Below are 57,671 nucleotides of genomic sequence, written 5' to 3'. Positions count from 1 at the left end.
TTCGCTTAGTGGCGCCGCCACTTAGAAAGGTCGACGTGTTCGGACTAGCTGATCTCTTCACCGGTTTCATTAATCTGCTTGCGGAAAATCCGCTGCTCTTGCTTTTCACGATCATCGGCCTTGGCTATCTCATTGGGAATATCAAGATCTTCGGGTTCAACCTTGGCATTGCCGCGGTCCTCCTTATTGGCATGGGGGCGGGCGCGATTGACAACAGACTCAACCTTCCCGAATACATCTACATCCTCGGACTGGTGATTTTTGTGTACGCGCTGGGGCTCCAGGCAGGGCCGGGGTTCTTCTCTTCATTCCAGAAACGCGGCGTTCGCTTTAGTCTGATTGCCGTAGCAGTCCTAACTGGTGCGGCACTGTTGGCAGCACTACTCGGAAACATTCTCGGCATGTCCGCACCAAGCATCGCCGGCCTATTCTGCGGCTCGCTCACTAACACACCGGCGCTTGCCGCCGCTGTCGAAGCCGTCAAAGGATTATCCGGTTCTATTCCGCCAGAGCTTCGGGAAACCTATATCAACAGCCCAGTTGTGACGTATGGAGTCTCTTATCTTTTTGGCGTCTTTGGCGTAATCCTTTGGTTCTTCATATTCTCCAAGATCTTCAAGGTCGACTATGCAAAAGAAGCGGCTGACCGCAGTTCATCAGAAGCGCCTGAAGAGATTATCAGTCAGACGTATAAGATCACCAATCCGGCAGTGAATGGTAAGACTATCGACGAGGCATTTCAACTCCTTGGTTCTCCAGGTTTCGTACTAAGCAGAATCAAGCATGGGGAAGAGGTCTTCATTGCAGCTCCTGACAAGACCTTGTTGATGGGAGATCTCGTGGTTGCCGTTGGCACGCAGACTTCGCTGGTTCGTGCCCATGTCCTATTTGGCGAAGTCTCTTCTGAGCAGGTGGCCCAACGCCGTGACGATACCGCCTACACTCAGTTGTTCGTTTCGAACAAAGCGGTAGTAGGGAAGTCTATTCGCGAACTCCGCGCTGAGCACCATTTCGAAGGCGCGATAACTCGATTGAATCGTTCGGGCGTTGAGTTCGTTACGACTCCCGACACAATCCTCGAAATGGGAGATAGGATTCTTGTCGTTGTCGCTCGCCAGCAAAAAGAGCAGATAACCAAACTGTTCGGCGATTCCGTCCAATCGCTCTCTGAAACGGATTTTCTCTCTCTTTCACTTGGTATCGTGCTCGGCGTATTTGTCGGTATGATTCCTTTTCCCCTGCCGGGAGGTGGAATCTTCCGACTTGGCTTTGCCGGCGGTCCTTTGGTCGTGGGCTTGATTTTAGGTCGATTGGAGCGCACCGGGCCTATTCAATGGGGACTTCCACACGCGGCCAATCTCGTTCTAAGGCAAATCGGACTTGTGCTATTTCTCGCGGCTATCGGAACGAAAGCAGGATATGGCTTTGGTGCAACATTCCAAGCTGGCTCGTGGGGGTTGTTCCTCGCCGGCGGGTTGATCACATCGTTCACCACAATCGCCACGATTCTCATCGGCTACAAATACTTGAAACTGCCGATGCTCGGTGTCATGGGAATGATGTCCGGAATCCAAACTCAGCCGGCATGCCTCGCTTACGCGAATCAGCAGGCGAAGAGCGACCTGCCTAATGTCTGGTATGCAACCGTCCAGCCGGCATCTATGATCGCCAAAATCATGCTGGCGCAGATCATTGTCACTACTCTCATTCTCTAAATTCCGGCATTCCGAATTGACAATCAACTGATGGAATCACCACTCATCCTCGGAGCACTCTTTCTTGCGGCAGTTGTTGCCGGATGGATCGACTCTATCGCAGGTGGCGGTGGCCTCATTACACTTCCGGCATTGCTTGCCGTGGGCTTGCCTCCGCATCTTGCACTTGGCACGAATAAGTTCCAGTCCTCATTCGGCAGCTTTACTGCAACAATGAACCACTACCGCAAAGGCATCATCAACATCAAAGAAGCTTTCTGGGGAATCGTCTGTACCGCCGTTGGAGCGGCATCAGGTGCGTATGTCGTACAAGTCCTCGATTCAAATCTGCTTGAAAAGATCATTCCTTTTCTCCTCCTCGCGATTCTCGTGTACTTCCTCTTCTCGCCGCGTCTGGGTGACCTCGATACGAAACAACGTATCCACAAGAATGTGTTTTACATCGTCATCGGTCTCGGTTTGGGATTCTATGACGGCTTTTTCGGTCCAGGCACGGGCTCATTCTGGACCTTCTTGTTCGTTTCACTAATGGGTCTGAATCTCCTCAAAGCGACCGGCTATACAAAGCTGATGAACTTCACCAGCAACATCGTTTCCTTGATTGCGTTTGCAATTGGTGGCAACATCATGTTTTCAGTTGGGCTCATAATGGCTGTCGGCCAGACCATCGGAGCCTATTTTGGTTCACATATGGCCATCCAGCGTGGCGCGAAATTCATCCGCCCGGTATTTGTAATTGTCGTCTTGGCTACGACCATCAAACTATTCGCTGACTACTTCAAATAATCGCTATTACAAATTGACGGACAACGCGTTGCGGGTGCAGCGATGCGGCATCAATATTCAATAAACTGATCAAATCAGTCGAACTATAAAAAGATGAACTTTATAGAGCCATATAATGTACACCTTTACAGTATGAAAAAGCGCATGTGGTATAGTTGCATTGCTTTTGCGATGGTCTTGGTTTCTGCAGCACTATTGCGGGCCGAACCTGTCCATCGTGACCATGTTTCCATCGAACTGGTCTCGGATCAATCCGCTGCTCGCCCCGGTGACACTGTCACGGTCGGACTGAAAATTCAACTCGAAGATGAGTGGCACGTCTATTGGACAAACCCAGGCGATGCCGGCCTTGCTCCGCGTGTTAAGTGGAATTTGCCACCCGGCTTTGTCGCATCACCGCTACAGTTTCCGGTTCCCAAGCGAATACCGGCAGGTCCATTGGTGAGTTTTGGCTATGATAAAGAGCTTCTCTTGCTTTCCGACATCGTAATCCCAAGCGATTTCATACCTGACAGCCTGTTCTCTTTCAATGCTGAAGTCGACTGGCTGGTCTGCAAAGTCGAATGTATCCCCGGTGATGCTGTGCTGTCGCTCATGGTGCCAATTGTCGAGAACGGATTGGCGGAGGCTACTGCCTGGGATGAACAATTCCGTTTAGTCCGAACAAAGCAAGCAGTTGAAGATACGAACTGGAGCGTCACTGCTTCGGCTTCGAAGACCAATCTGCAGTTGATTTTCACTTCTAAATCCGAGCGGTCCAGTACGATTCCCAGTGATTTATTCTTCTTCCCGACGAAAAAGGGAATCATCGACAATTCTGCTGCTCAGGTACTCGCAAAGAAAGAACGAGGCTTTGAATTGACGATTCCGCTCAATTCAATGAATACTGACACCCTCACAGAGATCTCCGGATTGCTGGTTGCCGAAAATCAGTGGGCGAACGAAGGTACACGCACCGGACTCAAGTTCTCCGCACCAGCCACAATGCTTTCTTCTCCTACACCGATTGCCTTTGCGGCAGTCGAGATCACTTGGTGGCAAGCGATTCTCTTTGCCTTTGTCGGCGGTTTAATTCTCAACCTGATGCCTTGCGTACTTCCGGTGCTTTCCATCAAAGTGCTCAGTTTCGTCCAGCAAGCAGGGGAAGGGCGCAAACAAATTCTCCAGCACAATGCAGTCTTTACTCTTGGCGTATTGGTTTCCTTCTGGATTCTCGCTGCTGGACTCTTGCTGCTCCGTGCCGGAGGGGAACAACTTGGCTGGGGATTTCAGTTACAATCGCCAGCCTTCATCATCATCCTGTCATCGTTCATGTTCTTGATGGCGTTAAATCTATTGGGCGTTTTTGAAGTCGGCACTTCACTTACCGGTATTGGTGGAAATTCAAGACGTTCAGGTTTGCTCGGTTCATTTATTGCCGGTGTAACTGCCACAGTCGTTGCAACGCCATGCACGGCGCCGTTTATGGGCAGCGCTCTCGGATATTCGCTGACCCAACCGGCATTGATTTCATTGGCTATTTTCACCGCGCTTGGTCTCGGAATGTCGGCTCCATATGTCATTCTAACCAGTACACCATGGTTGCTCAGATTTGTCCCGAAACCGGGTCGTTGGATGGAAACCCTCAAGCACGTCATGGGATTTTTGCTGATGGCGACAGTTGTGTGGTTAGTTTGGGTGCTATCAATACAGGCAGGTTCCGATTCAATCCTTCTTTTGCTCGCGACATTACTTGTCCTCGGACTCTGCGCTTGGATATTAGGACGATGGGGAGGATATGCTGTCGAACAAGGCAAACGCGTGACGGCCATCACGGCCGCGGTGGCGCTGGCGCTTGCTTCGGTATCGCTTGCATCATTTAACGTCACTCCGGCAGACAGTGTTGCCTCAGGTATGACGCAAGCCGACGGACTCACGTGGGAGCCGTTTTCGCCTGAGCGTGTAACGGAACTAAACGGCCAGGGACGTCCGCTCCTAATTGACTTCACAGCCGCTTGGTGCCTCAGCTGCAAAGTAAACGAACGGGTCGCGTTTGGTTCACTCGATGTTCAGGGCAAACTTAGTTCACTCTCTGTAGTGACTATGAAGGCTGACTGGACATCCCGCGATGAGAGAATTACCAAAGCGTTGGCGGAGTTTGGTCGGAACAGCGTTCCGCTTTATGTGTTGTATACTGGCAAAACTGGTCAATCGCCAATAGTATTGCCGGAGCTGTTGACTCCCGGCATTGTTATAGAAGCTTTGAACAAACTCGAAGGATAACTCAAGAGCCCACACATCGAGTGTCATCGACAATTGTGGGAAAGGAAAGGGACGACAACATGAACAAGATGACGAAAACATTCATCATTAGTGCCATGCTGCTCATTGGCATCGGAGCATTGGCTTTTTCGCAGGAAGCTGCCAAGGAAACCGCAATTGCATCAGTAGCAATCGATCAACCTGCTCCAGATTTTGCTCTCAAGGACGTGAACGGCAAAGAGCATAAACTTTCCGACTATAAGGGCAAGTATGTTGTGCTTGAGTGGGTCAACTATGATTGCCCCTTCGTAAAGAAGCACTACTCATCTGGAAACATGCAGGGCTTACAGAGCGGTTTCACCAAGAAAGACGCCGTATGGCTTTCTATCTGCTCATCCGCTCCGGGTAAGCAAGGACACTTTCCGACTGCCGACTTGAAGAAACGCATGGAGACTGAGAAGTCGACTCCAAGTGCCTATTTGATTGATGAATCAGGTTCAGTTGGAAAGCTGTATGGTGCGAAAACGACGCCGCACATGTTCGTAATTGACCAGAAGGGTGTACTTCGCTACGCCGGTGCAATCGATGATACGCCGTCAACCAAAGCCTCTGATATCGCATCCTCGACCAACTACGTATCGTCCGCACTTGACGCACTCATTGCTGGAAAGCCTGTTGGAACCAAGTCCTCGACCCCATATGGTTGTTCTGTAAAGTACTAGTTTCACCGGCTGACATTACTCGACGATTATCCGGCAAGTCTGTCCGACCAAAAGTCTGACGACTTGCCGGACCTTTAGCTAACAGTTTCTAGACATTGAAACATTTTTCAAGGAGAGAGAGATGAAAAAGTACATAATCCTGCTTTTGGTTTCACTCCTCATTGGAGTGAGCTCACTGTCTGCTGCAGCTCGTACATTTGGGTTGCACGGTGCAGGACCGCGCGTCGGCGTCTCTATTGATCCCGACCAGATTCACTTCGGCGGCCATTTGGATCTTGGCGATCTCGCAACGCGCCTAATGATCTTTCCGTCGATCGAAGTTGGCGTCGGAGATGACCTCACAATTGTCGCACCAATGTTCGCTATTGGCTATCGCTTTCGCGAGGACTGGGGTTCTTGGAATCCATACATCGGCGGCGGCGTCGGCCCGGTCTTCGTTTCATCCGACCATGGCGGCAGCAACAGCGAACTCGGCCTGACTGTCCAGGGTGGAATCCAGAAGCGTCTTTCGTCCCAGTCGGGATTTATGTTTCTGGAATTCAAGATTGGCTTGGCAGACTATAACGACTTCAAGTTTACCTTGGGCTGGTGCTTCGGAAGTAAGTAGCATTTCGGCTGGAGAGTCGAGGCGATACGATATTAGCAGTTAACTGCTTTGATTCTGCCGATACGCAAGGACTCGTACTTTTTCAAGAGTAATGAGTCCTTCGGAGATGATCGCGTCGAGCAGCTTGACGAACGGCGCAATCTTTTCGGCCGAGTCGACGATCTCGACTACCATCGGTAGGTCTTCGGACAGACGCAGCACCTTTGCAGTGTGAATTCTGCTGTTGGCGCCAAAGCCCAGCGTCCCGCGCAATACAGTTGCGCCCGCAAGACCTTCAGCGCGCGCCATCTCGACGATCACCTCATAGACCGGTCGCCCATTGTGTCGATCGCTTTCGCCGACAAACACGCGCAGTAATTCGGCCTCTCCCGAGAGTTTCATTCTGTCCTCCTAAAGCGATCGGCCAACTGCCATGCCGGCAATCAGTCCTATCATGCCCAGCAATATCTGTCCGCCGATATTGACTATTGCCAGAGTCCATTCCGAATCTCGCATTAGCTCTCCGGACTCGAAGATCAGCGTCGAGAATGTTGTGAACGAACCCATGAATCCAACCAGTATTATCGTGCGCAATTCACTGCTGATAAGAAGTCGCTCCTCAGCAAGTGGCCAAACGAAGCCGAACAAGAAGCAACCAATGAAATTGACTGCAAACGTCCCGGCGGGGAAGCTGCCGCCGTACAGCCGCGACACCAAGCCACCCAGCCCGAATCTCGCTAGGGCACCGGCGGCGCCGAATACAGCGATCAGAACGAGCTTCGTCACCATTACGATCTCTTGCCGATGAATTCTCTTTTGTTGAATAAAACGATTGAAAGGCAAACCAAGAATAGTGTCCACGCAAAGTAGTAGCCAATTCCTGAGAATATCGGAGTGACATCTGACAAATCAGACTTGAGTATCGCGTCCATTGAATATGTCCGGTAGTTATCGATCGACATGAATCTGAGGACATCCCCAATAATCTGCACCGTACGGAAAGGCAACTGCTGAAAAATAAAACCCATCATACTGAAGAACCAATACAGCGCTGCCAAGAATGTCGCCAACAATGGATTTCCGAAGTTCGAAAACAGTAACCCAAGTCCAAAGGTCGAAGTCCACGACATCAACATCTGTAACAAGTACAATGGCGCGACCCCCGGAATGCTAAATCGGAAAAAAATCAAATGCAAAACGGCATAAAGTGCAATTGCGATGAACAAGTAAATCAGTAGCCCATACAGCGATCCCAGAATTTTTCCTACCAACAACTCGATACGCGCAATCGGCCGCGCTGCAAACGGCAACAGAGTCCCGTCGCGATAGTCAATTCTCCATGTCGTGATACCAAGAATAAGCGCTGCAATATGCCCCATAAAACTTACCAATTTGAAGAACGGTGCCGCCGCACTTTCAATTCCGACACTGCCCGGCGCCATGTCGTTCACGAAAATTACCGGCAAAATCGTCGGCGCTGCCAGGAATATACAAGCTCCGACAAACACCCAGATGATCTTTGAAGAACGCAGCTTGCTCAGTCTGTGCATCGCAAGGTCATTTATCATCGCTCAACTCCTCGTGCTTCACAAGCTTCAAGAAGCGATTTAACAAGCTTGCTCCGACTTGCTTTACACTGATAATGTCTCCGCCATTTTGAAGTATGGTTTCCAGTGCGAAATTCTTATCTTCACGATTCTGACACAACACCGAAGCTGTCTCATTTTCGACAGTGACTTCCACTCGCGCTTGCAGGGAAGCGATCAACTCAGTGTTTGGGGACAAGAAGACAATCCGGAATGCCGCCTGCTCTGAGTTCAGCAGCACGCCAAGCTTCTCAACAGCGATAAGTTCGCCTTCGTTGATAATCGCCACTCGGTCTGCAATGTCTTCGATGTCTGATAGAATGTGGGTCGAAAGAAATACGGTCTTGCCCTGCGACCGAAGCTTTTGCAACAGCTGCTTAACTCGCGCTTTGGCAATTGGATCCATACCTGATGTCGGCTCATCCAAAATGAGAAGCTGTGGATCGGCTATTAGGGCCTGGGCAAGTCCAATCTTCTGCGTCATGCCTTTTGAGTAATTGCGAATCTTGACTGTGCCGGCAGTCGGCATTTCCAAGAACTCCAACAATTCAGAAATCCGCGCCGGGACCTTGGCTTGATCAGCACCACCCAACCGCGAAAACAACCGCAAGAACTCCTCGCCTTTCAAGAAACCATCGAAATTGAAAATCTCGGGCAGGAATCCAATCTTCTCACGTGACCGAGGATCCCTCGAATCGACTCCGAATATCTCTGCGCGACCGCTGTTTGACTGAATGAAATCAAGCAGGATGTGCATTGCCGTTGTCTTGCCGGCGCCGTTAGGTCCCAGGAATCCGAATATCTCGCCTTCCGGCACCTCGAAAGAAATCCCCTTCAGCGCATCCTTGCGATTACCTCGCTCGCGGTAGGTCTTGCTCGTATTATCGAATCGAATAGCTGCAGTCATGTTTGCTCTTACTCTATTCTGAATTTAAATTCGCCAGATGAACCGACATACTTCATCGCGGCGGCCGTACTGTACAACTTCTCTTGCAAAGCGCCGGGTGAGTATCCCTCCAGCCCGGCGAACACTGCGCCAGCAGGGGAGAAGATGATTGTCACTGGCAAAGTCTGAATCGGCGAGTCATCAAAATAGTCGCCGGTCGGATTGTATCCGAAAGGCAATTCTGAATTGTCGAACGCAACCGACTGTCGAATCTCATCTGGCGAGTTTTCTATGTTGACTATGTAGAAATCAAAAAGTGAATCCAGTTCTGTGTTCTGACTTGCTTCAACAACCTCGCTGATCATCGCCATACTGCGCTCAGACGACGCGCCCCAGAACATGACGACACTATATTGACTCGTATCTTCGGGCACCACCACCGTGCGGCCATCGTTCATTCGAAATTGCAAATCAACCGCCGAACGCGTTTTGGAAGTCGGCTTGCTCCGATTTATTACAAGATCATACTGCCAGATTGCTAATCCGATTCCGAGAACAAGCGATACGACCGCGAAGAAGGGAATCGGAATCTTTCTAAGAACACTCATCGAATGCCCATCTTCTTCAACCGCGACAACACAATTCCAATATCGAAGGATAGAATTCCAAAACAAAATCCAAGTGCTGAAATTGCCGTTCCGAGAACGATCTTCCCCTTTTCGGAAATTTGATAGACTGACTCCGAATGGAGCATGGCTGTAATGAAGTCATTTTCGGTTGTAACGCTTCGAAGATCGAAATTCGCAACTATCATATATGCTATGCCAATCGCGACTATCGGTATAACGAATCCCATGATCTTGTAAAACTTGTCCATATCAACTGCCTTCTTCCACCAGATCAAAAATTAGACATGCTTGACTTGTAAAAAGATTCAAAAATTCAATGTGATCGGCAATTGAATTCAGGCGGGGCATCGCTTCGGGAGATTGCTGCGAGTACGTTAAAAGAATTGAGAGGTTGACAAATATAACGAGAACGAGCCATCCCGTGGATTCAAGGCAACATCTAATCGACCGACCCTGCCCAAGAATTGCTTTATTGATCCGCGAATTCCAACACCGACACTATAGTAGGGATCCGCAATCGCGTCACTGAATTCACGACCTCGCCCCCAGATGCTACCGTAGTCTACAAAAGCTGCGAGCTGGCCGTAGAATACGCGCGTATCCAGAGTCCGCCACCGTGTCTCAAAATTCCCGAGAAGCACTTGATCACCACGTTCTACCTTTTCTGGTGTTCCGCGTACATTGCTTTCTCCAGAGATCGCATAAGGCTGAACCCGCTCATCAGCCGATGACGTCTGAAGCCTCACCCGCATGGCGAAGTTCACTGGTCCGCTGATTATATACTTTCTGCCGGTTAGCGATATTCGCCACTTGTTGAAACTTCCTTCATTGAGCTCGTTGATCCCGGTAACATCGAAAGACGCATCATTTCCGTCATAAAAATATCGATCAAAATAGACCCGACCCAACGTTACTCCCGTCCCGATTGAATAGCGAGGATAGTCAATGGCCTTCGTCGCTAGCCCAAGTGTGTCTGGCGCAGCCAACTGCCAGTTCTCGCGATCGTACCCGCCATAACCTTGCACATATACGTTCTCACTCAGTCTATGACCCAGAGAACCGGAAATTGCTTTGCGAAGGTAATCGTAGTCATAACGCACGCCGTGAAATTGCAGTGGATCGATCTCTCGTTGTTCGGCTACCGCAAATCCTACTGCTATATCTTTTCCAAGGAAGCGCGGAAATGTTGCCGCAATGTGTCCTGAATTCTTTCCCTCGAATCTTCGGTACAGCACTACCGTTTGAAGATAGAATCCGAGAAGATTCTTCTCATGAACACCTACCGACCAATCAAGCTTGCCATCGGTTCTCCCAAGTGACAGAAGCGGCAGCAAGGTCCAAACTTCGCGCAAATCGAATTCTATGTCAATTGAGTCGCCATCAGGCAGTAAATAGGTGTCGACTTTCGAAAAGATACCAAATCCATCCACCTTGCGACGATCTCGTTCCAGCAATTCAAGGTCGAACAATTGTCCATGCTTGGAGTCGATTTCTCGATAGAGTATGTAGCGCCGCAATTTGAATTTACCTGTGAATGCGACATTGCGTATCGTTAGCGAACTGAGCCCTGTCGTGTCCAGAAATTCTGATTCGCTTGATTGTGCAGCGCACTCTCCAATGGCGAAAAGAGCGATTACCATTGATAAGATTAGAAATTCGAGCAAGCGGGCTTTTGTAGTAACATTCTGAAACATCAATAGAATCTATCCATTTTTATGAGATCGCAACATCCAGTTCGAGAGTCGATTATAAAGCAATTTTGTGTTGAGACGAGAGTAATTTTCGCGACTTTCGTTTAATGTCAGGTAATGCCATGACCGATAAGTATAAGTAGGGAGGACAAAAATAAGTTATGGCTAAACAGGATTCCAAAGTACTCATCGTCGATGACTTCGGCGATACTGGCAAAATTCTGGTGCAGATGTTTGACCACTTGAACGTGGCAACCGAGAGCACCAACAACCCGGAACAGGCCTTCTCCAAAATCGGCGAGAAGAACTATAAACTCGTAATTGCTGATTCGAGAATGCCCAAGGTTGACGGCGTCAGCCTTCTCAAGCGCATTCGCCAATGTAGCCCGGACACCAAAGTCGTGATCATGTCAACTTTTGATTCGCGTCATACTCAAAAGATGGTCGTTGCCGATGGCATCGACTACTACCTGCCTAAACCTGTCAAGCTCCAGCATCTCGAGCAGATGCTTACTGAGCTGTCTCTGAAGCTCTAATCCATGGCGCTTGGCCCATCTAATGCGCCCCTACTCAAATCGGCTCAAGAATGTATTTGCCTTTTTGCCGAAATCGCGTATACTCTTACGGACTAAATAACCACGCGAAAGAGGTCCTGCTAAACGCAAATCTGCTAACGACCAAACTAGAAAATCCGGATCGATTGTTCTCGACCGGCTGAATGACCTCATGACGAAAGGTCTTAGCATGAAGCGCCGAATCCTCCAGATCATCTTTGTTTTTTCAGTTGCCGCACTTGCATTTCCGGCAATATCTGCTTCCCAGCCAATCTCTGCCAAGCTCCGCGCACCTCGTGGCGTGTTAGCAGGCTCTATCATTGATGTCTCGATTTTCGTCCAGTCAGCGCGGCAATTAGGAGGCATTGACTTCACGATTCGTTACAACGATAGTCTCTTCTCATATTTGGGCGTTGTCCAGGACACCGGATTGAACAATTGGGAGTATTTCACATCATCGCACAACAGCGCTTCCAATTCCGTAAACATATTCACGATAGCCGACATCAACAACGGACCTGTCCATCCCGACTCCGCCGATCTTTTTCCCAAGGGTTCGATCGCTAAATACTCGTTTTTTGTTGCACCGAATTGGATATCTGAATCCGCTCAGGAGGAATTTTCATTCTTTTGGCTAACTTGCGGCGATAATGCTGTTTCAAATACGCGCGGCGATACCCTCATTGTGCTGAATCGCGTCTTCAATCCAAATGGTTCTGTCCTTTGGAATGAACCTGACTCACTGAATTATCCCGAAAGCAGCCGTATTCCAAATGTTGGAGCCCCCGACAGCTGTCTCGCAGCGGCCGACAGGGTGCTTTTCAGCATCGATTTCCACAATGATATCGCGACGAATTACTACATTTGTGGCGATGCCGATGGCAGCAGCACAATCAGTATCTCCGACGCCGTCCTGATTATCGCGTACATCTTTTCAAGCGGCATTCCGCCTAACCCGATCAATGCTGCTGACGTCGATTGCAGTGGGATGGTTACGATATCGGATGCCGTCTACCTGATCAATTTCATCTTTGCCGGTGGAACAGCTCCCTGCGCCGCGTGTCCGTAATCGGGCACTATTTCTTGTAGCTGTATTTTGGTCCCCAACCATTGACACCCCTTGGCAGTAACTCGAAGAAGTGCCACGGCGGGCAGAAATCGTCGCCTGGCCCAAAGAATGCCTTGGCCACACGATAGATCTTGCCATTGGGATTGCGAAATAGGGTAGATACCCCCGGCCATGCGCCGCCGTCGGGTGACTCAAACCCCAACGCCTTCCCAAAAGTCGTTGCGTGATGTGAATAGATTGGAAACCTCCAGCCGCGTCCCTTGGCAAACTCTGCCATAACCTTCGGTTCATCCGGTGATACAACGACAAAGCCGGCCCTGTCAGACAGATGCTCACGCATCCCGTTGAATCCGTCCGCCCACATCGTGCAGTACGCACATCTCACGCCCATATTATGTACCAGTACGAGTTCATCCCGCTTGCCAAACATCTGAGACAACTTCACTTTCTTACCACCGCCGGTTTGGAACGTGAAGTCTTCAACCTCAAGCGGCTCCATTATCCTGCGCATTTTCGCGAGCTTTTGTTTGTCCTTTAGAATCTGCTTTTCCAGCTGCTCGATCTCGCGCTCTTGTTGCTTGACTGTCTTCTTTGCCATAGCGACTTGTCCTTTGTTCTTATCGTAAATTCAAATTCTGTTCGTATGAAAAGATTGGTCCGGATTGGCACAAAATAGCACTGCGCCTCTGAAGGGGCAACCGATATTCATATGGTACTCAACGCTTAAATCGATTGTTTCTGCAGTTTAGAACGCGCATATTCGTTCCCCATGATTTGCTCACACTGTCAACAGGTTTGGTAAAGTGCTGAAGTCGCGCGAAGATCATAGCTCGCTTGAATTGCTTTCCGGAGTGGTCCTTATCAGCTTCTCAGCTGTGTTTGTCAAACTCGCCGATGTCGGTCCCTCGGCAGCAGCATTTTACCGAATGTTTTTTGGTGGTGTGCTGCTCCTGTTGATCACGCTCATCACTCGCACCAAACTCTGGTACGGCTGGAAGCCATTTTCTCTTGCCGTCTTGTGCGGCGTCTTGTTTGCAGGTGATTTGGCGTTTTGGCACCGCAGCATCAATGCCGTTGGACCAGGGCTTGCCACCATACTAGCGAGTTTTCAGGTCTTTTTCGTGACCGCATTCGCAATCGGGTTCCTCAGAGAGCGTCCCGGTATCCGAGTTTTCATTGCAATTCCATTGGCTCTTCTTGGGCTCTTCCTGCTTGTCGGCACGCAGTGGAACAAGATGAGTATTGACTATCAAGCTGGTGTGATGTATGGGCTCATAACGGCAATTTTCTATGCATCGTTCGTATTGACTCTCCGAAGATTACAATCATTGTCCAACGCTCCCGCACCATTTGCCAACATAACTGTCTCTACCTTGAGCACGGCATTCTGCTCTGCCATTGTGGCCATTATTGCACAAGAGAGTTTTGTCATTCCTGACACTCCGAGTATCTTGTGGCTGATCTTGTATGGAATTTGTGGCCAGGTTTTAGGCTGGGTTTTGATAACTCGAAGCATCAAACACATTTCTGCCGCTCGAGTAAGTCTGATGCTCTTGCTTCAGCCGACATTGTCGTTTATTTGGGACATTGTCTTCTTTCAGCGACCGACACTGGCAATCGAATTTGCTGGTGCAATCATCGCAATCTTTGCCATATACCTTGGCACTTGGACCGGTGAAGCGAAGATTGAACCGAGACAGGCTTAAACATCAATGAGAAGTTTTCGTCACATGTACATGACCCGCAACCGCATTCTTGCATTTCTGTCATTTGGGTCGTTGGCACTCTTTGTAAGCCAGCTCGCCTGTTCAGACAAGTCAAACGACACATCCGACAATCGAGCTCCTTCGACACCATTACTCACCCAGCCTCTTGATGGAACTGCTGCCGCTCCGACGAGTGTGCAGCTTGACTGGGAAGCAAGCGATCCGGATGGTGATTCACTGACCTTCGATCTCTTCGTTGATACTTCAAATCCTCCGACAAAACTAGCGGCTTCCGAATTGCCCGGCAAGAGCCACACAATCTCGTCGTTGAGCCAAGGAGTGACATACTTCTGGAAGGTGACGGCCACAGACCCAGATGGTCTGAGCAGCGCGTCAAGCAACATCAGCAGCTTTGCGGTGGGTTCATTTGAACTTGGTTGGCGCGACCTTCAACCTATGCCTACCTCACGACTGGGACCCGCTTCCGCAGTGACGGGGAATCGGCTCTATGTGATGGGCGGACTATCGTACCACGGCGTATTGGATCTGTGTCAGGCCTATGATCAATCTACCGACACTTGGCATCAAATAGACTTCATGCCGGTTCGCCGAGCATACGCCAGCGCCGTTGACTATCAAGGCAGAATCTACGTCCTCGGTGGCGAAGCTCTTGGTCAGAAGATATCCATCGTGAATTCCTACGACCCGCTTTCAGATCAATGGGATCAGTTGGAACCAATGCCAACAGGTAGATCTCGTTTCGGTGCTGGCGTGCATGGCGACAATATCTTCACATTCGGAGGCTACCAATCCGATGGCGCGATCTATAGTTACGAAATCACTGCGAACGAGTGGCAGCAAATCGGCACGCTTCCAAAACCACGCGACGGCATGTCTGTGACAGTTCACAACGGACTTTTCTATCTGATCGGCGGGTCCCATCCGGATAATTTTTGGCTGACAGACGTTACGGTCTACGACCCGTCCCTGGGAACATTCTCAACTCGCGCTCCAATGCCAACCGCACGTCGCGACCACCGTGCTTCGTTGATCGGAGACAAGATTTATATCACCGGCGGAATGAACGCAATCGGCCCTCACATCTTTTTCTCTAGCGTCGAAGTGTACGACATCAACAGCGACACCTGGCTGACCCGTAGCCGCATGAAGTATCCTCGTCACGACCACGCAGCCGGAGTAATCAACGGTAAGCTCTACACAGCCGGTGGCTTGACTGACGGCATTCCGGATATTCTCAATAGTCTCGAAGAATATGACCCGCTCCTTGATCCCTAACAGGTGAAACGAATTGACAACTACTTCAAATCATACAGTCTGGACGCCAGCAGTTAAGCACCTAAAGCGCGTTGACCCGATCCTTGCTCGTGCGATAAAACTCATCGGTCCCTGCAAGCTCGAGAAGGGAGAAGGCGGGTTCAATACTCTGGCGCGAACAATCATCTATCAACAACTGTCGCTCAAAGCCGCCGGCACAATCTTTGGTCGAATCAAAAGCCTCGCTGGCATTAACAAGTTGACTCCACCGTCGGTAGCCAAGTTGACCGACGCTCAACTTCGATCGGCAGGAGTTTCACGACCAAAGATCGCTTACTTGCGTGATCTTTGCGATAAAGTCACTGGCGGCGCGATTTCATTTCGCAATTTCCCGCGAATGACCGATGACCAGGTTCGCGACGCTCTCACGTCCGTAAAGGGTCTCGGCGTCTGGAGTGCAGACATGTATTTGATCTTCGTTATGAACCGAACCAATGTGCTTCCAACAAAAGACCAGGGACTCCTGAACGGAATTTGCCTATTGTATGGTCACTCAGCGGAAGAACTCGACTGGGAAGTGCTCCAATCCCGATGGTCACCTTACTGCTCAATCGCATCGTGGTACCTTTGGGCATACAAAAACCGGATGATGGAATCTCGACCCAAACAATGAAGAAAGCAATTGTCACCGGAGCAACGTCCGGTATCGGTCGGGCGCTGGCGCTGAAACTGGCAAGAGAGGACTACGTCGTCGGCATCATCGGACGTCGCACGGAACGGCTCGAAGAACTCTGTCGGCAGGCGCCGGGGCATTTCATAATCCGACCATTCGACTTGCGCGACTATGATCGTGTTGAAGAGCTCTTAAACGGCCTCGTTATCGAACTCGGTGGGCTCGACTTGATAATTGCAAACGCTGGCGTCGATCGACGAAATCCTGCCTTGCACCTCGAGCCTGAATTGGAAACCATCGAAGTCAACGTCGCAGCCTTCGTAGCCACCGTCGATTGGGCGGCAGCATACTTCAAGAAGCAGGGAAGAGGCCACATTGTCGGCGTATCGTCCGTCGCCGCTTTCTGGGCAAATGCTCGCACCTTAGCATACAACTCCTCAAAAGCATTCGAGGTGAAGTACCTTGCCGGGCTTTACGCTAACCTGAAGCCGAAAGGCATCCACGTTACCGATATCTGCCCCGGGTTCGTGGCGACTGAGATGACACAAGGTCGAACCGATATGTTCTGGGTCGCTTCACCGGAAAAAGTTGCCGACCAGATATATCGCTCCATCCTCAAAAAGAAACGCATTGCTTATGTTTCTCGTCGTTGGCGCTATCTTGGCTGGATAATGCGCATCCTGCCATTCCGCCTATATTCGCGATTGACGATGCAGAGCTGATTCCCGAATTCGCTATCCTGCTTGCGATGAATACTCGTAGCTTATATAATTCTCCAAAATTGACTGTTCTTAACCACGATGGGAGAATCCAAAATGGCAACTTACATTATCCTGAGTAAACTCGGTCCGCACGCCTTTGAAACGCCGGATGGACTGAAAGGTATCGCGACGTTGGTGAGGGAGAAGCTCCGCAAGGAATGCCCCAAAGCTACCTGGGTGCAAAGCTACGGCTGCATGGGAAGCTATGATGTCGTTGATATCGTCGAATCAGACGATCCGCAGCAAATCGAAAAGGCTGTCATGATTATTCGCGCTCTTGGCCGTTCGACAACAGAAACCCTTCTGGCGACTCCTTGGGACGAATTCCTCAAAGCACTCTAAATAACTAGGCCCCGGCTTGAGGCCGAGGCCTGTTGGGTGAGTGGAGGGATTATGACCAAACCCGCATAGGGGGTAATCAGGGTAGAAAAAGTCTCGCAGCTGCATAGACTCAAGGAGCAGAACGGAAATGATCTGCAAGATTTCCTCTACGATATCTCAGACGTTATTCGTGGCTGTTTGTTTAACCGCTTACGCAAAAATTCCAGTTTTCGCAGGGATTTCTTGCGCATATGCTGACAACCAAAAAACAATTGACTTTACCCGCACAATTTATACTTTGCCCTTCTCATCTGAGGGCTCGTAGCTCAGATGGTTAGAGCGCGCGCCTGATAAGCGCGAGGTCGGCAGTTCGATTCTGCCCGAGCCCATTTATTGTTCCCACCGATTTTGAGGTCGGCAAGTTCGACCGTAGGTGCCCGAGCCCATTTATTCTTCCCACCGATTCTGAGGTCGCCAAGTTCGACCGTAGGTGCCCGAGCCCATTTATTGTTCCCATTCATCTTTGAGGTCGGCTAGTCGACCGAAGGGCCCCAGCCTGTCTTTCCCACACTCGGGCTGCGCCACACCCCGCGGTCGACGGAACGTGCGATCCCATCTTGCTTTCACTTTCATCTCAACTAAGGCCAGATGATCGCGGCCGAACGCGCATCTGATAGGCGCCTCAGCTTCCAACGCTTCAGGATTCTCGCACACAAAAAGAAACCCGAGACGTTTTGCACTGTCTCGGGCTTAGTTTCGTGCGCCGTCCCGACTTGCGGGACGGCGTCTTAGCGAGGCGCGCCAGATGGATTGATCTGGAGTATTCCAGGTTTTCGAATCAAATCGTCGCGAGTCGGCTTTACTTCGATGGAGTCTCACCGGGAACAACGCTGGATCTGACCGGCGTCTTCTCAAGTGTAGCCTTTGCCCACATCGTTGTGGTTGGCTGCTTCTCCGAAGTCATCTTGACTGTAGCGTCAAGAACGTCGCCTCGAATTGTTCCTTCCCATTCGTGTAGATTCTTGGCCTCGTCTTCCAACGTGGCTTTGAATCGGGTCAAATCGCCTTCCGAAGTGGTCGTATATGCCGCCATTCGAAAACCCATCTTCTCACAGTGGGAGGAATAAAACATGCCGGCAATAAACTTGATTGTCTCTTCAGTGCCCGTGGCCACGCCTTGTGCGCCAATTTCACCGACATAGACTTTGCCGTCGAGGATGCCTTTCTTGGCCGCAATTTTAGCAGAGTCTGCTGGAAGTTTCTCGCTTGCCCCCATCGTTGGCGTATCTCCACCCGCCATCACGCTACCCCAGACTACCAACGTCATCGCTAATGCAAGCACCCATACTGGTGCCGAGATTGTGAAGATCTTCTTCATCGGATCTCTCCTTGCTGATGTTGTTGTTCTGGTCATCCAGTTATTTAGTGGATGATCGTTCGATAAGGTTCTTGGTGAGCATTCTGATGCGCATCTGGTCAGCTCAATTTCTTACTGGTATTTACCGCCAAGTTGGGAGCGTGGTTCCATAAAGTAGATGTTTGTTCTCGTTTTTTTTGTTCGTGGCAAAGCTGCAATTTCGGAGACTTCGACTTGTCTGAGCAAGGAGACAGGGACCTGCCTGCTTCGCGCCGATTCGCGAATTAACTTGACGACCACTCCGTCATCGACATACTTATCCATCAATACAGCAATATTTGAATGGAGGCATTTATGCGAAAAACACCTTTCGCTGCTTTGCTGCTTGCAGTTTTGATTCCCCTTGGCTGCTTCGCTTCAGAAACGATTACAACCCTTACGGTGGGCACCCATAACTCGCGTGACTCCTTAACCGTATTCGGCACCATTGTATTTATGGAACCCGATTCAAGCGGGCAGTTTACATTGCTCTTGAATCCGAACGCCGAAATCCAAGCAATGTTCTTTCGTACGGAAGACGACTCCATCACAGCTCACTTTGAACGAACTTCGGGTGATACTATCGTCGTCGCGCAGCCGACGACGCCGGCATTTGCACGCCCCAGGGTGTTGTCGTTCGAATTGGCAATTCCACAACGGGTTGATGATTCCCTCATTATGTTGGATCGAGGCAACCGTTGGTATCCAGTCTTACCTCAGGGCCTAACGACGGCAATTGTAAACGTAGTCTGTAATCCCGATCTCGAAGTCTTCTCTATCGGAGACAAGTCCACGCATGGCGTGTCGCCACTTGTGATGCACGAGTTCATGTCGAAAATCCCCGTCTACAAAATCCCGCTTATAGTTGCCAAGAAACATTATTATCGCAGTTGCAGCAGGGCAGTGGCAAAGCACGAAATTACCCTGAACTATTTCAGCATAACTGACTCGGCAGCGCAGGCAATACTCGACGAGGCCACCACCGCATTCGAGTTCTATCAAGACTTGCTCGGAGAATACCACCACAAAAAGCTGACAATTCTTGAGGTCCCAAGTTTCGAAGGCACCAACATCGGTACGGGAATCCTCATGATCGGCTCTCCCACAATGAATGCGATTGCAGCAGGTCAACGAGAATCACTTACTTTAACTATTGCCTCGCAGTGGTTTGGCGCGGGTGTTTTCTGCGACTTTTCCGGCCGGGGTTTCTGGTTCATGTCGCTGTCATTCTCCCACTACTTGCGCTTGCTCTATGAGGGTCGCTTTCTGGATTCGGCAGCATTTTCGGCCAAAATCAACGATAATCTCGCGGCTTACCGCAAAATCGCCGGCAATGAGTTAGATACTCCAATCATCGATATTGTGCGTCCAGATAGTCGCGAAAAGGGAATCATCATCTATTCCAAAGGGCCTTGGCTCTTTCATCAGTTCGCTGATTGTATTGGAGCAGTGGGCATGACCGCATTTGCCAGGAAACTTTACTCCGAGTTTTCAGGCAAAGTCGTTTCCATTGAACAACTTATCGAGATGATGTCAGTTGTCGACAGAAACTGCGCTGAACGGCTAAGAACAGATTTGGGGGGCGTGGGATTGTGATCGACAAACGACTGGAATAATATTCCCAGTCAAATGTGATTGCCTGATAACGAGTTAGCAATATTCTAACTCTTATCTCAAAAAATCTTCACAAATTTCCGAAATTGCTATTGACATCGGTAAGCTCATGCATATATTGGGCGTCGCTGTTTGAAGGCGCTCGATTAACATCGACTCCGGGAAGCTCGGAGCGATTTTTTTTCGGAGGTCGCCGACAAAATGAAGCCTGAAAGCTTCAGCAGCTAACTTGAATCTGTCCAACGTTAAAAGCGTTGACACTGTATAAATTCAGAAGGCGCGAACTTGCGGGGGCGCGGCAGAATCAAGACACGATCTTTGATTACGAGGGGATGTAGCTCAGTTGGGAGAGCGGCGGCTTTGCAAGCCGTAGGTCGTCGGTTCGATCCCGATCATCTCCAAGACGATAAAGGCTACATTAGCCTGTAGATAAATTATCCCCGCAGCGCGGGGAAGTGACAAGCCAAGTCTCTTGCTTCGGCGGGAGAGTCACGATCTTTGACAACCAAATATCAGAGCCAATGCGGAATCTAAAACGCATGGCTACAGAAATCGAGCTTTTAGGATTTCGATCAAGTTACTAAGAGCATACGGTGGATGCCTTGGCACGGAGAGGCGATGAAGGACGTGGTAAGCTGCGATAAGCCTCGATTAGGAGCAAACATCCTTTGAGTCGGGGATTTCCGAATGGGGCAACCCAGCAGGGTAATACCTGTCTATTGCATAGTAAATTCATAGCTATGCAAGGCGAACGGGGGGAACTGAAACATCTAAGTACCCCCAGGAAGAGAAAACAACCGTGATTTCCCAAGTAGCGGCGAGCGAAAGGGAAAGAGTCTAAACCGATTGACATGTTAAAGCGGGTGCGCGTTGTGTCGTCGGTGTTGCGGGTTCAGTTCTGACCGAAGTACCCATAGGTCGAAGAGTCAAAAACCGTTTGGTTAACCGAATAATTCTGGAACGTCAAACCATAGAGGGTGATAGTCCCGTAGGTGAAAATCAAGCGGCTCTTTCGAATTGATACCCAAGTAACCCGGAACACGAGAAATTCTGGGTGAATCTGCCAAGACCACTTGGTAAGACTAAACACTACTTCGTGACCGATAGTGAACCAGTACCGTGAGGGAAAGGTGAAAAGAACCGCTGACGCGGAGTGAAATAGTACCTGAAACCGTATGCTTACAAGCTGTGGGAGGAAAGTGTGCTCTTCGGAGTACATAGACTGACCGCGTGCCTATTGAATAATGATCTAGCGAGTTACTCCTCGGTTGCAAGGTTAAGGCAAACACTGCCGGAGCCGTAGCGAAAGCGAGTTTTAAACGAGCGTTAAGTAGCCGGGGGTAGACCCGAAGCCAGTTGATCTATGTATGGCCAGGATGAAAGACCGGTAACACGGTCTGGAGGTCCGAACCCACCGCTGTTGAAAAGGCGGGGGATGAGCTGTACATAGGGGTGAAAGGCCAATCAAAACTGGAGATAGCTGGTTCTCCCCGAAATAGCTTTAGGGCTAGCCTTGTGTAATAGTGTGACGGAGGTAGAGCACTGAATTGGTTAGGGGGCCTACAAGCCTACCGACCCGAATCAAACTCCGAATGCCGTCTACATGTTTCACAGGAGATAGTCTGCGAGGGATAAGCTTCGTAGGCGAAAGGGAAACACCCCAGACCGCCGGCTAAGGTCCCTAAACAATGCTAAGTGATAAAGGATGTGGAATTACTGAAACAGCTAGGATGTTGGCTTAGAAGCAGCCATTCATTTAAAGAGTGCGTAATAGCTCACTAGTCTAGTGATTCTGCGCCGATAATAAACGGGACTAAGCATTGTACCGAAGCCGCGGACTTCACGCGCAAGCGTGATTTGGTAGGGGAGCATTCTGTTGTAGGTCGAAGGTATCTCGGTAAGAGGTGCTGGACGAAGCAGAAGAGATTATGCTAGAACGAGTAGCGATAATACAGGCGAGAAACCTGTACACCGTAAACCTAAGGTTTCCTGAGGAAGGTTAATCCGCTCAGGGTTAGTCGGAACCTAAGCCCAGGCCGAGAGGCGTAAGCGATGGAAAACAGGTCAATATTCCTGTACCAGGTGCAACGTGTTTGAGCTATGGGGTGACGCAGTCGTGAAAGGGCAGCCACCTGATGGATGGTGGTCCAAGCCTGTAGGTGGATCGCGCAGGTAAATCCGTGCGGTCAACACCGAGAGGTGATGGGGGAATGAGTCTTCGGACAAACCAACTGCCCCTAATCATACTGCCGAGAAAAACCTCTATGTTAATGTTGTATCTGTCCGTACCGTAATCCGACACAGGTAGGTGAGGAGAATATCCTAAGGTGCTCGAGCTAACCCACGTTAAGGAACTAGGCAAAATGGCCCCGTAACTTCGGAAGAAGGGGTGCTCCTAAGTAGGTGAGAGAGTTCGCCTCTCAAGCTGAATGGAGTCACAGTAAAGTGGCCTGGGTGACTGTTTACTAAAAACACATGTCTCTGCTAAGCCCTAAGGCGACGTATAGGGACTGACACCTGCCCGGTGCTGGAAGGTTAAGAGGAGGGGTCAGCTGTATTTATATAGCGAAGCTCTCAATCGAAGCCCCAGTAAACGGCGGCCGTAACTATAACGGTCCTAAGGTAGCGAAATTCCTTGTCGGGTAAATTCCGACCTGCACGAATGGTGTAACTATTTGGGCGCTGTCTCAACGTGGGACTCGGTGAAACTGTAGCAGCGGTGAAGATGCCGCTTTCCCGCATCGGGACGAAAAGACCCCGTGCACCTTTACTATAACCTGGCATTGTCATTTGGACGGGCATGTAGAGCATAGGTGGGAGGCTGTGAAACTGGAGCGCTAGCTTCGGCGGAGCCATCACTGGAATACCACCCTTGTTTTTTCGGATGTCTAACCTCGGTCCTTGAAACAGGATGAGGAACACTGCCAGGCGGGTAGTTTGACTGGGGCGGTCGCCTCCCAAAGAGTAACGGAGGCGTACAAAGGTCTGCTCAGGCTGTTTGGTAATCAGCTGTAGAGCGCAAGGGTATAAGCAGGCTTAACTGCGAGACGTACATGTCGAGCAGGAACGAAAGTTGGTCCTAGTGATCCGGCGGTTGCGCGTGGAAGTGCCGTCGCTTAACGGATAAAAGGTACGCCGGGGATAACAGGCTTATCTCCTCCGAGAGTTCACATCGACGAGGGGGTTTGGCACCTCGATGTCGGCTCATCACATCCTGGGGCTGGAGAAGGTCCCAAGGGTTCGGCTGTTCGCCGATTAAAGTGGTACGTGAGCTGGGTTTAGAACGTCGTGAGACAGTTCGGTCTCTATCTGATGCGGGCGAAGGAAATTTGAGGGGCTCTGACCCTAGTACGAGAGGACCAGGTCGGACCGACCGCCGGTGCACCTGTTGTTACGCCAGTAGCATAGCAGGGTAGCTGCGTCGGGAAGGGATAAGCGCTGAATGCATCTAAGTGCCAAGCCCACCCCAAGATAAGATTTCCCTATCGAAAGATCTAAAGGCACCTGGAAGATGACCAGGTTGATAGGTCACAGATGTAAGCCCTGTGAGGGGTTCAGTCGAGTGATACTAATTTGCCGTGAGACTTGATCTTAAAATTTGTCATCGCCGGGGGCGTGCATCAAACGCCCCCACCTTGACTCGATCAATGTATTCGTCCTGATTGTCATTCTCGCGAAAGCGGGAATCCAAGATTAACGAAAAACTACAGTGATCAATTTTTTATCGAATCTTAAAAGCTTTTCTGTAACCTGCCTTTAGATTCCGCATAGCTCTGATATTGGTTAATAAATTGCACGCTTGTGCGCGTCAGTCGTCTTCGCCTGACGCGATTACAAGACACCAGATTTTCCGGTGGCAATGGCGTGAGGGAAACACCTGTTCCCATTCCGAACACAGAAGTTAAGCCTCACAGCGTCGATGGTACTGCTTGCGAGAGTGAGTGGGAGAGTAGATCGCTGCCGGGTTAAATGCAAAACCCCGATTCGAAAGAGTCGGGGTTTTTTGTTTTCGCTCGTCCATCGCCGAGTATAACTTAAGAAGTTAGTTTGATCTTGACTCATATTCTGATGGGAGGAATAAGTGACTTGGGCTTTTAAAGTGGGGATTGTGCTGATTGTATGCGGACTAGTTTTGCTTGCTGTCTCGCTGACAATGACGGCATACACCGGATGATGAATTGTACGAGAGAAGCCCTACGGTTGTGAGAGTCGGGACATGTAGAGTGAGTTCTCATGCATTACGTCATGAGAGCTGACGCTTGAAATATCGGTCCGAGGACTACGCCGTAACTGGCTATTGTCCCGGTACTACAGCGATTGGGTCGATTTTAGCGGTGGGCTTCTGTAGTACGACTCCCAAATCAAGACTCAGAGTCGTATTCTTGGGAGTTGTCGCTACTGCGGTGACTTTCATTTTACCTATGGTAGTTAAGACTTATTCCGCGAATACTCGTTGCCCGGAGTATCCCCACTGGGCTGACTCTTGTTAGAATACCGCTGTCTGGCGTTGTCTTCCTGATAATATCCTCTCAGTATTCGGATGGTTGGCCATTTGACGTTCTTGCTGGGACCTTTTTCACGGGGGGTCCCCGGTTCGTACGTTCCGCGGCGTAAATATAAATTCTTGGGGCTTGAGTGTACTGACCTGTTTGACTTTAGTCGTTGGACTAGTTTGCGCTTTCAGCGGTTTGTTTTGGTTTCTGACACCTGCAGATATTGTACAGCTACTTTACTATTCGTGTCTTTGCTTATCGGGAGGGCTTGTGCAAGTTAAGCTTAGTAGGTCAGGAGCCCGTTGCTCCCGGATATCCTGCTTGAGCGGTCCTGATCCCCTGTTCGCCCCGGCTCCCCGTGGGATCCTTCCAGAACGCAAGGAGCTGGTCGAGGTGTTCGGTTTCTCCAGTGATCTGTCCTGCGCCTTCAGCGAGAAGCGGAGTCCTATAACTCCCATTGACAATCGTCATCCAACAGAACCTAACACATCCTTCGCTCTTGACATTCTTTTTCAATTACTGTTGTATCTACAAAGAGAACTTCCGGGACGAACCGAAATGCCGATAATCGAATACAAGCCAAAGCTATTTGATCTAGTCCACGCTAAAAGAACCTGCGGAAAGGGAGCCGCCGGAGAAGTCCGGGTATATATCATCGGAATCTTAATTTTGCTCTTTGCCCCTAACCTGATCTATACGGGCTATTTACTTCTGGGTGTTCTTATGGTTCTGATCGGTATGGCAGATGTGTTTAACGTCTTACCGGAACATCTTCTTGCTCCAGTACTGGAGTGGAATAGGAATCCCAAGTTCAAAGAGCAACATCGCCTGACACTGACCACAGAAGAGCCCACTTCACCATACAGACGCTATCGACTCGACTCTTAAATGGGATTTCTACAGCAAATGTGTTGGAAACTCCAAAGGCATTCATTCGGTAAGAGAATGTATAGCGTAATCCCCAAGCGTGCCTTCACCGATTCAAACCAAATCCAGGAATTCAGAGACCTCATCACAACTGTTTTCGAAAGCGCTGAATAGACACGATCCCCGGTCAGGGGTTTCGAGCTCGATCAATCTGAAGTAGTTACTGCGTCGTTTCTAACTATACTGCCGCATCACACACAAGCGTATCGAAGAAAAAAATGTCGTAATCACCCTTAATCATCGAGTAGAACTGTGCCACTATTAGTCGGAGCGTTACTTGCACTCGCCGTAGGAGCATTGGGGACTATCGCCGGCATGGATCGCGACAGAGCCTTTTATCCGGTCGTTACTTTTGCTGTCGCCTCGTACTACGTGCTCTTTGCAGTCATGGGGGCTTCCTCGGGCATCGTGATGATAGAATCGTCGGTTTGCCTGGTTTTCATTGCTGCAGCTGTAGCGGGCTTCAAATCGTCACTTTGGATCGTTATGGCCGCACTGGCGGGGCACGGTATTTTTGACCTCTTCCATGGAAGTCTAATCTCAAATCCCGGTGTGCCGGAATATTGGCCCAACTTCTGTATGGCCTTTGATGTTCTGTTTGCCGGGGTACTTGGCATGGCAACTCCAAAGCGGAAAGATTCGTAGATGGCGCGACTAACAGTTGCTTGAACAGCAAATGTTCCGCAGCGATGTTCAGCTACTAGCTCCACGGCCCCCAAAAGTGATAGCGCGTTCCCAACGCTTCCCGTATTATCATTGTCATGATCTCAGAAAAAGTCTTCCGCACCCTCGCCCTCGCGTTTCCCGATGCGACCGAACAGTCCAGCGGGTTAGAAAAATGACCATGAGGATCTTTTAAGAAAATCGAACCTCCTTGTAGGACTTGTTCACGACATTAGAAAGCTCCGAGTACTCATCCAACGACAATCAACAAGAAGAGCTTTCACTCGTTACTGCCGTCAACATCCGGTTCGAATGTTGCATTTAGGCGCAGGCGCGTACACCCACACCGGATGGATTGGCAGCGATATACTCCCCGGTTCAAAGCAAATAGTATGGCTCGACGCAACCAAAGCTTTCCCAATTGACTCTCAATCATTCGACTACATTCTTTGCGAGCACATGATCGAGCATATCCCATGGGAATCCGCGCTCAACATGCTGACGGAGTGTCATCGAGTACTGCGGCCTGGAGGAGTTGTGCGTATTGCGACCCAGACCTTTCAGTATTGTTCGATTTGTACCATAAACCACCAACTCCCGCCGGCCAAAACTATCTGAAGTGGATTGTCGATCATTACATTGCCCGAGAGGACTCTTACAAGCCGATTTTTGTTGTTAATAATGCGTTTCGAAACTGGGGGCATCAGTTTCTTTTTGACGAAGACGCTTTGAGAGCGATTCTTACTTCGGCGGGATTCACGGACATCGTTCGTTGTCGTATGCACGAGTCGCAACATACTACGTTGCAAGGCGTCGAATGCCATGGTCGTAATATTGGCAATGAGGAAATTAGTCGCTTTGAGACTATGATTTTCGAGGCAAGACGTGATTGATACCATAGATCAAATTGACGGCGGTCTAACATCCTATGATTTCCGAAAAAGTCTTCCGCACCTCGCCCTTTCGTTTCCCGATGCGACCGAACAGCCGCACTTTGAGATCACATCATTTCGCGTCGGCAAGAAGATCTTCGCCACGCTCAATGCCGATCATAATCGCGCAACGCTTCTGTTGCCGCTACTTCAGCAGGACGCTATTGTCAGTTTGAACCCCGAAGCCTTTTCCCCCGTCCCGAACAAATGGGGCACGCACGGCTGGACTCATGTCGACCTCAAGCAGGTCAAGAAGGGTCTGCTGACCGACGCTCTCGAGGTCGCATACACCGCCGTCGCTCCGAAAAAACCGACTTCAGCCACAAAGAGCTCGAAGCCAACCAAGTCAAAAGCTGGCCGAAAATCATAATTTAGCAATTTCTAGTGATTTCAATTGATGCGTTGGTGAAGCGCTACTGAGATCGAACCAGTTCGCCCGCATACGAAAACAGCGCTGGCGTCCCGCCGGTATGCCAGAATAACACGCGATCATCTTTCGAAAATTCGCCCTTTTTGATCAAATCAACCATCGCTCCAAACGCTCGTCCCGTATAGACCGGATCAAGCAGAATCCCTTCGGTGCGAGCCAGCAATCTTATCGCGTTGCGCTCAAGATCACCAACCACGCCGTACCCTCCGCCGAGATAGCCGTCCCTGATATCAAAGTCGCTCTTCACAAACGACATGTCAGCACCGATATGCTTCGCTGTATCATTCGCCAACGCAACCATCTGCTCTTCAAATAGCAATTCCGTCTCGTCCTTGTCAATGCGGATTCCGACGACCTTGACATCCGGCAAAAACAGCCGCGCCCCGACCGCCATCCCGGATTGTGTACCACACGAACTCGAAGCAAAAACTATGTGCGTTAGGCTCTGTTTCGCCGACTCAAGCTGTGTCGCCAGCTCGCTCATCGCCTCAACAAAACCGGTCGCCCCGATAGCATTCGATCCGCCATAGGGAATGACGTAGGGTTTCTTGCCTTGGGATCTCAATTCCTCAGCAATCTGCGGAATTTGTTCGCCCTTTCGATACTGCCCGCTCCAATGAACAACCGCACCAAGCAGCCGGTCGAGCAGAAGATTCCCCGTAATCGCATCCGGCTCTTCGCCGCCTAAAACGAGATGACATTCGAGTCCGGCCGCCGTTGCCGCAGCAGCAGTCTGGCGGCAATGATTCGATTGGGCGGCGCCTCCGGTGATAACGCAATCACAGCCCTGCGCCAAAGCCTCGCCGACAAGGAATTCGAGTTTCCGCGTTTTGTTGCCTCCGAACGCCAGCCCGTTCAGGTCGTCGCGCTTGATCAGCAATGTCGGACCGCCCAGCTGTTCGGAGAGTCTTCGCAGATTTGTGACGGCTGTTGGCAAGATTGCAATAGGGAATCGTGGCAGCTGATTAAGTCTCATATCAAAATGAACAACTCTCATCAAGTTGTGTCAAGTCATTCTCTTTCTCTCAGCTTGCGTCACAAACACAATCGACCATCTTTGTCGTAGTATAGACTGCAAGATTGAGTTATGACCATACATATTCAATTGGAGAACACATGGCAACGGCGAAAAAGAAACGCGATATCGAAAAGAACTACCCACCTAAGAGATTCGTCGAGAAACTCCGCCGTCTTGCCGACTGCATTGAAAAAGGCGAGTCATTCAGAATTCAGGTAGCAGGCGAGCGCGTAACAATCCCCGCTGGCGCCGTCATCGGCATTGAACACGAGAGAAGTCGCGATTCCGAAGAAATCGAATTTCAGTTAGTTTGGAAACCGTAGTTCAAGAGATGATCATACGCAAGCTGACGGCTGAAGATTTACCTGCATTCCGTGACCTGCGCATCGAGATGTGTGCCGCCCATCCTGAAGCATTCGAACAGACTTCAGATGAGGCGGCCGCAACCTCGGACCAACAACTTCTCCAGTGGATGCTGCCACAAGACGTATTTCCGGAGAAATTCATTCTTGCTGGCCTTCAGGACAATGAGATTCTCGGTGTAGTCGGATTTCAGCGCGACGAACATTTCAAACTGCGCCACCGTGCGCTGATCTGGTCGGTCTATGTTCGTCCTCAAGAGCGGGGAAGAGGCATCTGCAGGAACCTGATGCTCCAGACAATCGAAGCTGCCAGAACGATGGAGGGACTCGAGTTTCTTACCCTTGAAGTCTCGTCCACTCAAACCAGCGCCAAGGCTCTTTACGTTTCACTTGGCTTCAAGACAATCGGCAACGTCTGGCGATGCTACAAGCTCTCCGACGGCTCCTACGTCGATAGCGAAGACATGGTATTGAAGCTGTAGTAGCGGCATGAACCGCTCATTCCGGCAGAATCCAACACCGTACTCATTCCTTGACCGCGACACTCGCTATTCGTATCATTCCATTATGGAAATTCGAAAACTCACTAAAGAAGATGCCCCTGCGTTCCGCGAACTGCGCGTGGAAATGTGCGCCGCACATCCCGAAGCATTCGGGCAGACCCCTGAAGAAGTCTCAGCCACCACCGAAGAGAAATATCTCGAATGGATTTCACCCAGTGACGTTTATCCCGAGAAATTCGTTCTTGCGGCTTTCGAAAACGATCGGCTCATCGGCACCGTTGGATTTCGGCGCGAAGACTCTACAAAAGAGCGACATCGCGGTTGGATTTGGTCGGTCTATGTCAGGCCTGAGGGAAGAGGCAAGAGCATCAGCAAGAAGTTGATGAATATGACCATCGACGAGTCTCGCAAGATGCCCGGCCTCGAGATGTTGACCCTGACTGTTGCAGTTACTCAGACTGCAGCGCGAACGCTCTACACGTCACTCGGATTCTTCACCAATGGACTCAACCTGCACGGATATAAACTCCCTGACGGCAGATATGTCGACCACGAAGAAATGACGCTTTGGCTGTAACAGGATTACTCAGCGTTAAAACTGAACTTTCCGGCAATTTTCGTGTATACAAATTGCCGTATGAAATACATCTTTTGCTTAGTTTTGACTTTGTTGGCAGTCGCCTCCACGGCCTGCGCTCAAAGGTATCGTCCGCAGACGGGAGACATCTTGTTCCAATCCCTCAAATCTGACCAGAGCGAGGCAATTCAGATCGCAACAAAATCGCCCTATAGCCACGTCGGGGTTGTATTCATCAAAGATGACAAGCCCTTTGTGCTCGAAGCGATCGAACCCGTCCAATTCACTCCAATGAACATCTGGATAAAGCGCGGTGCCAATCGCAAGTATGTAGCAAAGCGCCTGGTCAAGGCCGACTCAATCCTTACTAAGGAAAATCTTGCAGACTTGCTCGAAGTTGGAAAACTGTACTTGGGTAAGCATTACGACATCTACTTCAATTGGTCCGATAGCTCGATGTATTGCTCGGAACTGGTCTGGAAACTGTATCACGAAGCGCTGGATCTCGACCTTACAATGCCTGCGAAACTGAGTTCTTTCGACCTCGAACATCCAATCGTAAGTGCAAAGCTGCGAGAACGTTATGGGACGAACGTCCCATTGGAAGAACCAGTTGTGGCTCCATCTGCACTTTTTGATTCAAAATATCTGACTACTGTCTACCAGAGGAAATAAATAGCGGCAACTATTCGGGTCGCATGACGTACTATTAGATATTATAGATCCATATATGAACTCTATTGTTTCGACAGCCACAATCGTCTGCTACAGCTTGTTTTCGTTTTTGTTTGCCGTACTGTGTCCTGCGGTCTGCTTTGGCTTCGGTGCTGAAGACATCTGCACTTCGATTTGTGGCCATGAAATCGCCGAGGAATCATCCTGTTGTTCGGTTCCTTGTGAGGCCAAATGCGAGGTAGTCTGCGAAAGCACTGAACCGCTGGCAGTCTGTTCCGGAGCGTATGGAACACAGAACAGCATTCGTTGTGCTGTTGATTGTCCGGCACCGGTCAAAACGCCCGCCACTATAGAGAACTTTCGACACCTTAAGGATGTCCCGCTGACAACTCCAACGTTGTTGGTCGGCAATCGGATTATACCACAGAGCTTCTGTTTCTATCGTGCCGATGCTCCTGTATCGACACTGCATGCAAGCATTATCTCTACCACAGTGCTCAGAATTTAGAATTCCATCAATCCCAGTTACATACTTGAATTTGTCCACTGCGGAAGTGCCGCAGATGGCAATGCGTATAACTTTGTTTGATGGAGAATATTCAATGAAGAAATTCACCTTCACAGTGAGCCGTACGTGGCTGCCGATCCTCGCAGCGCTCGCGCTGGCTTTCGTCTTCTCGCAGTTCAGCATTGAAGCCAACGCTATCACGGTCGCAGACAACTCGGCTGTCGATTGCTGCGAACCTTGCGACCCGGCAGATTGTCCAATGCCATGCGATCCTTCTGATTGCCCTCCGGGTCGTTGCGCTGTTGGCGGTTCTGCTGATGTTGTTCAGGCATCCGTTGTCTCAAATTCCGGATGCGAATCAGCATGTGTCAAGGTTGCGTCAAGGGAATGCGCGCCACGCCCGAGCTCGTGTACGCGAGTAGCGGACGCGGTCGAGACTTCTGAAGTCGCCCAGCTTAACTAACCGTTCACTCATGCCAACGCCGTCAAGAGTCGTACTCCTGACGGCGTTTTTGTTTTGTTGAGATCAATCTGAGGTTTATCGAAGTTGCGCTACGGCTTTCCCTTTGCGTGACCCTGTTGAATCACGTGAGTCAGTTCGTGCGCAAGTAGATCCGCATGTGGAGTTGAACCAAATGCTACTTGAGTGCCCGTTGCGAACGCGTGTGCCGAGATTGCTTTGTTCAGTCCGTCAGAATTCGAATCGGTGTGTACCTTAACATTTGAAAAGCTGACTCCAAAAGCTTCAGCTTGTGTCTTTGCCGAAAGGCGCGCTTCGCGCAGCAAAGCCTGTCCGTCCGGTGTCCCACTCAACTCCCGAATATAGCGAGCAGCAATTTCGGCGCCAACTGGTCCGCTGGTCGTCAGCCAGGCAATCTCCTGAGAGAATTGCCTAATATCCGCAGGCACTAAAGGATCGTATTTTCGCAACATAGACTCTTCTCCGATCTGATGTGTATCTGCACTACGACTTGGCTGTCTCAAGATTGCGAAGATGCCCAAAACCAACCAATTGACGGTTTTCTTCATCCCACAATCTGTACCGCATCGCCTTCAAGCTCTTGAAGAACGTAATTGTCGGAATCGGCTTAAGCTCTTCGATTGCCGCATGACACCGCGGCAGGTTGTAATTCGGAATTCTCTCATTGAGATGATGAATGTGATGAAATCCAATATTGCCGGTGAACCACTGGAACACTCTTGGCAGCTTGTAATACGAACTGCCTTCCAGTGACGCCGTTACATAATCCCAGTTTTCCGAGCGCTCCCAGTAAACACCTTCGAATTGATGCTGAACGTAAAAGAGCCAGATTCCAAGTGAGAGCCCAATCAAGATAATCGGAACTTGAATCAAAAGATATGCCTTGATACCGATGGTCAAAGCCGCGACGGCCACAATAACCGCAAGAGCCGCATTCGTCCACAAAATACTGCTGCGCTCCTGAGGGGTCGCATCCTTGGGAACACGACGATTCTTGATGAGCAGCACCTGAAGTGGTCCTAAGATGAACATACCCAACGGATGACGGTAAAATCTATACTTGAATCGATCCATTGGTGCCGCCTCGAGATATTCTTTTACCGTCATCGTCCAAACATCGCCGACACCGCGCTGGTCAAGGTCGCCGGACGTTGCATGATGAATGGCGTGACGCATATTCCATGAATAGTAGGGAGTGAAAGTAATAACGCCCGTGATTGCGCCCCAGAAATTCATTGCCTTCTTCGACTTGAAAAACGAACCGTGCCCGCAGTCGTGGAATATAATGAAAGTGCGAATCAGAAATCCTGCCGCAAGTACGGCAAGTCCGAGCGTAACCCAATAGCTCATTTCCAATGAATAGTACATCAGTACCACCAATCCCAAATAGGGACCTATGGAATTGATCAATTGCCAACTGCTGCGCAGGCGACTCGGTTTTTGATGTCGGGATACTATCTTCTGAAGGCGAAAATCTTGTTGAGGCGTTTTGTCAGCAGGCACATTTAGTTCCATTAATATCTCCAAAGCGAAGAGTGGTCGATTCCATTCGCAGCGCAACAAGTTCCGCTAAATCACTCGATCCGCCTAATCTAGGTGCCTGCAAACAATAGTCCGTTGGAACACAACCGTGTTCCCATTAAAACATACACCTAATGAACCTAACTTGTTGACATTTGACAATACAATTATCACATTTCTTCGCGTTCCAGTAATCCTGGAGCGATCTTCTGAACTCAGGGTTGATTTAGAAAATTGACAATTTTGGGCGACTTTTGGTGGATGGCAATGACTTATCTAGGCAAAACAGCTCTCATTCTCGGTTCAACCGGCCTTGTCGGTTCTCTTTGCTTGGATCTTCTCCTCGCGGGGGAACAATACGATCGTGTCATTGCTGTGTCACGGCGACCACTCGATCGGTCGCACCCAAAGTTGATCAACATCATTACAGACTTCGAAAACCTCTCTCCAATTGAGAGTCAACTTAAAGCCGACGATGTCTACTGCGCAATCGGCACCACCATTCGACACGCCGGATCGAAGGAGAAGTTTCGAACTGTTGACTTCAACTACCCACTGTCTGTCGCCGAGATTGCCGTCAAAAATGGCGCGCGCCAAATGGTGCTCATTTCATCCGTCGGCGCCAACAAAGAATCCTCCGCTTTCTACCTTCGCGTCAAAGGCGAACTCGAGCAGGCGCTGGCTCAATTGCCGTTCGCGTCACTGCATATTCTCCGGCCGGCAATGCTCGACGGCAAGCGCTCGAATGAACGGTTACGCGAGCGAGTCGGAGTTGTATTTTCGCGAGCAATAGCCTTTCTATTGGTTGGCCCATTGAAAAAGTATCGAGCAATACTGGCCGCCGACGTAGCAAGAGTCATGTTGCAAGTTGCCCAGCTTGCCACTCCCGGTGTTCACATCTACGAGTCCGATCAAATCCAATCAATTGCCGACAAATCAAGTCGGGCTTGATTGGAAATTCTTCACTACTCCACACAAATCGATTTAGTTGAATTTCGTATTAAGGGATGATATTTTCGCGTATAAGTGTTCTAAGAATTTCTATACACTGAAGGAGTCACAAAATGAAGTTTTTCTCTCTGCTTGCCGTCGTCGCTGCATTAACCGTCATCGGATGCAGCTCCGGTAAGGAAGTCGCCCGTCTCGATCCATCCAGCACTACCGATCTCAGCGGCCGCTGGAACGACACCGATGCCCGTCTTGTCGCCGAAGAGATGATCAAGGACTGCCTTGAAAAGCCGTGGTCAAGCGATTTTGTTGCTGCAGTATCCAAAAAGCCAGTTGTCACCGTCGGTCGCATTCGCAACAATAGCTCCGAACATATCGACACGGAAACGTTCACGAAGGACTTCGAGCGCGAGCTCATTAACTCGGGCAAAGTTCAATTCGTTGCTAGTCCCGATCAGCGCGGCGACGTCCGCTCTGAACGCCAGGACCAAATTGATTGGGCGTCCGAGGAGACGCGCAAACGCCTTCGCGAAGAGATCGGCGCTGATTTTATTCTCCTTGGTTCCGTCAAATCAATCACGGATCAAGAAGGCGGCAAGTCAGTCGTCTTCTATCAAACCGATCTGGAATTGATTAATGTTGAATCCAACCTCAAAGTTTGGATTGGCACCAAGAAGATCAAGAAGGGCATTTCCCAGGGCAAGACTAAGTGGTAGAAAGCCGATCAAATCGGGGCAAGATGATTCTTGCCCCGATTGTATTCGTCATAGTTTCACTCCTCGTAAGTTGTGCGTCGCTCTCGACTCAAACCAAATTCTATGAGCCTATTCAGCGCGATTTGAACGAGGGCGAATACGCGCTCGCGGCTAACGCGATCGAGCAGGCATATACAGCGGGGAAGTATCCCGACAAAGATCGGTTCCTGTATTTTCTTGATGCCGGCTTGGCACACCACTATGCCGACAGTTTTCAGGTGAGTATAGATCGACTTGCTCAAGCTGAACTTGCAGCCGAAGAGCTATTCACCCGAAGCATTAGCCGTGCAGAAGCTTCTTTGTTGCTGAATGACAATGTTCTGGAGTATTCCGGCGAAGACCACGAGATCATATACACCAATTTGATCAATGCCTTGAACTACACGGAACTTGACCGAATCGAGGACGCATTCGTTGAAGTCCGCCGCGCAAATCAAAAACTGCAATCCCTTGAGCAGAAGTACTTCAAAGCGGCAGAAGTCTATCGCGCCGGCGCCCAATCCGACAGCAGTCAAGTTGACCTTCCTTACGACTTCAAACCGCTGCGATTCAGCAACAGTGCCTTCGCTCGATACCTCAGCCTGCACATGTATGCCGCTGAAGGCAAACTTGACGATGCACGCATCGACCATGACCTCCTAAAGGAAGCATTCACCACTCAGCCGCAGATTTATGACTTTTCAGCGCCTGAGGTCAAGTATACCTCCGAAGGCAAGACAATTCTCAGCGTCATCGCATTGACGGGCACCTCTCCGGTCAAAAATGATCTTAAGCTGCGCATCCGCACTGACAAGCAGTTGAACTTGGTCCAAATCATGTATGACGGCGCCGGCCCTAACAGCACCGAATACGGCCACTTCATGTTGCCCATCTCAGAGGACTACTACTTCAAATTCGCGATTCCTGTCATCTCAGCTGGTTCCAGCAGGATCGAGCGAATCCGCGTCTCTGCCGACGGTAAACTTCTTGGTCACTTGCAGATGATCGAAGATGTCAATCGCGTTGCAGCCGAAGTCTTTGAGCCCAAGAAGACGCTCATCTATGTCCGCACCGTCGCCCGCGCACTAATCAAAGGGCTATCCGCGCACAAGCTCAAAGAAGATATCGACAAGAAAAACGACAGCAACTTCGGCGCGTGGCTGCTAAAGGCAGCTGTCGATGTCGGTACCGATGTAATTGAAAATGCCGACCTGCGCTGTTCTCGACTACTGCCGAGCTATATCTATGTCGGTGACTTCGAAGTCGAACCGGGAAGCTATGATCTACTAATTGAGTTCCTTGACACCAACGGAAACGTACTCGACTCATCCTATCAGAGCGGATACACTGTTGGTGAGTCGGGACTCAATATGCTCCGGGCAGTTTCCTTGAAGTAAACGGCTGTACCTCGAGTGTGCAGGCACTTGACCCGCAACATTGAATTGATTATGGTAGCCCGCATGAAAACCATCAAACTCGTTTCCTGGAACGTCAACGGCATCCGCGCGGCCGCAAAGAAGGGCTTTCTCGATTGGATGACAGCTATCAATGCCGACATCGTCTGTTTGCAGGAGACAAAAGCCTCTCCCGAACAATTGGATGAATCACTCACGAACATCAATGGTTATCATTCACACTTTTCGTCTTCAATCGTCAAGAAGGGCTACAGTGGCGTAGTCACTTACTCTCGCTACGCACCAGTCGCAACAGCGCATGGAATGGGACAATCTCTCTTTGATAACGAGGGTCGCATCGTCGCGACTGAATTCGCAGACTTTACTCTATTCAACGTCTATTTCCCAAACGGCAAAGCCTCCAAAGAACGCCTGCAATACAAGATGAATTTTTATGAGGCCTTTCAGTCGCACGTTTCAGAACTCGTTGGAAAGGGGAGGGGAGTAATCGTCTGCGGCGACGTCAATACCGCACATTCAGAGATCGACCTCGCTCGTCCAAGAGAGAACATCAAAGTCTCCGGCTTTCTCCCGGAAGAGCGGGCTTGGATGGACCGATTCTTCGCCGCTGGTTTCGTCGACACCTTCCGAATTTTCAATCAAGAACCCGGCCAGTACACCTGGTGGGACATGCTGACCCGAGCTCGTGACCGAAACGTCGGCTGGCGGATTGACTACTTCTTCGTCAGCAGGAATATTGCCGACCGGGTGAAGAATGCCGCAATTCATCCCGACGTCATGGGCTCCGATCATTGCCCGGTCTCCCTTGAATTGGACACAACCGTCGCCTAATCGCACGATTTAAGTTTCCTGCAACATTTCTCCGAAATCTCCGTAATTGAAATCACATCGACTTCAATTTGGGAGAGTATCGCATGACTTGTTTAAGACTACTATGTGCAGCAGTACTGTTGGTAGCGTCCATTGTTGCTTCAGATAGCGTTTTCGCATCTGGAAAGAGATACAATCAGAGAATTAATAACCATCACGACATGATCGAAGGCTCCGATGTTCTCACAACGCAGACACGGACAGTCGATCCGTTCGTTAGAATTGAAAGCAATCTCGGCGTCGACCTAAAGGTCGAAGTCGGCAAGACGCAAAGCGTTACAATCACCTTTGATGATAATCTCATAGACTTCATCCGGACCGACTCAGACGGAAAGACACTGATCATCGAAACCGAGGAATCGTTTTCCACCCGACACAATGTTCAAGTAGTCATTTCAGTACCTCAACTTGAATTGATCAACTCGGAAGGCTCCGGCACAATCGATATCACCAACCTCGACTCAAAAAAGTTCCGCGCCATCATCTCCGGCTCTGGTGAATTGGTCGCGACCGGCAAAGTCGACTTGCTCGAAATTGAAATCAACGGTTCCGGAGATGTCCACACTGATGATGTCGTCGCTCGCGAAGTCACGGTTTCGATCAACGGTAGCGGTACTGCTGAGGTCAGCGCCGTCGAAGTTCTAGATGCCGAAATCAACGGCAGTGGCGATGTCCTATATGTTGGCAAACCTGACAACGTATACAGCAGCGTCAACGGCAGCGGAAAAATTCGTAAAAGAAAATAGCAGCCAAACGGGATCCCTGTCAGCCCGCGCGACTGCTTACGCCGTCCCTGTAGGCGAAACTTGTGCGCCAGAGCACAAGAAGAAAGACCGCAGTAGACACTCACTGCGGTCTTTTCATTGGCCCTGAATTTTCTGGATTTCTTCGAAAACTTGCAGTTCCCGTGTCCAATTTGGCATCGACTAACCGTCTATATTCCAAACAGCCGAAGCTGTTAGTCATGAGTATCATTTAAGAACAGTCATGCGAGTCTGCTCTATTGACTTCATTAACGGTAGGTGCCCCACCGCTTGCGGTGGGATTCAAACACGCATAAGTTTATTCAATTGTCGAGCTCAACCCCGAATCTTTCAGGCAGGACAGCGTCACCAAAACCAATCAACCTTCTCACCGAAAGGAATCCAATGCCCGACTTCATGTTACTATTCCGCGGCGGCGAGGCCGAAAGCAAGTCACCCGAAGAGATGCAGAAAATCGTCGAAAAATACATCGCCTGGGTTAGGGAACTGCGCACTCAGGGAAAATACAAAGCTGGCGACGAACTGCAGCCCAATGGCCGTATTGTCTCTTCCGTTCGCGGCACAATTGTCGACGGACCATTTGTTGAGACCAAGGAAGCTGTTGGCGGTTATTTCTTGATTGAGGCAGCAGACTACAACGAAGCTGTCGTCATTGCGAGGGCCAGCCCAAATATCGCAAACGGAGGCTCTGTCGAGATTCGTCAAATAAGCGACTATTCCTAAGGAAGTTTATTCGTGAATGCGAACGCTAATCCAACTCCCGAGTACCTCGTCGAGCATCTTTTCCGAAACTACTGGGGATCCGCTGTTGCAAGTCTTGTGAGGCAGTTCGGTATTCAGGAACTCGACAATATTGAAGACGCCGTACAAGAGAGTCTCCTGACTGCCCTCAAGAACTGGCCTCTGCGAGAGATACCGCAGAACCCGGGCGGCTGGCTCTTCACTGTCGCTCGCAACCGATTGTTTGACAATCTACGTTCCCAAAAGCAGTTCACAGAGGAATCAGAATCCGTCGGCCTTGACAGTGATTTCGCTCCGTATGCCGATACCGATACTTCTCGCTTTCGAACCGAGATTCCCGATGACATGTTGCGAATGATGGTTACCTTGTGCGATCCTTGCCTCTCAAGGGAATCACAGTGCGCCTTGACACTCCAAGTTGCTTGCGGGTTCAGCGCCAAGGAGATTGCGGCAGCTTACTTCAGTAGGGAAGAGACCATCTCCAAGAGAATTACTAGAGCTAAGCAAAAGCTACTTGAAAACGTGGATACCAGTACCGAAGCCGACATTGGGCAGCTCGAATCTCGAATCGATTCAGTTCTCGAAGTCATATATCTGCTTTTCAATGAGGGCTACTCATCCCATCAAGATGACAGGCTGATACGATACGAACTCTGCGCCGAGGCCCTCAGACTTGCGCGTTTGCTGCTGACATCGTCAGCGCAAAATCGGCCGGAGTTGCATGCACTGACCGCCTTGCTCTGCTTTCAGTCGGCTCGTTTGCCGTCGCGATTGGGTGCTTTTGGCGAATTGTTACTCCTGGAACACCAAGACAGAACGCTTTGGGATAGACAACTCATCAGCGAGGGCTTGGAACACCTCCAGGATGCAGCTACGGGTCAGACCTTGAGTCGCTTTCACCTTGAGGCCGGAATTGCCGCCACTCATGCCACAGCATCTACCTATGAAGCCACCGACTGGCCGCGAATCCTGTTCTACTATGACCGCTTGCTCGAACTCCAGCCTGAGCCGATGATCCTTCTCAACCGTTTGGTAGCCTTGGCAATGGTCAACGGACCTGAAGTTGCTCTTGAAGAGCTCCGTTCAAGTCAGCGTCTTGAACAGGTCGAGAATCACTATCTCTATCACTCCGTTATTGCGGACCTGTATCGACGACAGGGTGATTATGACGCTGCGATGACACACTACCGCAGGGCATTGACTACCGCGGCTAATCCGAAAGAACGTGAATTCCTTCATAACCGGATTGAAGAGTGCAGCCCGCTGGCTGAAGTCAAAGATCAAAATCGCACCCGATCGTGACAACTCCCGATGTTTCTTGTCGATTCTTCTCGTTTCCCGCCATTTTGTTGAACAACAAAATCATAACCTGCGTATAAGAAATAGAAGCAGACCGGCTGCGCTTGTGGCCTTACCCTAGTTTCCTGTTTCTCTCTCCATAGAGTTCACTGGCCGAACTATCTGTACATTTGTTTTCTCGATTTAGCGTTTGCACTTTTGTGCGTTGAATCTCAACTAACCTTGTTACACAAGGAGTGTGTAGTATGCTGAACATCCTTATCTGCAGTCACGACGACGCATTTCGTACTGAATGCGCTGGCGCTTTGATGCTCGAAGGAATGACTGCTCACGAAGTATCGGGCGAAGAAAGTATCGCGAAGTTTCTCGAGCGCAACGGCAGCATAGACTTGGTGATCATGAACGCCGAAAAGCCCAATGAAGAAGTTCACCGCATCCTCGATTATCTGGTGCAAATCAAACCCCACGTGCGCGTGCTGCTCTCTTGCGATTCTTTCAACTACTGGAATGACTTCTTCACGTGGATGGCTGATCATTGCGTCGTTACACCGAGCGAGGTAGGCAATCTCAAGGATGCCGTGCTCGAAATGTTGGCAGGAAGTAACTCCGACCGCCTTCCTACTGAGAACGGCAAGTACGCTGTCGACTGGTCTTAAGTTTGAATAGAGTCTTCCTTCAGATTCTAGCTTCGGATTATTGTAGGTGCCACGCTCAGTTCTCCAAACGCCTCAAAAGAAAAACGAGCCGCTTTCACGACTCGTTCCTCTAAATCAGCCCAGTAATCGAATGCTACGGACAATTCGGCTGCGGTCCGCCGGCAAAGATGTAGTTGATCAACATTACCACGTCTGAAATCGTGACATTGCCGCTGCAATCCACATCGCCTGCTGACATTGGGTCAGGTGCCGGACCACCGGAGAAAATGTAGCCAATCAGATACACCACATCGGATATGGTGATCGATCCGTTGCCGTCGACATCACCGTCCACACCAATCGGCGCCTCCTCGACAGTGATCGAGAAGCTCCGTTGCGAAATCGCAGGTGGGATGTTTGAATCCTCACATCGAATAGTAAAAAAGTAATCCGCAGGGAAAGTCGGCGTTCCGGAAATCACTCCAACCGTATCTCCCTGAAATGTCATACCAAACGGCAAGTCGCCGCCAAGGAATGTCCAGTGATAGGGCGGCACTCCGGCAATTGCGTCCAGCTTCTCCGAATAAGGCACGGTGTTGTATGCACTCGGCAACGACCCGGTGACAATTGTCAACCCAAGCGGTTTCGTCGTCACAGTGCGAAGTATCCATTCGTCTGCATCGAAAATGACATTGGTTACTGAATCCGCAAAGTGCATCACATAAACCTGCGCGGCTCCTTCATTCCAAATCACCGTATCAACCGGCCCGGCCGTGGTTACAAAACGAGTCCGAATCGGCATCTTGAAGTAGGTACCTGTCGATTGCGTCTGTTGAATGAGATATACCAATCGATAGTCGCCAGTGTCGGTCGGTTCGCAATCGTAGGCAATTTCGTAATTAGGTGATCCGTTGCCGTAGATCCATTGATTGAAGAACCACGACATGTTAGTTCCCGCCGCATTCGAGACGATAGACGATAAATTCTCCGTTGTCGCAGAACCGTATTTGTGCTCTGAATCGTAGTAATCCTTGATCGCGTGATTGAAGAAGACGCTGTCGCCGAGCACACCGCGCAGCATATGCACAACCCACGATCCTTTGTCGTAAACTAAATTCCCGTCGAAAATGTCGTCGGTTGCGGTGTTCTCGACATAAACGGTGCCGGCGCCGGTAAATTTCTGCGTCTGAAGCCAATTCTTGTACGCATTGAATCCATCGCGCTCCTCAAAGAACAACGCTTCGCTATAAGATGCAAAACCTTCGTTCAGCCAAATGTGATTGAAGGTGTTGCAGGTGATCATGTCACCCCACCATTGGTGTCCGGTCTCGTGGGCAATAACCCAATCGGTATAGAATGTCGGGTTATAGAAAGATGTAGTCTGGTGTTCCATAGCGCCGCCCCAACCATAATGAGCGTTTCCGGCTTTCTCAGTTATAAAAGGATAGGTTCCCCAACGATCCGAAAGCGCATTTAGTACTGGTATCATCCAAGCTTCAAATGAGAATCTCGCGTTGTTGTTAACTGTGTACGAGTATACCGGCATCGATTGGCTGTCATAGTTCCAAGTCTGAATCGATGAAGTAAAATTCGCACACGTTATAGCCACGAGATAGGTTGCAATCGGATAGTTGTGCTTGAAATGAATCAACCTGCGATTTGCACCGTTCGCAACATCAGAAACGATGACTCCGTTCGACATTGTCTTATAAATGCTCGGATAGTCAATGTAGAGATCAATCGAGTCCGGCTTGTCTGCCGGGTTATCCTTGGACGGCCACCAATAGCGCGCACCGAAAGGCTCGCAGTTCGTCCAGCACATTGTGAATCCATTAACGCTGGCGAATTCCATACCTTGTTGTCCCGGTGTATAGACAGGAGCACCGTGATAGTAAACTGACATGTTGAATTCCACATTGAGCCCGTATGCCGTCGGTGTAGTGATACTCAGCAGGTCAGCCGTATGGCTGAATGCAGCAGGTGTTCCTCCAAAGCGAACTGAGTCAACAATGAGGTCGGTAGTCAAGTTGAGATCTACCGCATTCAATCCGGCAATTGTAGACTTGATCTTGTAATCGACCCGGCTGACAATAGTGCCGTTCGAAAAGTTCAGATAGATATTGATACCGTAATACTTGACGTCAAAGTTGGCTTGGTTGCCATCCATGAACATCTTTTCCCGCAGGGCAGACTTGCGAATTTCAGCCGTCTTACCGGCAGATTTTGCATCATAAAACTCGTGCCGCAGAACCTTAAGTTCTTGAATCTCTTCAGCCGTCAAGTTCTTGTAATCGTACGTCCGCGTCTGGGCAAAAAGGCAACCCGATGTCAAGACAATCGAGAGCAACACCATTAGGATGCGTGGCATTATTCCTCCAAGAATATATGTGAGGCCCAAGTCATGCTCGGCCGGGCACTCTTGTGTGGATTATTTACAATTGGAATCGTCAAAGTCAGACTTCGCCGCAATTTCTCCGCCGAAAATCGCCACTGGTGAGGGTAAGACAATTAGCGATGAACTCAGCTCTTAAGAAATGAAGAACTTCGTGAGAAACGAACAACTTCTTTGTCGCTCATTAGTTTACGTATAAGAATACGACCGAAGGTCGATTCTGTCAAGTTAAAAACCCCTCTCGCGATTTCAACGGCGCAAAGCAACAAATTGCAACTGTTTCACTCCTAAATCATGGTCCAAATCCCGTCAAAGTTTATATCGACAACAAAATCAAGTTTTACCTAGCCTCGCCGATAGAGCTACTAAGCGCAGCGCCGTAACATCGCTCAAGAGCGACACTTACACCGACAGGATTCGCTGAGATAGGAAATCATGCTTTCTCGTATTGAAGACCACCTTGCAATATTCGAAAAACGACTCTACGAACTTGAAATAAAGCTCGCCGACCAAAATTCTCAACTCGAAGATGTCGCCCGTATGGGCCTCATGATTACCTCAATCCTCGACCTTGAAAGTGTCTTAGCGGCTGTCATGGAAATGGCGATCCGCACAGTTGGCGGGGAAGTCGGCTGCATAGTTCTACAGGAAAACGGACAGCTATCGACCCGAGTGTCCTGGGGCGTCGATCGTGAAACCCTAGCCGTCGTTCGAATGGAAGGCGATGTTGATGTCGTTAACTGGGTAATGCAATCTGGAGAGATAGCGGTCATCAACGAAATGCCGAGCTTGGGGGATGAGCACGTAAAAATCGACAGCATCCTCGCGGCGCCGCTCATTTCCCGCGACATGACAATCGGCGCTTTGGTCGTCGTCAACAAAGATTCCGAGAGCGGATTCGCTGAAGAAGACAAACTCCGCGTCGAGATGTTGGTTCGCTTCGCCGCAGTCGCAATTGAAAACGCCAACTTGATGAAATCCAAGTTGCGCTCCCAGAAAATGGAACAAGAACTTGAATTAGCGCGCACTGTCCAACAGGCGCTATTGCCCGATTCAACTGCGACATTCGAAGGCGCAATCATTGAGGCCAAATACGTACCTGCCGGACATGTCGGCGGTGATTACTTCGACATTATCAGATTAAGCGACCACGAATTTGTGGTCATCGTAGGAGACGTCTCGAACAAGGGTGTTCCCGCAGCCCTAATGATGGCAGCGGTTCGATCGGTATTCCGTATGGAAGCCGGAAAGAACTTACAGATGGACCTGATGGTCACCGACCTGAACACGTTCCTTTGCGATCAGGTCCTTCGTTCTAAGAATATGTTTCTGTCGCTGGCATATTGCTACTTCAACTTGAACTTCATGACCTGCACCTACGTCAATGCTGGACATCTTCCTCCGATCCATTTTCAGAAGACATCCAAAGAAGTCATTGAATGGCGAACCGGTGGCGTGGTGCTCGGTCAATTCCCAGGATATGAGTACCAATGTGAAACAATCCCGCTTGAGCAAGGCGACAAGGTACTCTTCTACACCGACGGTGTTAGCGAAAGTGAAAATGCTGCCGGCGAACTCTACGGCCGGGCACGCCTGCGCGAGTTTGTTGAGACCAACGCAGCCTTGAGCCCATCGCAGCTTACCGAAAGATTACTAAAGGAAGTCGACGATTTTCGCGTGGTCGACCCCAATGTTCAGATTGACGACACTACTGTCCTCGTTGTGGAGATCAGATGATGGAAAAGCGTCGTTTCCAAATCCAATCTGCGCCTAACCAATTTGTGAAGATTTATCCCATTATCGCGGATATGGTTGAGGAACTTAAACTTGAAGGAAACGACAAGTTTCGCTTCGCCGTCTGCATCTCCGAGGCATTCACGAACGCCTTCTACCACGGTAACCACGCCGACCCGAACAAGATCATCGAATTAATCTTCTGTTGGGATTCCGAAACGCTTTCCGTTGAGATTGGGGACCAGGGACAAGGCACAATGAAGGACATTAATCTCAATGCTAAGCTCGAAAGCATTTCCCCTGAAGAAACTTGCGGTCGTGGTGTGGCAATAATAAACAGTTTTGCCGATAACCTAGAGGTAATTGAAAAGGATGGTGGCGGTCTTAAGGTAAAGATGAGTTGGCATCGCCAACCTAAACCTGACTCGAAACCATCTGTTGTAACAAGTTAATGGAGGTTCATATGGAGATTCGCGTAACGGAGCATGTCGACTTCATCACACTCAACCTAAAAGGCCGACTCGACATCGCCAGCTCTGCAACACTCAAGGACGATATTTTGCGCCACGTTGCCCGTGGACAAAATAGAATCATTCTGAATCTCGCACAAGTCGACTTCATCAACAGCTCCGGCCTCGGAACCTTGGTGTCTATCCTTAAGGAAGTCCGCCTGGCAAAGGGACGTCTCGTGTTGTCAAACTTGGCATCGTACGTTCAGGAGATTTTCGAGATCACTCAGCTTTCAAATATCTTCGAAATCTTCGCTTCTGAAGCGGATGCACAGGATGTGTTCCTTCAACCGTCAGCGCGTGTGGTCTAACCCGGGGATATAAGGGGAAACAGAATGGCACTGGAAAGCGGCAATCTCGAACAAATCTTGGTGAGCCTTACAAGCTCTGACCCCGCCGAACGGGCGGAAGCAGTTGAAAACTTGCGCTATTGCGACGATCCCAGCGCCGTCGCGGCATTGGTAACGGCGATCGAAGACACGGACAAAGGCGTCCGTGAACTGGCAGCCGAAACTCTGGTGCTCAGGCGTTCACCGGACGCCCCCGCATACCTTTGCCAATACCTTTCCAGCACCGATATCACTCAGCGCAATCTCGCATCGGAAGTTCTAATCAAGCTGGGACCGCTTTCGGTAGATGCACTGTGCGACGCTACTCACGATTCTGATCACGACGTTCGTAAATTTGCAGTAGACATTTTGGGTTCTATCGGCGACGTCCGGGCACTTCATTCCATTCTTATCGCACTTGATGATTCCAATGAGAATGTCGTTTGTTCCGCCGCCGAAGCGCTTGGTCCGCTGGCGTCACCTGATGCTATCGACAAGCTCATGGAAACCTTCGAAAAGAAACCATATGCGCGTCCGCAAGTCCTCGAGTCGCTTGGGCGAATCGGCGACATCCGCGCATTGCCGCTTTTCGTCGAAGCTCTTCACTCCGACGATCCAATTGTTGTATTCACGGCAGTTGAAGCGATGGGCAACGTGCGCTCTCGCCGAGTCGAACCGCACTTACGTGAACTTCTGATCCGTGGTGACGAAGCCCTCCAGGAAGCCGCTATCGGGTCACTGATCCGCATCGCGCGCTCTGTCGATCACGCCGTGCTTGATAACCTCCCAGTGGCGCTCGTCCAATCATGCTTAACAAAAGCCATCCGCTCCGGTGACAAGAAAATCAAACTCTTCGCCATTGCCGAACTGAGACAATGGGAAGGTCCTGCTACCGTCTCCGTCCTCCTCGAAGCGCTTAACGATCCGGAAGACGAAGTGATGGCCGCCGCGCGCGAAGCACTCAGCAAGCTGGCGACCTCTGCTTCGGAGCATATCGCCGATGCCTTAGTTGGCGCTCCGGCAAGACTCGCCTGCAATTTGCTGGACACAATCGGTTCGACCGGCAACTCGCGCTTCGTGCAGGATATAGTCTCACTTGTCAGCCATCAGGACGAAACAGTCAGAGAAAAAGTAGCTTACGTACTCGGCAAAATCGGCGACCAGGCTGTTACCGATTATCTCATTCAATTGGCGGCGGACCCAGTCGGTCATGTTCGCTCGGCAGCACTTAAGGCAATCGGCTGGATAGGCGCAGATAAAGCTATTGATTCACTGTTCATCGCGCTTGATGATCCATTTCCCGATGTCCGTCAAGCTGCACTTGGTGCGCTCGTTCTGAGCGGCGGGGAAGAAGCCATCCAGCGATTCCGTCGCGATCTCGGCCATGCCGACCCGCGTCGACAAATATTGGCTGCCCAAGCCTTGGGTTGGATAGGCGAGTCTGCCGTTATCGAACCGCTTATTGAAGCGCTCCGTCATCCAGAATGGGAAGTCCGCAAATCAGCCGTCGAATCTCTTGGGCGATCTGCTGACGCATCGGCTCTGCAACATATAAAAGTACTGCTCACCGATGAAGAACCTCAGGTCCGCAAGTCAACCATCGATGCTATTATCGCTTTGGGCGGCGCTGATTCATGGAAAGACATTACCTGTATGCTGGAAGACGAAGACCTTTGGGTGCGCTTCCACGCCATCAACGGCCTCGGGTCGCTCGGAAACCGTGCTGCTTTGGAAGAGCTCATACCGTTTCTCACTAGCGAGAGTGACATCTTGCGCGTTGCCGCTGCTAAGTCTCTCTCCCGGCTCCATGACAAGCGAGCTCTGCCCTTCCTCAAGGAAACGATCAACGATAAGAACCCTGACGTGGTCGGCGCGGTCGTCGGCGCAATAGACCGATTGGAGTCTCTCTAAAATGAACCAGCCCAAAATCCTCATCGTCGACGATGAACTGTTGATCCGCGACCTGCTCTACGATTTCTTCGCGTCAAAAGATTTCCAGATCCAGACTGCCAATGACGCCGCAGAAGCGATGCAGTTGGTCGAGAAGCACAAGGATTTCGATGTCGTTCTCACTGACATCAAGCTCGAAGGCGAAGACGGACTCAGTTTTGTCGACCGCATTCGCGAGCAGCACCCGGATCTGCCTGTCATAGTAATGACCGGCTATCCTTCCGTCGAATCGGCTATTGAGGCACTCCGCAAACGCGTGTATGATTATGTCATTAAACCATTCAACATAAACCGTCTCTTCGCAACCGTAAAGGCCGCATCAGACGAACACAATCAGGACAAAAATTTAACTGTCTGAGCCTGTACTATGAACAAACGACTTCTCATTGTTGATGATGAATTATTTGTCCGCGAACTGCTCCAGGAAATGTGCGCCAATCTCGGCTATTCAGTAGCCGCAATCGGGTCGCGCAACGAACTTCCAGGCACTCTCGAAACCGGCGAATTCGATGCCGCAATAGTCGATCTCAGATTGAACGATTGCCGAGGCATCGACCTTATCACCGCATTGCGGGAGATGGCGCCTGATCTCTCAATTGTATTAATGACCGGCTATCCAACCACCGATGACCTTATCGCGGCAATGCGTTTGGGCGTTCTTGACTGCATCGTCAAGCCGTTTCGCCTTCGTGAAATTGAAGGCACTATTGCTCGCGCATGCACCGAGACCTCGCGCAAGTCAGAAATTCGCAGCCTTCGCGAACGTGTCTCCGAACTTGAAGCTAAATCCTCTCGCAGACCATCACGCCGAATCGTGATGCAGCGCGAAGAGGAAATAGCGATCGCTTCGAGCCCGCTTGAGTTTGTCAATCGCAGTATGGAGAATCAGTCTGGTGAATCAGGAAGACAGAAACGCAATTCGAATGCAAAGCAATCGCCGTTTGTTGTTACCAACGGCTGAGTATTTTTCTGAAAGTGCATCCAAGGGGAATTGGTAGAAAATGCTGGATAAGGACGAGATTTCCTCAGAACTTAGTCTAGAAGACTTCACGATCATTCGTGATTTCATTCACGAGAAGTGCGGCATATTTTTTGCAGAGAACAAAAAGTATCTGCTTGAAAACCGCCTCTTCAAGCGAATGTCGACTCTGGGCCTAAAGTCATTCCGCGATTATTTCTATCAGGTTAAGTATGACACAAGCCTGAAAGAATTTAACATGCTGATGAACCTGGTTACAACCAATGAAACCTCGTTCTACCGGAACCCGCCCCAGTTGCTCTGTTTTCAGGACGAAGTACTCCCTCAGATTCTGGAATCAAAGCGCCGTGCCGGCAAGAAGCGACTGCGCATCTGGTCAGCCGGCTGTTCAACCGGCGAAGAGCCCTATACCATCAGCATGATCATCATGGATGTTCTCGGTGACAACCACGGATGGAACGTCGAAATCGTTGCGAATGACATCTCTGAAAACGTCCTCCAGGCAGCCCGAAAAGCGCAGTACAGCGAAATGGCACTGCGGACGACTCCTCCGGAAATCGTCAAGAAATACTTCCGGCGTGAAGAGCAGAAGTACGCAGTAATCGAAAACGTCAAGCGGCAGGTCAACTTCAGCCACCTGAATCTTGCCGACCGCCGGCGCATGGCACTTATGAGCGAAGTCGATTTCGTCTTTTGCCGCAATGTCATGATCTATTTCTCAGATGAAATCAAACGGCAGATAGTGCGCGGCTTCTATAACTCGCTTCTGCCGGGCGGCTATATGTTCATCGGCCACGCCGAATCACTGCACGGAATTAGCAAGGCGTTCAAGCTGGAATACTTCAAGAACGGTCTTGTCTATCACAAGGAAATCGGCGCCGCGATGTCCGACAACGATCCGGCGCCAATGCCGGTTGCGGAAACTCGAATTCCGGTCGCCGCTGCGGTAGCAGCGCCGGCTCAGGTTGTTTCAGCGTCGGCACAACGTTCGGCTGACACTCACGCCGCCACCATGGAAAAGCTTAAGAAAATTCAGGACCTGTTGGCTGGTTCCCGAAAACGGAACTCTTAACAGAAGGATTGCGCTCTCATGAGTCAAAAAGTGCTTGTTGTAGATGACTCGCCGACACTGGTGAAATTCGTATCGTTCAGTCTCAAATCGAACGGATACGAAGTTGTTGGCGCCTCAGACGGCATGGATGCTCTCGAGAAAGTATCGCACATTGACGGCGTTGTAGATCTCGTTATTACCGATCTCAACATGCCGAACATCGATGGCTACGAACTTATCGCCACCCTTCGCAAAACTGCCAAGTTTGCGAAAACGCCAATTATCATCCTTTCATCTGAAGAAGAGGAAGAGGACAAGGCTAAGGGGCAAAAGGTCGGTGCGAACTCATATCTCGTCAAGCCGTTCAAGTCATCTGTGCTAATCGAGGAAGTAACTCGATTGCTGAAGAAGTAAGATAATTCAATTTGTTGTTATAGGTGAAGGAGGACAAAGTGCCTGACCTAAAAATTCTCGCGGTTGATGACTCGCCGACTATGCGTCGGATCATTGTCAATACGCTCAAGCGCGCGGGCTTCAACGATATCAGCGAAGCCACCGATGGCAAGGATGCTCTGGCGAAAATGAAAGTCGACAACTACGGACTCGTGATTACCGACTGGAATATGCCGGAAATGGACGGGCTCACTCTCGTCACCCAAATTCGCAGCACCGCCGAACTGCACGATATGCCCATATTGATGGTCACTACTCGATCAGTCAAGGACGACATCATCGAAGCGATGAAAGCAGGAGTCAACAACTACATCGTCAAGCCGTTCACGCCTGAAACTCTTGGCGAGAAAATCCAACAAGTGCTCAAAGCAGCGGGGAGGAGTTGACATGGACGCCAAATCAATGACAGTAAAACCGCAATCTGCCAAATCGATGCACGATGAGTTGCGCGAACTTGCGTCGACGCTCACGGACATCGTGCGCGGCATTCGCGTGGCACAAGAGCCGATTATTGAATCGCAGCAGAAAGTTCCGCAAGCCACGGAACAACTGGAAAAAATCACGCGCCAAACGGAAGACGCCACCCACCGCGTCCTTGACGTAGTCGAACATATCACCGCTCGCGAGACTGAAATCGAATCGCTGTTGAAAGATTTGCGACGTTCACTGCCGGCAACCTATTTCCGCAATAACTCGAAAGCAAAAGCTCTTATCGAACGCATCCGCGAATGTGCCGGCCTCAACCTCACTGCCGCCTATGATATTATGGATGCTCTGCAATTTCAGGACATCACTTCGCAGCAAATTGATCACGCAATCACCTTGCTGGAACAAGTGCAGAATCGCCTACAAAGCGTCTTGACCGAACTGGCAGGCGGAGAACAGCCCGAACCAACCGGCGAAAAACGCCGCGAACGGGCGTACGATCCGAATGCACACTTCTCAACAGAGAATGACAAAGACAAGCAATTCTCCGTTGATGAATTGGTCGATAACCTATCCCGCCAATTGAAGAAAGACTGAGCAGAGGAATTATGACTGACCAGGGAATCGCCCTTGACGACATGAAGGAAATCATTGATGAGTTCATGATCGAGGCAGAAGAGATTATCGCCAAGCTTGATGCCGATATGGTCAAGCTCGAAAAGCGAAGCGATGATCTGAATCTGCTAAACGAGATCTTCCGTGGTGCCCACACCATCAAGGGAACCTCTGGATTCCTTGGTTTTGACCGATTGTCCGAATTCACGCACAAGATGGAAGACGTCCTTAACAAATTGCGAAAAGGCGAGATTATTATCAACGCCGATATCATGGACGTGCTTCTCGAATCAATAGATACGCTTAAAGGTTTGCTCGAAGAAACCAAATCCAAGGGCGACGCACTAATTGACCTTGCCCCAATCAAGTCTAAACTGGTCGCAGTGGATAACGGCACTTTCTCAACTGCAGCAGCGCCGGTCGAAAAGAAGAAGAACGGTAAAGCACCTGCTGCCAAAAAAACCAATGGAAAGAAGACCGCCGCTGCAATCGTAGCGGAACAACCCGTGGTTGAATCAATCAATACTGCGGTTCAAGAAGTTGAGATGGAAACACCAGCTTCCTCTGTTGACCTTTCCGACGACCCCTCCGTCGAATCACTCGCCGTGCGCCCCGATCCAAACCAACTCAAGCAAATGCAGGATCAGCGCCGTCCGGTGGATTCGACAATTCGCGTCGATGTTGAACGCCTCGACAGCCTCATGAACATCATGGGTGAACTCGTTCTCGGTCGAAATGCGCTTGTCCAACTGGCTGGAAGAATCAACGGAAACTTCGAAGGCGAGCCGCTCATCGACGAGCTCAATCACGTTACGTCCCAAATGAACTTCGTAACGTCCGAACTCCAAATGGCCGTCATGAAGATGCGAATGCTCCCCGTCGGCAAAGTATTCAACAAATTCCCGCGCGTCGTGCGCGACTTGTCGCGTTCGCTCGAAAAAGACATTGAACTATTCATCTCCGGAGAAGAGACAGAATTAGATAAGTCGGTTATCGAAGAAATCGGCGACCCGCTCGTTCACCTGATTCGCAACGCCGTCGATCACGGCATCGAACCGCCGGCTGAACGCGAAGCAGCCGGCAAGCCACGCTGCGGTCGTGTGGATTTGATCGCCAGTCAGGAAGGATCGAACATCGTTATCAAAGTAGTTGATGACGGCGCTGGCCTTGACGCACAGAAACTGCGCGCAAAAGCCGTCGAGCGCGGACTCAGCACCCAGGAAGAAGTCTCTCGAATGTCCGATCGCGAAGTATTCAACTTCATCTTTAATCCCGGTTTCTCGCTCGCCAAGCGAGTCACCGACGTTTCCGGTCGCGGCGTCGGAATGGATGTCGTTCGCACCAACATTGAGAAACTCAAAGGCATCGTCAACATCGAATCAGAATTGGGGAAGGGAACTTCCTTTATAATTAAATTGCCGCTGACCCTTGCAATCGTGCAGGGACTGCTCGTCGAAACCGGCGCTGACCTGTACATATTGCCGTTGTCGTCGGTTCTTGAAACTGTCAAGGTGTCTATGAGCGACATATACTCAATTAACAATCGCGAAGTTATACGTCTGCGCGATACCGTTCTGCCGATCATCGACCTCAGTCGCATGTTCTTCCCGATCAATCAACACGAAAAACTGAAGGATCTCGAGCAGAGTTACGTCGTCGTGCTCTCGCAGGGTGAACGAAGACTTGGTATCGTTGTTGATCGCTTGATCGGACAAGAAGAAGTAGTTATCAAATCGCTGGGCGAATTCCTTGGCACGACCCCTGGAATCGCAGGGGCGACAATTCTCGGCGATGGACGAGTCCGACTAATCGTTGATCCGGTCGGCATCTTTTCAATGACCAACTAACATCGGGACAGACATGGCAGATAAGATCAAGCTACTAATCGTCGACGATTCGGCGTTCATGCGGAAAGCTATCCAGATGATGGTCGCCGACGATCCCAATATTGAAATCGTAGCAACTGCGGTTAACGGTCAAGAGGGACTCGATAAGGTTCTGGAATTCAAACCCGACCTTGTTACCATGGACATCGAAATGCCCAAAATGGATGGGCTGGCTTCGCTTCGGGCGATCATGGAAAAACAGCCGACACCGGTCATCATGGTCTCGTCGTTAACCTCCGAAGGCGCCAAGATCACTCTCGATGCACTTGATCTGGGCGCAGTCGATTTTATCCCCAAGCAGCATTCGTTTGTATCCCTTGATATCGTTAAGATCAAGGCCGACCTCGTTGCCAAGATCCGGTCTATCTACGGTCGTCGGCGCACGCTTATGGCACAGTACGCGCTTCGCAAGGGACGCCGTGGTAGTTCTGCTGCACGTTCGACGGTAGCGGCCTCAAATTCACTCGTTTCTAAGCCGAAGAAATCGAAAATCGTCAGGCTCGTCTCAATTGGCACTTCGACCGGAGGGCCGCCTGCACTTCAGACCGTTCTGACCGTGCTACCAAAGAATTTCCCGGTTGGTATCGTTGTCGTCCAACATATGCCGCCAATGTTCACCAAGTCGCTTGCAGAACGCCTCGATGGATTGTCAAACATCCGCGTCAAAGAGGCCGAAGATGGAGAGCGAATTGAGCCCGGAATCGCTTACATCGCTCCCGGTGGTCGCCACCTAACCATACGCAAAGTCACGACTTACGGCGTTTGCATGCTATCCGATAAACCAAACGACCTCCTTCACAAGCCGTCTGTCGATGTTCTCATGGCATCCGTTGCCGAATTCGCGGGCCAATCCTCCCTCGGCGTGATTATGACCGGTATGGGGCACGATGGTCTCGACGGAATGCGCGTCATGAAGTCCAAGGGCGCCGACATCATCGCTCAAAACGAAGAATCCTGCGTCGTTTACGGAATGCCGCGGGCGGTCATCGAGGCTGGTATCGCAGATACCGTCTCATCCGTCGAAATGATTCCATCGGAGATCATGGCTTACTTCTAAGCGTTACCGACAAGGGCATTTGCCCGACTACTATCATTTGACAAACTGCCGCCCTTTGCTGGAATGTTTTTATTGATAAATTCCGGCTAATTGTGGTATCTTTAGACTTATGCAGGAACATTCCGGACGTACCGACACGCCCATCGGCGAAGACCAGCTGGCGATCTTTAACCAAACCTTTGCCAGCTTCAACAACACAATCAAACAGCTCAATGATTCTTACGCGAATCTACAGACCCGGTATCAAAGACTATCTGACGAATTGACTGCAACCAACGAAAAGTTGGTCTCAAGTCTCGCTCAGAACATCGAAACGAGGAACTTCCTCCAGAATATCTTGGAGTCGCTGACCTCAGGTGTTATAACAATCGATCTCAATGGCAAAATCAACGCTATCAATAAAGCAGGTTGCGACATCCTTCGCGTTCGGCCAAACAAACTTATCGGCGCCGACTACTCGGCTATCTTTGGCGGTTCGCTTTCAAAGACGCGCTCACTAACTGACCTGCTGAGTGGCAAATCGCCATACCGGCTGATTGAAAAGCAAGTTCAAGTATCTGCTGACGAATTCATTCCAATCTCCGTTTCGTCCTCCTGCATCAAAGACGCCGACGATGCCATCGTTGGCGCACTCGAGGTCTTTGTTGACCTGTCGGATTTCAAACGGATGGAAGAAGAAATCGCGCGTGTCAAAGGACTCGCCGCGCTTGGTGAAGTTGCCGCTGTTGTAGCTCACGAAGTCCGCAATCCGCTCTCCGGAATTGCCGGCTTCGCCGCATTGCTCCGGCGCGAACTTGGTGACGACCATCCCAATATCAGCTACGTCGACAAGATTACTACCGGCGTCGAAAAATTGAATCGCTCCGTCACATCATTGCTTGAGTATGCGCGTGAAATACGCCATGAACCTCAGTCAATTGATCTCTGCGCATTACTATCCGAGACTGTCGACTTCTTCCGTGTATCACTTAGTGCGCGAGCTTCACGATCAACAATTGATCTTTCGCTTCCGACGAAGCTTGCATCTGCCGAGTCGACCGCGAAAACCTCGGTGGCGCAATCGTCAATCTGCTCAAAAATGCCGACGAATCGATGCCCAATGGCGGCTGCATCACTCTCGCCTTGAATAAGAGAGACTCGCGATTAATAATTGACGTTTGTGATGAAGGCGGCGGTATTCCGGAATCGATGAGGGAGAAGATCTTCGTACCATTCTTTACGACTCGAGATGGCGGCACCGGGCTTGGATTGGCTCTCGTTCGCAAAGTTATCGACGCCCATCGAGGCAACATCCTCGTCACCAACAACCCACAAAAAGGCTCGACATTTTCTATCGAGCTGCCATTGAGGTGATCACTATGAGTTCAAAGCGATCCATTCTTGTTGTCGATGACGAAGCTCTCGTAATCGAGTTTTTCCAAGCCGTCTTAACCAAGCTTGGACACGATGTTCAAACCGCATCTTCCGCAGCCACCGCACTCGAACTGGTAAAGACTGTCGAATTCGACGTAATTCTCTCCGATGTCAAAATGCCGAACATGAGCGGTATTGAACTACTAAAAGCTATCAAGGCCGAGTCTCCCGAAACTGTAGTGATGATGATCACCGCCCACGGTACCGTCAAGGACGCTGTCGAAGCGATGAAACTCGGCGCATTTGACTACATCCTCAAGCCCGTGCTGCCGGATGAACTCGCACTGTCGCTCAACAAAGCCCTCGAGCATCGCCAATTGGTGTTCGAGAATAGGGTGCTTCGCAACGAAATCCGCAGTCGTTACAATCTGGGCACCATTGTCGGCGCTGACAAATCGCTATTGACCTTGCTTGAAGACCTGACCTCGGCTGCAAAATCGCGCTCTACCATTCTGATCCGAGGCGAATCGGGTACCGGTAAGGAGCTGATCGCTCGCGCCATTCATTACAACTCGCCTCGTCGAGATGGTGCTTTCATCAAACTCAATTGCGCCGCGCTCCCAGAAGGTCTGATCGAATCTGAATTGTTCGGTCACGAGAAGGGCGCCTTTACCAACGCCATCAAACAGTCGCCCGGCCGCTTCGAACTTGCTGATGGTGGAACCTTGCTGCTCGATGAAGTCAGCGAAATCCCGACCAGCGTACAAGCAAAACTCCTGCGCGTCTTGCAGGAACGCGAATTCGAACGCGTCGGCTCGGGCGTTAGCATCAAAGTTGACGTGCGCATCGTTGCAACTACCAATCGAAACCTCGAAGAAGAGATTGCCGCCGGCAAGTTCCGTCAAGATTTGTTCTACCGACTTAATGTCATCCCGCTTCAACTGCCGCCGTTGCGCAAACGCTCCAATGACATCCCGATGCTGGTTGACCACTTCATTCACAAATTCAACCTCGAAAACTTGCGCGATGTGAAGGGTGTTAGCGAAAAGGCGATGAAACTTCTGCTGAATTACCATTGGCCCGGCAACATTCGCGAGCTCGAGAACTACATCGAACGCGCCGTCGTGCTCTGCAAAACTGATCGCATTATGGATACCGATTTGCCCAGTCACATTGCATTGGGAGAACTCGCGCGCCACGTTCATTCAGCAGCCGACACAGTTATGCCGATTGCTGAAATGGAAAAGATCATGATTCTCAAAGCGCTCGAATCATTTGACGGCAATCGCACGCGCGCTGCCGAAGCGTTGGGAATCAACCCGCGAACTCTTCGCAACAAACTTCACGAGTACGGAATGATGGGTGGCAACGAGGTTGCAGCGGGAATTGATCTCGATGCTGACCACTCGTGAAGCAATTCCACCTGAGAAAAACCTCGAGTTGTAAGATAGTCAACTCAGCCGATGATTGTCTTCGGTACTCATTGCTATTGAACAGAATATTTGCCTACAACGTCTTCATTCATAGAATCGGAGTCTGCCAAAAAAGAATTGACAGCGGGTATCGGCTCCGATATATTGCTCGCTTTAATTTGGAGAGGGAAGTACATAAGGAGTGTCTGAGGTTATGCGTAGTTTAGCAGCTAAAGTCTTTCTCATATTCCTCCTGGCGGCCGGGACAGCTTTTAGTCAGGATTTCCACCTATACGGGTTCACCATGTATAACCTTGAGTTCCTGGGTACAGGCGCTCGGGCTCGTTCTATGGGAGGCGCTTTTGTTGGTATCGCCGATGACGCATCGGCGCTCACATGGAATCCTGCCGGGTTGATTCAAGTCTCTAAAACACAAGCTTCACTTGGCGGATCAATCGTTCGCCTCAAGACCACGAATGAATTCAGTTATGCGCAGACTCCCATTCATAATTTTAACGGCGATTTTACCAAAGACCTTTTGAATCTGGCTTCCGGTTCCTTTATCGCGCCGGTTAGAGTCAAGGGGCATCCATTTGTTGCCGCAATCAACTATCAGCGCGTCATTGACAACAACGATGAGACTTTCAATCGCCAGGGAGTCATTTATGGAATGGTCACTTCAGCTGGCACTGCTTTTGGTGAAGATGATTGGTCAGCCCAGAATCGGTCACTGAATAATCTGCACAGATTTGCACTTGGATTTGGCACTGACATTTATGGACATCTTTCGTTCGGTGGTGCGATTAATATCTACACAG

Annotated in this window: 60 protein-coding genes, 2 tRNA genes and 2 rRNA genes (1 of these 64 running past the window's edge); 50 read left to right on the top strand and 14 right to left on the bottom strand. The window is 50.2% G+C overall.

The window, feature by feature from the left end:
* The first annotated feature begins 35 nt into the window (after positions 1-35).
* The 5 genes from IPH59_02385 (at position 36) to IPH59_02365 (ending at position 6,071) form a co-directional block, all read left to right on the top strand.
* Positions 36-1,715: a transporter gene (locus tag IPH59_02385; protein MBK7090560.1), complete on the top strand. Its 1,680-nt coding sequence runs from the start codon at positions 36-38 to the stop codon at positions 1,713-1,715.
* A 30-nt stretch (positions 1,716-1,745) separates the two neighbouring features.
* Positions 1,746-2,501, top strand: coding sequence for a TSUP family transporter (locus IPH59_02380; GenBank protein ID MBK7090559.1), 756 nt, complete (start codon positions 1,746-1,748; stop codon positions 2,499-2,501).
* A gap of 132 nt (positions 2,502-2,633) precedes the next feature.
* Positions 2,634-4,763 carry a thioredoxin family protein gene (locus IPH59_02375; GenBank protein MBK7090558.1) on the top strand — a complete coding sequence of 710 codons (2,130 nt, stop codon included), beginning with the start codon at positions 2,634-2,636 and terminating at the stop codon, positions 4,761-4,763.
* A 68-nt stretch (positions 4,764-4,831) separates the two neighbouring features.
* A complete protein-coding gene (locus tag IPH59_02370) occupies positions 4,832-5,464 on the top strand; it encodes a thioredoxin family protein (GenBank protein ID MBK7090557.1) in 633 nt (210 codons plus the stop codon).
* A 121-nt stretch (positions 5,465-5,585) separates the two neighbouring features.
* Entirely contained in the window at positions 5,586-6,071 is a 486-nt protein-coding gene (locus IPH59_02365; protein MBK7090556.1) for a hypothetical protein, read from the top strand.
* Between the two features lie 39 nt (positions 6,072-6,110).
* Here IPH59_02365 and IPH59_02360 read toward each other — a convergent pair whose 3' ends face one another.
* The 7 genes from IPH59_02360 to IPH59_02330 form a co-directional block, all read right to left on the bottom strand.
* Entirely contained in the window at positions 6,111-6,452 is a 342-nt protein-coding gene (locus tag IPH59_02360) for a DUF190 domain-containing protein (protein ID MBK7090555.1), read from the bottom strand.
* A 9-nt stretch (positions 6,453-6,461) separates the two neighbouring features.
* Positions 6,462-6,839 carry a CrcB family protein gene (locus IPH59_02355; protein ID MBK7090554.1) on the bottom strand — a complete coding sequence of 126 codons (378 nt, stop codon included), beginning with the start codon at positions 6,837-6,839 and terminating at the stop codon, positions 6,462-6,464.
* Positions 6,839-7,618, bottom strand: coding sequence for an ABC transporter permease subunit (locus IPH59_02350; protein MBK7090553.1), 780 nt, complete (start codon positions 7,616-7,618; stop codon positions 6,839-6,841). Before IPH59_02350 ends, IPH59_02355 begins: the two co-directional genes overlap by 1 nt.
* Complete coding sequence (locus IPH59_02345) at positions 7,608-8,543, bottom strand: ABC transporter ATP-binding protein (protein MBK7090552.1); 936 nt, start codon at positions 8,541-8,543, stop codon at positions 7,608-7,610. Before IPH59_02345 ends, IPH59_02350 begins: the two co-directional genes overlap by 11 nt.
* Positions 8,544-8,551: 8 nt before the next feature.
* Positions 8,552-9,130, bottom strand: a complete 579-nt coding sequence (locus IPH59_02340; GenBank protein ID MBK7090551.1) for a hypothetical protein — start codon at positions 9,128-9,130, stop codon at positions 8,552-8,554.
* On the bottom strand, positions 9,127-9,399 hold the full coding sequence (locus tag IPH59_02335) for a hypothetical protein (GenBank protein ID MBK7090550.1): 273 nt from the start codon (positions 9,397-9,399) through the stop codon (positions 9,127-9,129). Before IPH59_02335 ends, IPH59_02340 begins: the two co-directional genes overlap by 4 nt.
* A gap of 126 nt (positions 9,400-9,525) precedes the next feature.
* Positions 9,526-10,845 carry a hypothetical protein gene (locus tag IPH59_02330; protein ID MBK7090549.1) on the bottom strand — a complete coding sequence of 440 codons (1,320 nt, stop codon included), beginning with the start codon at positions 10,843-10,845 and terminating at the stop codon, positions 9,526-9,528.
* A gap of 158 nt (positions 10,846-11,003) precedes the next feature.
* On the opposite strand from IPH59_02330, the gene IPH59_02325 reads away from it, so the two are divergent.
* Positions 11,004-11,378 carry a response regulator gene (locus IPH59_02325; GenBank protein ID MBK7090548.1) on the top strand — a complete coding sequence of 125 codons (375 nt, stop codon included), beginning with the start codon at positions 11,004-11,006 and terminating at the stop codon, positions 11,376-11,378.
* A gap of 190 nt (positions 11,379-11,568) precedes the next feature.
* Entirely contained in the window at positions 11,569-12,465 is an 897-nt protein-coding gene (locus IPH59_02320; GenBank protein MBK7090547.1) for a hypothetical protein, read from the top strand.
* A 7-nt stretch (positions 12,466-12,472) separates the two neighbouring features.
* On the opposite strand, the gene IPH59_02315 is transcribed toward IPH59_02320, so the two are convergent.
* The gene (locus tag IPH59_02315) at positions 12,473-13,063 is read right to left on the bottom strand and encodes a DUF899 family protein (protein MBK7090546.1); all 591 of its coding nucleotides are present in this window, start codon (positions 13,061-13,063) and stop codon (positions 12,473-12,475) included.
* Positions 13,064-13,268: 205 nt separating this feature from the next.
* Here IPH59_02315 and IPH59_02310 point away from each other — a divergent pair, with 205 nt between their 5' ends.
* The 6 genes from IPH59_02310 to IPH59_02285 all read left to right on the top strand — a co-directional run bounded on the left by IPH59_02310 (position 13,269) and on the right by IPH59_02285 (position 17,590).
* Positions 13,269-14,171, top strand: a complete 903-nt coding sequence (locus IPH59_02310; GenBank protein ID MBK7090545.1) for a DMT family transporter — start codon at positions 13,269-13,271, stop codon at positions 14,169-14,171.
* A gap of 6 nt (positions 14,172-14,177) precedes the next feature.
* A complete protein-coding gene (locus IPH59_02305; GenBank protein ID MBK7090544.1) occupies positions 14,178-15,467 on the top strand; it encodes a hypothetical protein in 1,290 nt (429 codons plus the stop codon).
* Positions 15,468-15,480: 13 nt separating this feature from the next.
* Positions 15,481-16,119 (top strand): DNA-3-methyladenine glycosylase 2 family protein, encoded by a 639-nt coding sequence (locus IPH59_02300; protein ID MBK7090543.1) that lies wholly within the window; start codon positions 15,481-15,483, stop codon positions 16,117-16,119.
* On the top strand, positions 16,116-16,841 hold the full coding sequence (locus tag IPH59_02295; protein ID MBK7090542.1) for an SDR family NAD(P)-dependent oxidoreductase: 726 nt from the start codon (positions 16,116-16,118) through the stop codon (positions 16,839-16,841). The genes IPH59_02300 and IPH59_02295 overlap by 4 nt, the downstream gene beginning before the upstream one ends.
* Before the next feature lie 93 nt (positions 16,842-16,934).
* Positions 16,935-17,222 (top strand): GYD domain-containing protein, encoded by a 288-nt coding sequence (locus IPH59_02290; protein ID MBK7090541.1) that lies wholly within the window; start codon positions 16,935-16,937, stop codon positions 17,220-17,222.
* Between the two features lie 294 nt (positions 17,223-17,516).
* Positions 17,517-17,590: transfer RNA gene (locus IPH59_02285), tRNA-Ile, on the top strand.
* Positions 17,591-18,060: 470 nt separating this feature from the next.
* On the opposite strand, the gene IPH59_02280 is transcribed toward IPH59_02285, so the two are convergent.
* Positions 18,061-18,579 carry a hypothetical protein gene (locus IPH59_02280; GenBank protein MBK7090540.1) on the bottom strand — a complete coding sequence of 173 codons (519 nt, stop codon included), beginning with the start codon at positions 18,577-18,579 and terminating at the stop codon, positions 18,061-18,063.
* Positions 18,580-18,912: 333 nt separating this feature from the next.
* On the opposite strand from IPH59_02280, the gene IPH59_02275 reads away from it, so the two are divergent.
* The 8 genes from IPH59_02275 to IPH59_02240 all read left to right on the top strand — a co-directional run bounded on the left by IPH59_02275 (position 18,913) and on the right by IPH59_02240 (position 27,596).
* Positions 18,913-20,193, top strand: a complete 1,281-nt coding sequence (locus tag IPH59_02275; protein ID MBK7090539.1) for a hypothetical protein — start codon at positions 18,913-18,915, stop codon at positions 20,191-20,193.
* Positions 20,194-20,539: 346 nt separating this feature from the next.
* A tRNA-Ala gene (locus tag IPH59_02270) sits at positions 20,540-20,612 on the top strand.
* 169 nt (positions 20,613-20,781) lie between these two features.
* Positions 20,782-23,804, top strand: a 23S ribosomal RNA gene (locus IPH59_02265).
* Positions 23,805-24,060: 256 nt separating this feature from the next.
* Positions 24,061-24,177, top strand: a 5S ribosomal RNA gene (gene rrf / locus IPH59_02260).
* A gap of 848 nt (positions 24,178-25,025) precedes the next feature.
* Positions 25,026-25,592, top strand: coding sequence for a hypothetical protein (locus tag IPH59_02255; protein MBK7090538.1), 567 nt, complete (start codon positions 25,026-25,028; stop codon positions 25,590-25,592).
* A 291-nt stretch (positions 25,593-25,883) separates the two neighbouring features.
* Complete coding sequence (locus IPH59_02250; protein MBK7090537.1) at positions 25,884-26,276, top strand: hypothetical protein; 393 nt, start codon at positions 25,884-25,886, stop codon at positions 26,274-26,276.
* A 330-nt stretch (positions 26,277-26,606) separates the two neighbouring features.
* Positions 26,607-26,912 carry a methyltransferase domain-containing protein gene (locus IPH59_02245; GenBank protein MBK7090536.1) on the top strand — a complete coding sequence of 102 codons (306 nt, stop codon included), beginning with the start codon at positions 26,607-26,609 and terminating at the stop codon, positions 26,910-26,912.
* Between the two features lie 288 nt (positions 26,913-27,200).
* A complete protein-coding gene (locus IPH59_02240; GenBank protein ID MBK7090535.1) occupies positions 27,201-27,596 on the top strand; it encodes an MmcQ/YjbR family DNA-binding protein in 396 nt (131 codons plus the stop codon).
* Between the two features lie 43 nt (positions 27,597-27,639).
* Here the strand turns inward: IPH59_02240 and IPH59_02235 are convergent, their stop codons facing one another.
* Complete coding sequence (locus IPH59_02235) at positions 27,640-28,632, bottom strand: D-cysteine desulfhydrase family protein (GenBank protein MBK7090534.1); 993 nt, start codon at positions 28,630-28,632, stop codon at positions 27,640-27,642.
* A gap of 140 nt (positions 28,633-28,772) precedes the next feature.
* Between IPH59_02235 and IPH59_02230 the strand changes: the two genes are divergently transcribed.
* The 4 genes from IPH59_02230 to IPH59_02215 are packed head-to-tail and all read left to right on the top strand — an operon-like array spanning position 28,773 to position 30,791.
* Positions 28,773-28,997 carry an amphi-Trp domain-containing protein gene (locus IPH59_02230; GenBank protein MBK7090533.1) on the top strand — a complete coding sequence of 75 codons (225 nt, stop codon included), beginning with the start codon at positions 28,773-28,775 and terminating at the stop codon, positions 28,995-28,997.
* 8 nt (positions 28,998-29,005) lie between these two features.
* Entirely contained in the window at positions 29,006-29,518 is a 513-nt protein-coding gene (locus IPH59_02225) for a GNAT family N-acetyltransferase (GenBank protein ID MBK7090532.1), read from the top strand.
* Between the two features lie 7 nt (positions 29,519-29,525).
* Entirely contained in the window at positions 29,526-30,116 is a 591-nt protein-coding gene (locus tag IPH59_02220; GenBank protein MBK7090531.1) for a GNAT family N-acetyltransferase, read from the top strand.
* A gap of 60 nt (positions 30,117-30,176) precedes the next feature.
* Positions 30,177-30,791, top strand: a complete 615-nt coding sequence (locus IPH59_02215; GenBank protein MBK7090530.1) for a YiiX family permuted papain-like enzyme — start codon at positions 30,177-30,179, stop codon at positions 30,789-30,791.
* A 90-nt stretch (positions 30,792-30,881) separates the two neighbouring features.
* Here the strand turns inward: IPH59_02215 and IPH59_02210 are convergent, their stop codons facing one another.
* Positions 30,882-31,139, bottom strand: a complete 258-nt coding sequence (locus IPH59_02210; GenBank protein ID MBK7090529.1) for a hypothetical protein — start codon at positions 31,137-31,139, stop codon at positions 30,882-30,884.
* A gap of 254 nt (positions 31,140-31,393) precedes the next feature.
* On the opposite strand from IPH59_02210, the gene IPH59_02205 reads away from it, so the two are divergent.
* Positions 31,394-31,762 (top strand): hypothetical protein, encoded by a 369-nt coding sequence (locus IPH59_02205; protein ID MBK7090528.1) that lies wholly within the window; start codon positions 31,394-31,396, stop codon positions 31,760-31,762.
* Between the two features lie 89 nt (positions 31,763-31,851).
* On the opposite strand, the gene IPH59_02200 is transcribed toward IPH59_02205, so the two are convergent.
* Positions 31,852-32,232, bottom strand: coding sequence for a DUF4157 domain-containing protein (locus IPH59_02200; protein ID MBK7090527.1), 381 nt, complete (start codon positions 32,230-32,232; stop codon positions 31,852-31,854).
* A 31-nt stretch (positions 32,233-32,263) separates the two neighbouring features.
* A complete protein-coding gene (locus IPH59_02195) occupies positions 32,264-33,295 on the bottom strand; it encodes a fatty acid desaturase (GenBank protein ID MBK7090526.1) in 1,032 nt (343 codons plus the stop codon).
* A gap of 273 nt (positions 33,296-33,568) precedes the next feature.
* On the opposite strand from IPH59_02195, the gene IPH59_02190 reads away from it, so the two are divergent.
* The 8 genes from IPH59_02190 (at position 33,569) to IPH59_02155 (ending at position 40,728) form a co-directional block, all read left to right on the top strand.
* Positions 33,569-34,252: an NAD-dependent epimerase/dehydratase family protein gene (locus IPH59_02190; protein MBK7090525.1), complete on the top strand. Its 684-nt coding sequence runs from the start codon at positions 33,569-33,571 to the stop codon at positions 34,250-34,252.
* Between the two features lie 113 nt (positions 34,253-34,365).
* Positions 34,366-34,965 carry a penicillin-binding protein activator LpoB gene (locus IPH59_02185; GenBank protein ID MBK7090524.1) on the top strand — a complete coding sequence of 200 codons (600 nt, stop codon included), beginning with the start codon at positions 34,366-34,368 and terminating at the stop codon, positions 34,963-34,965.
* Positions 34,959-36,380, top strand: a complete 1,422-nt coding sequence (locus tag IPH59_02180; GenBank protein ID MBK7090523.1) for a hypothetical protein — start codon at positions 34,959-34,961, stop codon at positions 36,378-36,380. Before IPH59_02185 ends, IPH59_02180 begins: the two co-directional genes overlap by 7 nt.
* 63 nt (positions 36,381-36,443) lie before the next feature.
* Positions 36,444-37,229, top strand: a complete 786-nt coding sequence (gene xth, locus IPH59_02175; protein MBK7090522.1) for an exodeoxyribonuclease III — start codon at positions 36,444-36,446, stop codon at positions 37,227-37,229.
* Between the two features lie 83 nt (positions 37,230-37,312).
* On the top strand, positions 37,313-38,014 hold the full coding sequence (locus IPH59_02170) for a DUF2807 domain-containing protein (protein MBK7090521.1): 702 nt from the start codon (positions 37,313-37,315) through the stop codon (positions 38,012-38,014).
* A gap of 402 nt (positions 38,015-38,416) precedes the next feature.
* Positions 38,417-38,755 carry a hypothetical protein gene (locus tag IPH59_02165; protein ID MBK7090520.1) on the top strand — a complete coding sequence of 113 codons (339 nt, stop codon included), beginning with the start codon at positions 38,417-38,419 and terminating at the stop codon, positions 38,753-38,755.
* Between the two features lie 12 nt (positions 38,756-38,767).
* A complete protein-coding gene (locus IPH59_02160) occupies positions 38,768-40,075 on the top strand; it encodes a sigma-70 family RNA polymerase sigma factor (protein ID MBK7090519.1) in 1,308 nt (435 codons plus the stop codon).
* Positions 40,076-40,317: 242 nt separating this feature from the next.
* On the top strand, positions 40,318-40,728 hold the full coding sequence (locus IPH59_02155; GenBank protein MBK7090518.1) for a hypothetical protein: 411 nt from the start codon (positions 40,318-40,320) through the stop codon (positions 40,726-40,728).
* A 133-nt stretch (positions 40,729-40,861) separates the two neighbouring features.
* On the opposite strand, the gene IPH59_02150 is transcribed toward IPH59_02155, so the two are convergent.
* Entirely contained in the window at positions 40,862-43,075 is a 2,214-nt protein-coding gene (locus IPH59_02150) for a hypothetical protein (GenBank protein ID MBK7090517.1), read from the bottom strand.
* Between the two features lie 459 nt (positions 43,076-43,534).
* On the opposite strand from IPH59_02150, the gene IPH59_02145 reads away from it, so the two are divergent.
* From IPH59_02145 to IPH59_02070, 16 genes are all read left to right on the top strand, one after another.
* Positions 43,535-44,836 (top strand): SpoIIE family protein phosphatase, encoded by a 1,302-nt coding sequence (locus IPH59_02145; GenBank protein MBK7090516.1) that lies wholly within the window; start codon positions 43,535-43,537, stop codon positions 44,834-44,836.
* Positions 44,833-45,285, top strand: a complete 453-nt coding sequence (locus IPH59_02140; protein MBK7090515.1) for an ATP-binding protein — start codon at positions 44,833-44,835, stop codon at positions 45,283-45,285. Before IPH59_02145 ends, IPH59_02140 begins: the two co-directional genes overlap by 4 nt.
* A gap of 11 nt (positions 45,286-45,296) precedes the next feature.
* Positions 45,297-45,653: an STAS domain-containing protein gene (locus IPH59_02135; GenBank protein ID MBK7090514.1), complete on the top strand. Its 357-nt coding sequence runs from the start codon at positions 45,297-45,299 to the stop codon at positions 45,651-45,653.
* A 24-nt stretch (positions 45,654-45,677) separates the two neighbouring features.
* Positions 45,678-47,582: a HEAT repeat domain-containing protein gene (locus IPH59_02130; protein MBK7090513.1), complete on the top strand. Its 1,905-nt coding sequence runs from the start codon at positions 45,678-45,680 to the stop codon at positions 47,580-47,582.
* Between the two features lies 1 nt (position 47,583).
* Positions 47,584-47,979: a response regulator gene (locus IPH59_02125; protein MBK7090512.1), complete on the top strand. Its 396-nt coding sequence runs from the start codon at positions 47,584-47,586 to the stop codon at positions 47,977-47,979.
* Positions 47,980-47,988: 9 nt separating this feature from the next.
* On the top strand, positions 47,989-48,582 hold the full coding sequence (locus IPH59_02120) for a response regulator (protein MBK7090511.1): 594 nt from the start codon (positions 47,989-47,991) through the stop codon (positions 48,580-48,582).
* Between the two features lie 40 nt (positions 48,583-48,622).
* Positions 48,623-49,672 (top strand): protein-glutamate O-methyltransferase CheR, encoded by a 1,050-nt coding sequence (locus IPH59_02115; protein ID MBK7090510.1) that lies wholly within the window; start codon positions 48,623-48,625, stop codon positions 49,670-49,672.
* A gap of 18 nt (positions 49,673-49,690) precedes the next feature.
* A complete protein-coding gene (locus IPH59_02110) occupies positions 49,691-50,065 on the top strand; it encodes a response regulator (GenBank protein ID MBK7090509.1) in 375 nt (124 codons plus the stop codon).
* A gap of 80 nt (positions 50,066-50,145) precedes the next feature.
* Positions 50,146-50,490 carry a response regulator gene (locus IPH59_02105; GenBank protein MBK7090508.1) on the top strand — a complete coding sequence of 115 codons (345 nt, stop codon included), beginning with the start codon at positions 50,146-50,148 and terminating at the stop codon, positions 50,488-50,490.
* Between the two features lies 1 nt (position 50,491).
* On the top strand, positions 50,492-51,127 hold the full coding sequence (locus IPH59_02100; GenBank protein MBK7090507.1) for a protein phosphatase CheZ: 636 nt from the start codon (positions 50,492-50,494) through the stop codon (positions 51,125-51,127).
* Positions 51,128-51,153: 26 nt separating this feature from the next.
* Positions 51,154-52,992, top strand: coding sequence for a chemotaxis protein CheA (locus tag IPH59_02095; GenBank protein MBK7090506.1), 1,839 nt, complete (start codon positions 51,154-51,156; stop codon positions 52,990-52,992).
* 13 nt (positions 52,993-53,005) lie between these two features.
* On the top strand, positions 53,006-54,088 hold the full coding sequence (locus IPH59_02090; protein MBK7090505.1) for a chemotaxis response regulator protein-glutamate methylesterase: 1,083 nt from the start codon (positions 53,006-53,008) through the stop codon (positions 54,086-54,088).
* A 109-nt stretch (positions 54,089-54,197) separates the two neighbouring features.
* Positions 54,198-55,214, top strand: a complete 1,017-nt coding sequence (locus tag IPH59_02085; protein ID MBK7090504.1) for a PAS domain-containing protein — start codon at positions 54,198-54,200, stop codon at positions 55,212-55,214.
* Positions 55,112-55,441, top strand: coding sequence for an ATP-binding protein (locus IPH59_02080; protein MBK7090503.1), 330 nt, complete (start codon positions 55,112-55,114; stop codon positions 55,439-55,441). The genes IPH59_02085 and IPH59_02080 overlap by 103 nt, the downstream gene beginning before the upstream one ends.
* Before the next feature lie 5 nt (positions 55,442-55,446).
* Complete coding sequence (locus IPH59_02075; protein MBK7090502.1) at positions 55,447-56,853, top strand: sigma-54-dependent Fis family transcriptional regulator; 1,407 nt, start codon at positions 55,447-55,449, stop codon at positions 56,851-56,853.
* A 214-nt stretch (positions 56,854-57,067) separates the two neighbouring features.
* Positions 57,068-57,671, top strand: partial view of a hypothetical protein gene (locus IPH59_02070; GenBank protein ID MBK7090501.1) — the 5' portion only. Its footprint extends 14 nt past the window's final position; 604 of the gene's 618 nt are visible here — the first part of the coding sequence; the start codon lies at positions 57,068-57,070; the stop codon falls past the right edge of the window.

The sequence above is a fragment of the bacterium genome (assembly GCA_016708315.1).
Lineage (GTDB): Bacteria > Zixibacteria > MSB-5A5 > CAIYYT01 > CAIYYT01 > JADJGC01.
This window is presented reverse-complemented; position numbering and strand designations above follow the sequence as displayed.

Coding starts and splice junctions, on each gene's coding strand:
- IPH59_02380 (MBK7090559.1), top strand. CDS start 1,746: ATGGAATCACCACTCATCCTCGGAGCACTCTTTCTTGCGGCAGTTGTT.
- IPH59_02375 (MBK7090558.1), top strand. CDS start 2,634: ATGAAAAAGCGCATGTGGTATAGTTGCATTGCTTTTGCGATGGTCTTG.
- IPH59_02370 (MBK7090557.1), top strand. CDS start 4,832: ATGACGAAAACATTCATCATTAGTGCCATGCTGCTCATTGGCATCGGA.
- IPH59_02365 (MBK7090556.1), top strand. CDS start 5,586: ATGAAAAAGTACATAATCCTGCTTTTGGTTTCACTCCTCATTGGAGTG.
- IPH59_02360 (MBK7090555.1), bottom strand. CDS start 6,452: ATGAAACTCTCGGGAGAGGCCGAATTACTGCGCGTGTTTGTCGGCGAA.
- IPH59_02355 (MBK7090554.1), bottom strand. CDS start 6,839: ATGGTGACGAAGCTCGTTCTGATCGCTGTATTCGGCGCCGCCGGTGCC.
- IPH59_02350 (MBK7090553.1), bottom strand. CDS start 7,618: ATGATAAATGACCTTGCGATGCACAGACTGAGCAAGCTGCGTTCTTCA.
- IPH59_02345 (MBK7090552.1), bottom strand. CDS start 8,543: ATGACTGCAGCTATTCGATTCGATAATACGAGCAAGACCTACCGCGAG.
- IPH59_02340 (MBK7090551.1), bottom strand. CDS start 9,130: ATGAGTGTTCTTAGAAAGATTCCGATTCCCTTCTTCGCGGTCGTATCG.
- IPH59_02335 (MBK7090550.1), bottom strand. CDS start 9,399: ATGGACAAGTTTTACAAGATCATGGGATTCGTTATACCGATAGTCGCG.
- IPH59_02330 (MBK7090549.1), bottom strand. CDS start 10,845: ATGTTTCAGAATGTTACTACAAAAGCCCGCTTGCTCGAATTTCTAATC.
- IPH59_02325 (MBK7090548.1), top strand. CDS start 11,004: ATGGCTAAACAGGATTCCAAAGTACTCATCGTCGATGACTTCGGCGAT.
- IPH59_02320 (MBK7090547.1), top strand. CDS start 11,569: ATGACGAAAGGTCTTAGCATGAAGCGCCGAATCCTCCAGATCATCTTT.
- IPH59_02315 (MBK7090546.1), bottom strand. CDS start 13,063: ATGGCAAAGAAGACAGTCAAGCAACAAGAGCGCGAGATCGAGCAGCTG.
- IPH59_02305 (MBK7090544.1), top strand. CDS start 14,178: ATGAGAAGTTTTCGTCACATGTACATGACCCGCAACCGCATTCTTGCA.
- IPH59_02295 (MBK7090542.1), top strand. CDS start 16,116: ATGAAGAAAGCAATTGTCACCGGAGCAACGTCCGGTATCGGTCGGGCG.
- IPH59_02290 (MBK7090541.1), top strand. CDS start 16,935: ATGGCAACTTACATTATCCTGAGTAAACTCGGTCCGCACGCCTTTGAA.
- IPH59_02280 (MBK7090540.1), bottom strand. CDS start 18,579: ATGAAGAAGATCTTCACAATCTCGGCACCAGTATGGGTGCTTGCATTA.
- IPH59_02275 (MBK7090539.1), top strand. CDS start 18,913: ATGCGAAAAACACCTTTCGCTGCTTTGCTGCTTGCAGTTTTGATTCCC.
- IPH59_02245 (MBK7090536.1), top strand. CDS start 26,607: ATGTTGCATTTAGGCGCAGGCGCGTACACCCACACCGGATGGATTGGC.
- IPH59_02235 (MBK7090534.1), bottom strand. CDS start 28,632: ATGAGACTTAATCAGCTGCCACGATTCCCTATTGCAATCTTGCCAACA.
- IPH59_02230 (MBK7090533.1), top strand. CDS start 28,773: ATGGCAACGGCGAAAAAGAAACGCGATATCGAAAAGAACTACCCACCT.
- IPH59_02225 (MBK7090532.1), top strand. CDS start 29,006: ATGATCATACGCAAGCTGACGGCTGAAGATTTACCTGCATTCCGTGAC.
- IPH59_02220 (MBK7090531.1), top strand. CDS start 29,526: ATGAACCGCTCATTCCGGCAGAATCCAACACCGTACTCATTCCTTGAC.
- IPH59_02215 (MBK7090530.1), top strand. CDS start 30,177: ATGAAATACATCTTTTGCTTAGTTTTGACTTTGTTGGCAGTCGCCTCC.
- IPH59_02205 (MBK7090528.1), top strand. CDS start 31,394: ATGAAGAAATTCACCTTCACAGTGAGCCGTACGTGGCTGCCGATCCTC.
- IPH59_02200 (MBK7090527.1), bottom strand. CDS start 32,232: ATGTTGCGAAAATACGATCCTTTAGTGCCTGCGGATATTAGGCAATTC.
- IPH59_02195 (MBK7090526.1), bottom strand. CDS start 33,295: ATGGAACTAAATGTGCCTGCTGACAAAACGCCTCAACAAGATTTTCGC.
- IPH59_02190 (MBK7090525.1), top strand. CDS start 33,569: ATGACTTATCTAGGCAAAACAGCTCTCATTCTCGGTTCAACCGGCCTT.
- IPH59_02185 (MBK7090524.1), top strand. CDS start 34,366: ATGAAGTTTTTCTCTCTGCTTGCCGTCGTCGCTGCATTAACCGTCATC.
- xth (MBK7090522.1), top strand. CDS start 36,444: ATGAAAACCATCAAACTCGTTTCCTGGAACGTCAACGGCATCCGCGCG.
- IPH59_02170 (MBK7090521.1), top strand. CDS start 37,313: ATGACTTGTTTAAGACTACTATGTGCAGCAGTACTGTTGGTAGCGTCC.
- IPH59_02165 (MBK7090520.1), top strand. CDS start 38,417: ATGCCCGACTTCATGTTACTATTCCGCGGCGGCGAGGCCGAAAGCAAG.
- IPH59_02155 (MBK7090518.1), top strand. CDS start 40,318: ATGCTGAACATCCTTATCTGCAGTCACGACGACGCATTTCGTACTGAA.
- IPH59_02150 (MBK7090517.1), bottom strand. CDS start 43,075: ATGCCACGCATCCTAATGGTGTTGCTCTCGATTGTCTTGACATCGGGT.
- IPH59_02145 (MBK7090516.1), top strand. CDS start 43,535: ATGCTTTCTCGTATTGAAGACCACCTTGCAATATTCGAAAAACGACTC.
- IPH59_02140 (MBK7090515.1), top strand. CDS start 44,833: ATGATGGAAAAGCGTCGTTTCCAAATCCAATCTGCGCCTAACCAATTT.
- IPH59_02135 (MBK7090514.1), top strand. CDS start 45,297: ATGGAGATTCGCGTAACGGAGCATGTCGACTTCATCACACTCAACCTA.
- IPH59_02130 (MBK7090513.1), top strand. CDS start 45,678: ATGGCACTGGAAAGCGGCAATCTCGAACAAATCTTGGTGAGCCTTACA.
- IPH59_02125 (MBK7090512.1), top strand. CDS start 47,584: ATGAACCAGCCCAAAATCCTCATCGTCGACGATGAACTGTTGATCCGC.
- IPH59_02120 (MBK7090511.1), top strand. CDS start 47,989: ATGAACAAACGACTTCTCATTGTTGATGATGAATTATTTGTCCGCGAA.
- IPH59_02115 (MBK7090510.1), top strand. CDS start 48,623: ATGCTGGATAAGGACGAGATTTCCTCAGAACTTAGTCTAGAAGACTTC.
- IPH59_02110 (MBK7090509.1), top strand. CDS start 49,691: ATGAGTCAAAAAGTGCTTGTTGTAGATGACTCGCCGACACTGGTGAAA.
- IPH59_02105 (MBK7090508.1), top strand. CDS start 50,146: ATGCGTCGGATCATTGTCAATACGCTCAAGCGCGCGGGCTTCAACGAT.
- IPH59_02100 (MBK7090507.1), top strand. CDS start 50,492: ATGGACGCCAAATCAATGACAGTAAAACCGCAATCTGCCAAATCGATG.
- IPH59_02090 (MBK7090505.1), top strand. CDS start 53,006: ATGGCAGATAAGATCAAGCTACTAATCGTCGACGATTCGGCGTTCATG.
- IPH59_02085 (MBK7090504.1), top strand. CDS start 54,198: ATGCAGGAACATTCCGGACGTACCGACACGCCCATCGGCGAAGACCAG.
- IPH59_02075 (MBK7090502.1), top strand. CDS start 55,447: ATGAGTTCAAAGCGATCCATTCTTGTTGTCGATGACGAAGCTCTCGTA.